Consider the following 55,606-nt stretch of genomic DNA (forward strand, 5'->3'; position numbering starts at 1 on the left):
GGCGCGATCCAGCATCTGGCCGGCATGAAGGACTCGAAGGTCATCGTCGCCATCAACAAGGACGAGGAAGCTCCGATCTTCCAGGTCGCCGATTATGGCCTCGTCGCTGACCTCTATACCGCCCTGCCGGAGCTTGCTCAGGAATTGGGCAAGTAGATATTATTGGATAAAAAGCGGCATTAGCCCTATGTCGCATGAGAGAAGACTGGACGAAGCGCGATCAAAGCCTATGATCGCGCTTCGGTTTGAATTCTCGGATAATGGACTTGCACGATGGCATTTGAAATTAACACGGTAGGTGTTATTGGCGCGGGCCAAATGGGCAACGGAATTGCACAGGTCTGCGCGCAGGCTGGCATCAGCGTATATATCAATGACGTTTCCGAGGATCGCATTCACGCCGGTCTGGCCACAATCAATGGCAATCTTTCGCGTCAGGTTTCCCGCCAGCAGATCAGCGAGGCGGAGCGCGCGGCTATTCTGGCCCGTATTTCGTCGGTGCCGGATTATTCGGGTTTTGGCACCTGCGATCTGGTGATCGAGGCTGCGAGCGAAAACGAATCCGTCAAACGCAAGATTTTCTCGACGCTGTCGGCGCACCTCAAGCCCGAAGCCATCATGGCGTCCAACACCTCATCCATTTCCATTACCCGGCTCGCGTCCGTAACAGACCGGCCGGAGCGGTTTATCGGTATTCATTTCATGAATCCGGTGCCGAAGATGCAGCTTGTCGAACTGATCCGCGGCATTGCCACCGAAGACGATACATTCGAGACGGCGCGCCAGTTCATCTCGCGTCTCGGCAAGACGGTGACGACATCGGAAGATTTCCCGGCCTTCATCGTCAACCGCATTCTGCTGCCGATGATCAATGAGGCCATTTACACGCTTTACGAGGGCGTGGGCTCGGTCGATGCCATTGACACGGCCATGCGTCTCGGTGCCAATCATCCGATGGGGCCGCTGCAACTGGCTGATTTTATCGGTCTGGATACCTGCCTCTCCGTCATGCAGGTGCTGCATGAAGGGCTGGCGGATTCAAAATACCGGCCCTGTCCGCTGCTGGTGAAATATGTCGAGGCCGGATGGCTTGGCCGCAAGACTCAGCGCGGCTTTTACGATTATCGCGGCGAGACGCCGATTCCGACGCGCTGAGGTTCTGTCGCGCTTTGGCCTGCAGGCCGGCCCCCGCATGGAGGCCGGCTTTTTCGTTTAATAGTTTCCCGCTTCGGCCATCAGCCGGTCTCCGGAAGAGGAGGCGATATTGAGACCCCAATGGGCCCGTCCCTGCCATTGGCGCGCATCCAGATTGAACACCAGGCTTGGCTGATGGCTGCCCAGAGCCGTGACATGACACTGGCCCTGCGCCACCTGACGGAAGCCATTCTTCTCCAGCACGCGCCGCGAGGCGTCATTGCCGCTGCGGATGGTGGCGGAAATGTCGCGAACCGGCGTCAGGCTGAACAATGTATCGACAAGAGCCGCCACAGCCTCGGGCATGTAGCCTTCGCCCCAATAATCCGGATGCAACGCATAGCCGATTTCAGCCCGTGTCTCGGACTTCATTTCGGCATTGATGAAGCCGATGACATCGCGGTTGCCGGAACGCAGGGTCAGCACCAGATTCAGCGCTTCTCCCAGCGCATTAAAGCGCCGCGCCTCGACAACATAGCTGTTGGCGGCATCCCTCGGGTAGGGGTGCGGAATTCGGCTGCTTTGCTCGGCGACTTCCTTGCGCGAGGCAATGGCGGCAATGGCGGCTGCATCTGCCGCACGGGGCCAGCGCAGCCATAAACGCCGCGTTTCAAGCCGGAAGACATCGTCACGGGTCAGATCAGGAAACATGGTTTGAGCTCCAGTTTCTGTATCATATGCAATTTGCATAACGCAGATACGACAAAGGGAAGTGGTTTCCCACTTCCCCGCTCAAAACCCGTTCAGGTTTTTATGAATTTGTTCCGCTTTTGGCGGATGGTTCGGCTAAAACCCAAATTCACCGGTTCGTGGGATCCGGTGGGGCTTTAGCTTTCCCCACCTTATTCTGCTGCTTTAAGTGCCGGCGCCGCGACGACCGAAATGTAGGATCGCCCATTGCCCTTGGTTTTAAACTCTACTCGTCCTTCCGTAAGCGCGAAGAGCGTATGGTCTACGCCCATGCCTACATTGCTGCCGGCGTGCCACTTGGTGCCACGTTGACGCACAATGATATTGCCCGGAATGACGGCTTCGCCGCCAAACTTCTTGACACCGAGGCGGCGACCGTCTGAGTCGCGCCCGTTGCGGGATGAACCGCCTGCCTTTTTATGAGCCATCTGAATGCTCCGAATTCTTTATGGCGTTTTTACGCCGATCCTTTGACGATAATCCGGCGGGGCCGGACGTTGGTTCAGTTGCAACCCTGCGAGGCCGCCGCGCGGCACCCGCCAGGGCCTTAGCCGTGAATTTCCTTGATCTGAACGATGGTCAGATCCTGACGGTGGCCACGCTTGCGCTTCGAATTCTGGCGGCGGCGCTTCTTGAAGGAAATAACCTTCGGGCCGCGGCTCTGCTCGACAATTTCGCCGATGACCGATGCGCCGGCAATGGCGGGCGCGCCGAACTTCGCCGCACCGTCCTTGGTGAGCATCAGAACTTCGTCAAACGTAACCTTGTCGCCGGCAGCGCCAGCAACGGTGGAGAGAGTAATCGTGTCGTCGACAGCAACTTTATATTGCTTGCCGGCGGCTTTGATGACTGCGAACATCTTTTGTCCTCGTGTTCAAACCGGCTTGAACGCCCAGAGGGCGCACAGACGGCTTTTTGGCAGCTGTAACCAGCGGGTGAAACCTGGCGGAATTTTGGCGCGCTCAACGTCTTGGCCGGAAAAGCAACAGGAAATTACCTTGCAGGCAAAACGAAAAGCGCGGCATAGGCCGCGCCAGATGATGAGCTTATAGGCCCCGCAGGCCGCCTTTGTCAAGCGAAGGGATTGATGAATCTCAGTCTTTCGCTATTGTGGCGCAGGTTTGGGGAGATGAATTATGCCAGTGCATTTTTCGGAACATGAGATGGCGGCGCGTCTTGAGCGCCTGCGAAGGGCGATGCAGGCCCAGCAACTGGACGGGATGCTGCTGTTCAATCAGGAGAGCATGTATTGGCTCACCGGCTATGACACATTCGGCTTTTGCTTTTTCCAGTGTCTTTATGTCGGACTTGACGGGCGCACCGCGCTGCTCACACGCTCTGCGGATCTGAGACAGGCGCAGCATACGTCCAACATTCAGGATATCCGCATCTGGAAGGATTCGGCTCATGCGAATCCGGCGCTCGACCTGAGGGCCATGCTTGAGAGCCTTGGCGTGCGCGGGCGGCTCGGCGTCGAGAATGACGCCTATGGGCTGACCCATGCCAATGGCAAACGGCTCGATGCCGCGCTCGAAGGGTTTGTCGAATGCACCGATGCCTCGCGGCTGGTGGCTTTTCTGCGCGTCACGAAAAGCGCAGCCGAACTGGCCTTCGTGCGCAAGGCTGCCTATCTTTCCGATCTGGCCGACCGCGCCGCTGCAGAGGCGACGCAGGCCGGCGCAGACGAGGGCGAAATACTCGCGGCGCAGCACAATGCCATCTTCACCCATGGCGGCGATTATCCGGCCAATGAATTCATTATCGGATCGGGGCGCGATGCGCTTTTGTGCCGCTACAAGGCAGGACGGCGCAAGCTTGACGAGCAGGATCAACTGACCCTCGAATTTGCCGGGGTTTACCGGCATTATCATGCCGCCATCATGCGCACGTTTGTGATCGGCAGGCCTTCGCCGCTGCATGTTTCCTATCATGCCGCGGCGCGGGCGGCCCTGCTCGCCTGCGAGGCGGAACTGCGCCCCGGACGCACGGCGGGCGACGTATTCGCCGCGCATGCCCGCATTTTTGACGAGCATGGTCTCTCCGCCCACCGGCTCAATGCCTGCGGCTATGCGCTTGGCGCCAAGTTCACGCCGAGCTGGATGGATCCGCCGATGTTTTACGAGGACAATGAATTCGTCCTTGCTGAAGATCAGGTGTTTTTTGCCCATATGATATTGATGGATTCAGCCAGCGAGACGGCGATGTGCCTTGGCCGGACCTCTCTTATCCGCGCGGCCGGCGCCGAACCGCTCAACGCGCATCAGCTTGATCTGGTTCTGTGTTGATGAGGGAGCGGCGTCTTTCCCTGATCGGCCTGCTGCTTCTGGCCGTCTTCGTGCTGTCCGCCTGTGTCGAGACCCAGCAGAAGCCACAGGCCAAGCCGGTTGATGAGCCGGTCATAGATACTGTCAAGGTGGAGAAATTGCCGGGGGCGAATCTGGCGGCCGCGTCGCTGACGCTGCTGAGCTTTGACGGGCTGCCGCCCGCCGAGAGCATGGCGCTCGCCGCTGACCTGCAAAAGGAAGCCGGATCGCGGCATATTGTGCTGGTTGAGGCCGGCAAGGCCGCTTATCTGGCGCGTGGCTATTTTTCGGCCTTCGCCAGCGGAGAGGACACGCATTTTGTCTATGTGTGGGATTTTGCCGATGCCGCCCGGCACAATACGCAGCGCGTCAGCGATTCGGTAGTAATCAAGGGCGTGGCGGACGAGCCATGGTCGCTGTTCACCAGCGATGTGTCGCAGGCGCTGGCCGCCAAGAGCGCCAATGATCTCGAGGCTCTGCTCTCGCGTACGCCCGAGGCCCGGCCTGTCCGCTGACATTCCCTTCCTGACCCGCCTCCCCGGGCGTGTCAGGCGCTCAGGGCGCCGCGTCGCGCAATATCGGTTTTTTATCATATAAAAGATTTATGACTTGCCTTGTTCCGCCGCGCTTCGCCTGCTAAGAGCCAAGGCATCCTGAAGTTGGTTCGTTGCGTAACGTCCCTGGTGTGAGGAGCATGTCCCCGATGGCTGAAATCCGAAAAGCCCCCGCGATGAAAATCCTGGCTGGCAATTCCAATACGTCGCTGGCCGAGGCCATAGCCGCTTATCTTGGCGAACCGCTTGCCAAGTGTCAGGTGCGTCGCTTTGCCGATATGGAAATTTTCGTCGAAATTCAGGAAAACGTCCGCGGACAGGATGCGTTCATCATCCAGTCCACCTCCTTTCCCACCAATGACCATCTGATGGAATTGCTCATCATGATCGACGCGCTGCGCCGGTCCTCGGCCAAGCGCATCACGGCGGTCATTCCCTATTTCGGTTATGCCCGGCAGGATCGCAAGCCCGGTCCGCGCACACCGATCTCGGCCAAGTTGGTCGCCAATCTCATCACGCAGGCCGGTGCCGACCGCGTGCTCACCGTCGATCTGCATGCCGGGCAGATTCAGGGGTTCTTCGACATCCCCACCGACAATTTGTATGGCGCGCCGGTGATGGTGCGCGACATCAAGGAGCGGATGAACCTCTCCAACGTGATGGTGGTCTCGCCGGATGTCGGCGGCGTGGTGCGTGCGCGCGCGCTCGCCAAACGCATCGACGCGCCTCTTGCCATTGTCGACAAGCGCCGCGAGCGCGCCGGCGAATCCGAAGTGATGAACATCATCGGCGAGGTGGCCGGCAAGAGCTGCATACTGGTCGATGACATTATCGATTCGGGCGGCACGCTCTGCAATGCCGCAGAGGCGCTGCTGGCGAAGGGCGCGCGCGAGGTCTATGCCTATATCACGCATGGCGTGCTCTCCGGCGGGGCTGTGGCGCGCATTTCAGCCTCGAAACTGAAAGAACTTGTGCTCACCGATACGATCATGCCGACCGAAGCCGTGCGCGTGGCAAAAAATATCCGCGTCATTTCCATCGCGCCGCTCATCGGCGAGGCGATTCAGCGTACCGCGCGCGAGGAAAGCGTATCCAGTCTGTTTGACTGAAGGCGCATGTAACGCGGTCTGACTAAGCCTTTGTGCCGTATCTTGTGTGTCACCATGCAAGAAGACAGGAAATCATCGATCATGACCACGACCGGCGCCAGCCTATCCCAGCGCGAAGACTTCAAGCGGACCGGGCCGCTGCCGCCCGGGCATCCGCCTGTTCTGACGCCGAAGATCGGCGTGCTGCTGATGAATCTCGGCACGCCGGATGCGACCGATTATTGGTCGATGCGCCGTTACCTCAAAGAATTTCTCTCCGACCGCCGCGTCATCGAGACGAGCCGCTGGCTCTGGTGGCCGATCCTGAATCTGATCATTCTGACCGTGCGCCCGGGACGCAAGGGCAAGGATTATGATTCGATCTGGAACCGGGAGCGCGACGAGAGCCCGCTCAAAACCATCACGCGCAGCCAGAGCGAAAAACTTGCGCAGTGGATCGCAGATGGCGGCCTTGGCGAAAATGGCGATAAGGTCGTCGTCGACTGGGCGATGCGCTATGGCAATCCATCGGTCAGGAGCCGTCTTGAAGCGCTGCAGGCGCAGGGCTGCGACCGCATTCTGCTGGTGCCGCTCTATCCGCAATATGCCGCGGCCACCAGCGCCACGGCCTGCGACAAGGCATTCGAGGCGCTGATGCAGATGCGCTGGCAGCCGACGGTGCGTGTCTCGCCGCCCTATCACGACGAGCCGGTTTATATCGAGGCGCTGGCGCAGAGCCTGCGCGACGGGCTGGCGAAACTCGATTTTGAGCCTGATGTGATTCTGGCCAGTTTTCACGGCGTGCCGAAGGAATATCTCGACAAGGGCGATCCCTATCATTGCGCCTGTGTCAAGACGACGAGGTTGCTGCGCGACTTTCTGGGCTATTCCAAGGAAAAGCTCCGCCTGACCTTTCAGAGCCGCTTTGGACCGGCCGAATGGCTGCAGCCCTATACCGACAAAACAGTGATCGAACTGGCGAAATCCGGCGTTCGCAAGCTGGCAGTGATCACGCCCGGCTTTTCCGCCGATTGTCTGGAGACGATCGAGGAAATCGGCGTCGAAAATGCGGAATATTTTCTGCATAACGGCGGCGAGAAATTCGCACGCATCGAATGCCTGAATGATTCCGATCTTGGCATCCGCGTCATTGCCGATGTGGTGCAGCGCGAGCTGCAGGGCTGGATCTGACGAAAGCGCGCTTCCGGCGGCGCGCTGCATTTTATTTCTCGGGGCGTATGAGCCTGTGAGCTAGCTGCGGTTGTGCTGGCGGCGCTCCCAGTTCAGCGCGCCGGTGATGATTTCCTCGAGATTGTCGTGTTGCGGCCGCCAATTGAGCAGGGTGCGCGCACGGCTGGCGTTGGCAACGACAGCGGCAGGGTCGCCTGCCCGGCGCGGCGAGAGAGTCACCTCAAAATCTGCGCCTGATACCGCCTTGACCACCCGTATGACATCGAGAACCGAATAGCCCCGGCCATAGCCGCAATTGGCAATGATGCTCGTGCCGCCGCCACGCAGGCGGTTGAGCGCATCGAGATGCGCCGCGGCAAGATCGGTGACGTGAATATAGTCGCGCAGGCCGGAGCCGTCCGGAGTCGGATAATCGGTGCCGAAGACTTCCACGCCTTTGCGTGTGCCAAGCGCTGCTTCCACGGCCACCTTGATGAGATGGGTCGCGTTGCGCGTGTTCTGCCCGGCGCGTCCGCGTGGGTCGGCTCCGGCCACATTGAAATAACGCAGCACCGTATAGGCAAGGCCGTGGGCGCGGGCGACATCCTCCAGCATCCACTCCACGATCAGTTTGGAGCGGCCATAGGGCGAGAGCGGCTGGAGCGGGGAATCTTCCGCGACAGGCTCCGCGCCGACATTGCCATAGACGGCGGCGGTGGATGAAAAGATGAAATGCCGGACGCCGCCCCTGACCGCGCATTCGATCAGGTTGCGCGCATTGGCGACATTGTTGTGATAATAGCCGAGCGGATCGGAGAGGGATTCGGGCACGATCAATTTGGCGGCGAAATGGATGATGGACGTGATGCCATGTTCGGCAATCAGCCGCGAGACAAGGGCGCTGTCGCCGAAGTCGCCGACAACAAGCGGCACCTCCGGCGGCACGGCGAAGGCGAAGCCGGTCGAGAGGTCGTCCAGCGTGATGACGCGTTCTCCGGCGTCAAGCAGCGCGAGTATCATATGAGAGCCGATATATCCCGCGCCGCCCGTAACTAGAATCGTCATTCTGCCCCCATGCCATGCCTGTTCATTTCGCTTTCATCCTTGTTAACCCATAGATATTAATGTGCAGTAATACAAAGTCCGGAAGGCCTCGGTCTCAAGGACAGCGCGCAAACACTTTCTCTGATGGAATCTCTCATGCAAAAGCGCATTCGAAAAGCGGTCTTTCCTGTTGCGGGGCTTGGCACCCGCTTTCTGCCGGCAACCAAATCGGTGCCGAAGGAAATGATGACAGTGGTCGACCGCCCTGTGCTGCAGCATGTGGTGGATGAGGCCCGCGAGGCGGGCATCGAACATTTTGTCTTTGTTACCGGCCGCAACAAGGGCGTGATCGAGGATCATTTCGACATGGCCTATGAGCTTGAGGACACGCTGAAGAAGCGCGGGAAAGACAAGGATTATGCCGCGCTGATGGCCGATCTGCCGGCGGCGGGCGCCACCAGCTTCACCCGTCAGCAGGCGCCGCTCGGTCTTGGCCATGCGGTGTGGTGCGCGCGCGATATCATCGGCGACGAGCCCTTCGCGGTACTGCTGCCCGATATGATCACTCAGGCCAATGGCGCGCGCAAAAGCCGCTGCCTCGCCCAGTGCATCGAGGCCTATGAGCGCCACGGCGGCAATATCATCGCTGTCGAGGAAGTACCGATGAGCGAGACGCATCAATATGGCGTCGTGGCCATGGGCAAGGACTACGGCCATTCGTTCGAAATCACCGGCATGGTGGAAAAGCCGCCGCAGGGTACCGCTCCATCCAACCAGATCATCTCCGGGCGCTACATTCTCGGGCCGGAAATCTTCGGCATTCTGGAACGCGTCGAAAAGGGCGCGGGGGGCGAGATTCAGCTTACCGACGGCATGAAGCACCTGTCAAAAAGCCAGAGCTTTCATGGCGTGCGCTTTGATGGCCGCACCTTCGACACAGGTTCGAAGATTGGCTTTCTGGCAGCCAATGTCGCTTTTGCGCTGGATCGGCCCGAACTCGCCGACGCCTTTCGGCGTGAGGCAAAAAAACTGCTGGGTCTCTAATTTATTGCGTGAGGGAAGCGCGTCATCCTTGACAGAGACCGCGCGCCTCGCCTATATCGCCTCCAGCCCGGCCATGAGCCGGGCGAGGCGCTTGTCGCCGTGGCGGGATAGCTCAGCTGGCTAGAGCACGGGAATCATAATCCTGGGGTCGGGGGTTCAAGTCCCTCTCCCGCTACCATCTTTCCTGAATGACATGATGCAGATGGTTTTTTCTCGCCTTTAGCGGTCGATTGCTTGCGGTGGAAAATTTTGCCGGCGGCTTTTCTGACAATGTGAGTCAGGCCTCGGGAGCCTCTTTTGCCGCGACCGGCAAGTTCTGCTGCCGGCTTTGTGCGCAATTTCTAAACTATCTAAAAATTCGGCCATGCCGCCAGAATTAGATCATGGACCAACAGGCTGCAGCCTCTTGTGCGATGGTTTTTTCCCCGCTCTAATCTCGCGGTGCGCAGCGGGGATTTTTCATGAAAATCAAAGACCTCAAAACCTTCATCGTTGGCAATCCGCCGCCCTATCACGGCGGGCGTTATTTTATTTTCGTAAAACTGACCACGGATAACGGCATTACCGGCATCGGCGAAGTTTACACGGCGAGCTTCGGCCCGAAGGCGATCGGCGCCATGATCGAGGATGTGTTCGAGCATCACGTGCTGGGCGCCGATCCGTTCCAGATCGAGACAATCTGGCGCAATGTCTATGGGCGGGGCTATTCGCAACGCCCTGATATTTCGCTCCTCGGCGTGCTTTCGGGCATTGAATGCGCCCTCTGGGACATTGTCGGCAAGGCGCTGAACAAGCCCGTACATGCGCTTCTGGGGGGCAAGGTGCATGAGCGCCTTCGCTCCTATACCTATATTTATCCCAGCATCGAGGAAGGGCACGCCTATAGCGATTCGCCGGTCTACCGCGATGCCGATGCTGCGGCCGAGCGCGCTGTCGATTATATGCGTCAGGGATTTACGGCGGTTAAATTTGATCCTGCCGGGGCCTATTCCACCTTTGATCCGCGCCAGCCCTCGCTGGAAAAGCTCGAAGTTTCCGAAGCCTTCTGCAAGAAGATCCGCGCAGCGGTGGGCACCAAATGCGATCTGCTGTTTGGCACGCATGGCCAGTTCACCACATCGGGCGCGATCCGTCTGGCCCGGAAGCTGGAAGCCTATGATCCTTTATGGTTCGAGGAGCCCGTGCCGCCGGAAATGCCAGAGGAAATGGCCAAAGTCGCCCGCCAGACCACGATTCCGATCGCGGCAGGCGAGCGGCTGACGACAAAATATGAATTTGCCCGGCTGTTGCAGACGGGCGCGGCTTCCATCCTGCAAATGGCGCTGGGCCGTGTGGGCGGCATATTGGAAGCCAAGAAAGTCGCCGGCATGGCCGAGACGCATTATGCGCAGGTGGCGCCGCATCTCTATTGCGGGCCTATCGAGGGCGCGGCCAATATCCAGCTTTCGGCCTGCATCCCGAATTTCCTCATTCTGGAGAGCATCGAGCAATGGGGCGGCTTTCATGGCGAATTGCTTAAAAAGCCCATCCGCTGGGAAGATGGCTATGTCATTGTGCCGGATGAGCCGGGACTGGGTGTTGAACTCAACGAGGATGTGGCGCTGGCCCATCCGTATACCGGTCAGGCCCTGCATCTGGTGCCGACCTTCCGTCCGCTGAATCCGCCAAACTAGATCTGGGGAGAGATCAATGAAATATGGTTTTATCGGCCTTGGCCATCTGGGCGCCAATCTCGCGGGCAGCCTGCTGCGTGAAGGCTTTGATGTCACGATCACCGACATCAACCGCGCCAATGCGGAAAATCTGTTATCAAAAGGCGCGCACTGGGCCGAGGACGCGAAGGGCGTCGCGGAAAAGGTGGATGCCGTCATTACCTGCCTGCCCTCGCCCAAGGTCTCCCAGGCCGTGCTGACCGGGCCGCGCGGCATTCTCGCCGGCTTGAAAAAGGGCGGCACCTGGATCGAAATGAGCACCAATTCCTCCGAGGAGATCGCCAGAATGGCGGCTCTGGCGCAGGAAAAGGGCGTGAACGTGCTGGAGTGCCCGGTAACAGGGGGTGTGCATCTGGCCGCCTCAGGCCAGATCACGGTCATTGCCGGCGGCGAGGCTGCCATTTTCGAGCAGCACAAGCCCGCGCTTCAAGCCATGGGCGGGCGGATATTCCATGTCGGGCCGCTGGGCAAAGCAGCGCTGATCAAGGTCATCACCAATATGCTGGCCTTCATTCATCTGGTGGCGACCGGCGAGGCGCTGATGCTGGCCAAGAAAGGCGGGCTTGATCTCGCGACCGCGTTTCATGTCATTCAGGCCAGTTCGGGCAATAGTTTCGTGTTCGAAACCGAAGGACAGGTTATTCTCAACGGCAGCTACAACATCAATTTCACCATGGATCTTGCGTGCAAGGATCTGGGCTTCGCGCTGGGCTTTGGCCGGGAATTCGGCGTACCGCTCGATCTGGCCGGCATGACCGAACAGACCTTCATCCGTGCGCGCTCAGCCTATGGCGGCGACGCCTGGTCAAGTCAGGTGGTGAAGCTGCTTGAGGACGCTCTCAAGACCGATCTGCGTGCGCCCGGCTTCCCGGCCGAATTGTGATATTGCTCAATCTGATTGCACCATGACCACAAACACCACATTTGATTACATCATCGTCGGGGCGGGTTCGGCGGGCTGCGTGCTGGCCGAGCGTCTTTCTCGCAATGGCAAATTCAGTGTCGCCGTGATCGAAGCGGGCGGCACTGACCGGCGATTCTGGGTGCAGGTGCCGCTTGGCTATGGCAAGACCTTCTATGACAAGACCCTCAACTGGGGCTACAAGACGCAGCCTGATCCCGGCTTTGGCGGGCGCTCCGACTATTGGCCGCGCGGCAAGGTTATCGGCGGTTCTTCCTCGCTCAATGCCATGGTCTGGATCAGGGGGGATGCACGCGATTATGACGATTGGGCGGCGGAGGGCAATACGGGCTGGGGTTTTGTCGATTGTCTGCCCTATTTCAAGGCGATCGAGGACAATGAGGCCGGAGCGGATGATTGGCGCGCCAAAGGCGGCGACGTGCACATTTCCGATGTCAGCCGGCAATTGCATCCGCTGGCAGAAACATTCCTGAAGGCCGGCGAGCAACTGGGCTATTCCCGCAACCGGGATTTTAACGGCGCCGTGCAGGAGGGCGTCGGTATTTATCAGATCAACACCAAGGGCGGCTGGCGCATGTCGGCGGCCAAGGCCTTTCTCTATCCGGCCCTGAAGCGCGCCAATGTGCGGCTGTTGCGCGAGACGCAGGCGCTGCGTCTGCTGTTTGAAGGGCGGCGCGCCAGCGGCATCGAGGTGGAGCATGGCGGCCAGAGGCAGAATCTTTTCGCCAGCCGCGAAGTGATTGTCTGCGGCGGCGCGGTCAATTCGCCCCAGCTGCTGCAACTCTCCGGCATCGGCCCGGCCAGCCTCCTGCAGGGTCTGGGCATCGAGGTGCGGCAGGATTCGCCCGCCTGCGGCTATTATCTGCAGGATCACCTCGGCATTAATTATACCTATCGCGCCAAAGTGCCGACGCTGAACCAGACTCTCGGGCCGTGGTGGGGCAAATTGGCGGCAGGGCTGCAATTTCTGGCCTTTGGCAGCGGGCCGCTGTCGCTCAGCCTCAATCAGGCCGGGGGCTTCGTCAAGACGCGGCCTGAGCTTGATCGCCCGAACATCCAGCTTTATTTCCAGACTATTTCCACCTATGGCGCGCTCTCCGGCACGCGGCCGCTGCTCTCGCCGGATCCGTTTCCGGGCTTCAACATCGGCCTGTCCACCTGCAAGCAGACCAGCCGCGGCTCGATTCTGATCACTTCGCCAAATCCATATGCAGCCCCGGCGATTCACGCCAATGCCTTTGGCACCGATCACGACATGCGCGACATGCTGGAAGGTGTGAAACTCTTGCGCAAGATTGCCGCCCAGCCCGCTTTTGCTCAGATTATCGCCGAAGAACTGGCGCCGGGACCGAAAGTAACCTCCGACGAGGATATTATTGCGGATTTTCGCGCCCGTTCCGGCACGGTCTACCATGCTTGCGGCACCTGCCGCATGGGGCCGGACCCGAAAACCGCCGTTGTCGACCCGCGCCTGAGGGTGCATGGCTTGTCTGGCCTGCGTGTTGTCGATGCCTCGATCTTTCCTTCGGTGATCTCCGGCAATACCAATGCCCCCACCATCATGGCGGCGGCCAAGGCGGCGGACATGATTTTGGCCGATGCGGGATAGGACGCCCGCGTCTGGCCCTGCGCCTTAACGGACGCCGTCCGAACCCGGGCGCGTCGCGTCGATCCATTGCCGTACCCGCGCTTCCGGATCAGCATTGAGCGTGACATCCGTGACAACCGAAACGATATCCGCCCCGGCCGCGAAAGCTCCGGCTGCGCGTTCGACGGAGAAGCCGCCGATCGCCACAAGCGGAATATCGCCGATGCGTTTCTTCCAGGCCGTGATCTTTTCAAGGCCCTGCGGTGCCCAGCGCATGGCTTTGAGAATGGTCGGGTAAATCGGCCCAAGAGCAACATAATCCGGCGAGAACGACAGCGCCCGCGTCAGTTCGGCGTCGTCATGAGTGGATATGCCAATCTTGATGCCCGCCTTGCGAATGGCTCCGATATCTGCCGTATCGAGATCTTCCTGCCCGAGATGGATATAATCGCAGCCCAGATCGATAGCCTCGCGCCAGTAGTCGTTGACGACAAGCTGTGCGCCATACGTGCGGCAGAGGTCGCGCGCCTCGGCAATTTCCCGGCGCAACGTGGCCTCATCAAGATTTTTGGCACGTAGTTGCACCAGTCTGACGCCAAGCGGCAGCAGGCGGCGCAACCAGACCGAAGAGTCGACGATAAGATAGAAGGGATCAAGCATGATGGTCTCAGGTAAAAGCGCGTCCGATGACGGGGGTTGAGGGTGCGGCCATGTCCCGCGGTTCGATCATGTCGGCGCGGCGCGCGGCGCGTCCGGCCTCGATCGCCCGGGCGAAGGCGCCGGCCATCAGCACGGGGTTGCCCGATTTGGCCACGGCTGTATTGAGCAATATGCCGTCATAGCCCATTTCCATGGCCTGTGCGGCCTGTGAGGGCGCCCCCAGCCCGGCGTCGATAATGAGCGGAATTTCGGGGAAATGTGCCCGGAGCGAGCGCAGTCCGTAGGGGTTGTTCAGTCCGCGCCCCGAACCTATCGGCGCGCCCCAGGGCATCAGCACTTCGCATCCGGCCCGCAGCAATTTCTCCGCCACGACGAGATCTTCCGTCATGTATGGAAATACCGCAAAGCCATCTTCTGAGAGAATGCGCGCTGCTTCAACCAATCCGAAAACATCCGGCTGCAACGTATCTTCCTCGCCGATGACTTCCAGCTTGATCCAGTTGGTATCGAACACTTCCCGCGCCATCTGCGCGGTGGTGACGGCATCCTTTACAGTGTAGCATCCCGCCGTATTGGGGAGAATGCGCACGTTCTGCGCCTTGATCAGTGCCCAGAAATCGGCGCCGGCCCTGCCGCTGCCCATTTCGCGGCGCAACGAAACCGTAACGACTCCCGTGCCGCTGGCCTTGATACTGTCTGCCAGAATGGCGGGCGAGGGATATTGCGAAGTTCCCAGCATCAGGCGTGAAGGTAATTCAACACCGTATAACGAAAAAGGTTCATCCATATCAGCCGCCTTGTCTTGGTACGAGAATTTCGATTTTGTCGTCGGGGGCAAGTTGCGTGGCCGCCCGGTCTGCCGCCCGGACGAAAGCACCATTGCGAGCTGTTGCGACGGGCACTTCGCCAAAGTCCAGTCCCGCGACGAGCTCGGCCAGATTGGTGGCTGAGGTTTCCTGAATCTCGCCGTTGATCTCAAGCTTCATCACACACCTCGGGGAAATGGGCGCCGTCCAGAATAATCTTCGCGGCACGCTCTGCCATAGCCGGGGCCAGCAGAAAACCATGCCGGTAGAGTCCGTTGATGCAGAGCGTGCGCCCGCGCTGGCGCAGACGCGGCAGGTGATCGGCGAAAGCCGGACGCAGGTCCGCGCCCAGTTCGACGATTTCCGCTTCGCCAAAGGCCGGATGCAGGGCATAGGCGGCGTTGAGCAGTTCGCCGATGCCTCGCGCCGTGACGCGCCCGCGCTCGTTGTTTTCAACCATTGTCGCGCCAACCATGAAAATATGATCTTCGCGCGGCACGATATAAACCGGAATGCGCGGATGCAGCATGCGTACCGGCCGTGCAAGGCTAATTTCGGCGGTGCGCAACAGCAGCATCTCGCCCTTGACCGGGCGCAGGTCTGTCAGGATATCGCGGGCGGCCAGACCGCGGCAGTCGATTGTGAAATCCGCTTCGTCCGTCACATCGCCGGCTTCAGTGTTGAACCGGAACGCAACGCCCATCTGCGTCAGTTTTTTTGTCATTTTCGCCATGGTCTGGCGCGGGTCGAGATGCGATTCCTCTTTGAAGAACAAGGCCTGATCGAAGCGTCCGGCGAGGTCAGGTTCCAGAGCGTCGATTCTGCCGCCATCCACCCATTCAAAATGGTGCGTGCGGCGCGAGAAGCGCCGAAGATCCGGCAGGTCGCGCGGCTGGGCCACCACCAGCGAGCCGTTGACGGGCAGCGGGCCAAAATGTCTCTGCCAGAAGGCCATGGATTCGACGCCGAATGTTTCAACAAGAGGCTCTGCGCTTTCCAGTTCGCACCAGGGCGCCAGCATTCCGCCGGCGTAATGCGAGCAGCCCGAGCCGGCCGCGCCGCGCCGTTCGACAATTTCAACATCCGTACCGCGTTCGGCAAAGGCCAATGCGGCGCAAAGTCCGGCGACTCCGGCGCCCAAAATTCTGATCAGCATGGGAGCAGCGCCTTGTAGCGAGGTGCTCTGTTCCCTTGTGAGCGAGATTGTGCAGTCAATGTGAGCCCTTGTCTCAAATGCCCTTTGCAGGGCGCAATGCGGCCGCAAAAAAACCGGGGCAGGCTGGCCGCTTGATCCTGTCCCTCCGCTGGCATGACCCAGTTCAGGTTCAAGGGTCGTGGTTTCCCACCTCTCAGCCCTTTCAGGCTCCCCTCGGATAGGCTGAATATGGCGTTTGCCGCAGTAAATGGCAAGCTGGATAAGGCGCGTGCGCCGCGACCAATTGGCCCGGAGGGTTCATTCGTCCAGTCCGAGCTCTTTCAGCTGGAGCCGCAGACGCGTGAAGGCGAGGCGGATGCGGGATTTGACCGTACCAAGCGGCAGGCCGGTTTTTTCGGCGATCTGCGCGTGGGACATATCCTGATAGAATGCAAGATCGATCAGTTCGCGCTGATCCGGGTTTAAAGCCGAAAGGGCCTGCCGGGTGAGTTGCTCGCGCTGCCATGTGTCCAGCGCCTCGTGCGGCGTGGGGTCTTCGCTCTCCTGATCGAAGGCATAATCCTGCGGGTCGACAAATTCCATCCGGTTGCGGCGCAGGCCATCAATGCGCCGGTTGCGGGCGATGCGGTAGATCCAGGTCGCGACCGAGGATTTGGCCGGGTCGAACTGGTCGCTTTTCAGCCAGAGCGAACGCATCACATCCTGCGTGATTTCTTCGGCCATGCCCTGATCCGAGCCAAGCCGTTGCAGGTAGGAGATGAGGCGTGGCGCGAAATAGTCAAATAGACTTGTGAACGCCGCTTTGTCGCGACGTTCGGCAACCGCCAGAATTAAATCGTTTTGTTCACGCGCATTCATGGATGTTGGCAGCGAACCAATCTTTTGTGTTGAAGCGGGAAGCAACAACGTTGGGAATTCATGTTCCGGCCAGTTCCGGGCCAGCAGGGTAAATCTTTGATCAGTTCCGTCAGTCTGCGTCAACTGCCGCGGCCGACGGGCTGGCGTTGGCCCTGAAAAAGGTTTTAAAGGATAAATGGATGATTCTTCAAGCCTCGGTCTGAAATTTGTCTCAATTCACTGTTGATCCTTGGCTACAAGACGATAAACAATAAGCATCAAAATGACATAGGTTCGGCTCATGATTCGCATCACTTCCCTCGTACTTTCGGCCGGCTTGGTTTGTGTCGGCCTGACCTGTGTTCTTCCGGTATCCGCAATGGCGCAGCCGACAAAGGCTGAATTGCTCAAGAAGAAAAAACTCGAGGAAGCCAAAAAGGCGGAGGAAGCAAAGAAAGCCGCTGCGGCAAAGGCGGATAAGCCATTGCTCGTCGGAACTTACGGAGACTGGGGCGCCTATCAGTCCGTGACGGGCAAGACCAAGGTCTGTTATGCGTTGAGCCAGCCTAAGGACCGCCAGCCGGCCAATTTGCAGCGCAATCCCGCTTTCATGTTCATTTCCCGGCGGCCAAGCGCCGGCGTGAAGAACGAAATCTCGCTCGACATGGGCTTCCCCGTGAATGAAAAAGCCAAGGATGCCGTCGCCGAGGTTGGAACGGCGCATTACGCTCTGCTGCTCAAGGGCACTTATGCCTGGGTCAAGAATGTCGCTGAAGAAACCGTGATGCTGGACACCATGCGCAAGGGCTCGAAGCTCGTCGTGAAAGTGCCGTCGGAGAAGGGTCACGTCACGACAGACACCTATTCGCTGAACGGACTGGCGCAGGCCTGGGACAAAGTCCAGAAGGAATGCCCCTGAGCCGTTTCAGGGTGCCTGCTTAAGCAAGCAACTCGATCAGCGGCGGTATGAGAGGTTCGTCTGCGGGCGGCATGGCAAATTGCCGCAGCTCTCTTGCCAGAACCCATTTCAGAGCTTGTCCCTCGCGCGGACGAATGACGCCCTCCCAGCGGCGGCAGACATAGAGCGGCATAAGCAGGTGAAAATCCGAATAGGCATGACTGGCGAAGGTAAGGGGCGCGAGGCACGGCTCCTTGACGTCAATGCCCAGTTCTTCGTGCAATTCGCGGATCAGTGCCTGTTCAGGCCGTTCCGAAGCGTCGATCTTGCCGCCGGGAAACTCCCAAAGACCGGCAAGAGCCTTGCCCTCGGGCCTCTGGGCGATGAGAATGCGTTTGTCACTGTCAATCAGCGCGCAGGCTACGACGAGAAGAAGCTTCATTTGCCCGACAGCACGACATTGATAGGGTTCAATTCGGAATCTCCCGCTTTGACAGTCACAGTCTCATACATGGCATTGCCGTTCCAGGTCAGATTGTCACGATCGAACCAGGCATTCTGTGTCACCACGAAATAATCGCCGGGCGCGATATTGGCGAAGCTGAATTTGCCACGGTCGTCTGCCTTTGTCGAACGGGTATATTTTACATATTCAGGATCGGGCTGCGCCTGAAAGGCGACCCGGATCACGTCGACATAATTCGCGTTGCCATAAAGATCATAGATGCGCTTGCGGGCATAATCGGTTTGCGGCACGAGGGTAACTGTCTCGCCGGCACCGCGAACTGCCCAGCCTCTGGCATTTCGGCTCAGCGTGACACCTGTGATGATGGCCTTGCCGTCCTTGCGGATGAATGCTGCCTGTTCCGGATCGAATGCCGCATCGGCGGGGGGTGGAGCTGACGGTGTCGTTGGAAACTGGGTCATCTGGCAGGCTGAAACCAATGTTGCCAGTAAAATAAAGCCAACGACGCGCATTCATCACTCCCTCATGATCGGTAATCTCCGTTTATAGCAACATATTCCTTGGTCAGGTCGCAAGTCCAAATTTTGCTTTTACCTTGGCCTATACCAAGATCTACTTTCAAGACGATGTGATCGCCGCGCATATATTGTGAAACCTGCTGTTCATCATAGGAAGAATCACGCTCGCCCAGATGTGCGACACGTATTCCGCCAAAATAGATCGAAAGCCTGTCGCGCTCGGCTTTTTCGCCGGCCTTGCCCACGGCCATGACGACACGGCCCCAATTGGCGTCTTCGCCGGCAATGGCCGTCTTCACCAGCGGCGAATTGGCGATGGACAGGCCGATTTTCTTCGCGGCCTTGGCGGAAGCGGCGCCCTCAACCTGAATTTCGATGAATTTGCGGGCGCCTTCGCCATCCCGGACCACCTGATGCGCGAGATTGAGCAGCATTTTTCCCAATGCGCGCCTGAACCCTGCAAGGCGCGGGTCATTCGGGCTTTCAATGCGCGGGCAGCCGCGCTTTGCCGCAGCGCCCGTGGCAAAGAGCATCAATGTATCCGAGGTGGATGTGTCTGAATCAACGGTGATGGCGTTGAAGCTGGTCTGAACGCCTCTGGCCAGCAGCGCCTGCAGCGCGGGCGCGGCTATGGGCGCATCGGTAAAGACGAAGGACAGCATGGTGGCCATGTCGGGTGCGATCATGCCCGCGCCCTTGGCCATGCCGCTCAGAGTCACGCTCACGCCGTCTATTCTGGTCGTTGCGGTTGCCACCTTCGGGTATGTGTCGGTGGTCATGATCGCGCGCGCGGCCTCGATCATTGCGCCCGGAGCGGCGCTTGCGGCCAGCCTGTCCAGCAGGCCATCGAATTTGCTGGCGTCGAGCGGCTCGCCGATCACGCCCGTCGAGGCAAGGAAAATCTCGCTCTCGGGCGCGCCGGAGGTCCTGGCGGCAATTTTCGCGGTCAGCGCGACGCTCTCCACGCCCTTCTGGCCGGTGAAGGCATTGGCATTGCCGGAATTGACCACCAGAACGCGCGCCCTTCCGCCCGGCAGGTTCCTGCGGCACCAGTCCACCGGCGCCGAAGGGCATTTGGAGCGGGTGAATACACCGGCAACCTGCGTGCCTTCGTCCATGAGGGCGAGAAGCACGTCGGTTCGTCCCTTGTAGCGGATGCCGCCCTCGCCGGTTGCAAACCGCACGCCGTCTATTTCAGGCAGCGTGGGGTAGGATTTGGGAGCAAGAGGAGAGAGCGGGGCATCATGCGCCATGGTCGGTTCCGTTATTTTGCTGGGGTTGCAGCCTTGTCGCCGCCGTCAGCCGGCAGGGTTTTCAGAAGGTCAGCCGGGGTCGGCTGATCAAGACGTTCAATTTTGACACCGTCATGAAGCTTGGTGATCATTTCGGCCTGCGCCTTCTGGATCACGTAACGGCGGACCTGATCCTTGACGGCATCAAATTCGGGGAACGGATGCGGACGCTTTTCCTCGAGCTTGATGATATGCCATCCGAACTGAGTCTTGACGGGGTCGGAGACCTGTCCCGGCTCCAGCTTGAAGGCGGCATCCGCGAATTCGGGCACCATCTTGTCCTTGGTGAAGAAGCCGAGATCGCCGCCCTTGGCGCTCTTGTCGGTGGAGACCTCGTCCGCCACCTTGGCGAAATCCTCACCTTTTTTAATGCGGGCCAGCGCAGCCTTGGCCTCGTCTTCCGTCTTCACGAGAATGTGACGGGCATGCACTTCCATGACGCCCTTCTGGGCGGCGGCGGCTTCGTCATAGGTTTTCTTGAGGTTGGCGTCCGTGTCGGAAGCGGCGGCGACCTGGCTCATCTTGGTTTCCATCAGCGCCTTGTCCTTGAGATAGGCCAGACGCTTCTGATAATCGGCGCTGTCGGTGATCTTTTCCTTCTCGGCCTCGCGCGCAACGAGCTTGGTGTCGATAAGATATTCCATCACATAATTGTGCTTGGCCTGATCGTCGGCCTGCGGCGGCAGCGACGGGCCGAGGTCCTGCAACGCCATGTTGAAGTCCTCCTCGGTGATGGCGATGCCATCCACCTTGGCCAGAACCTTGGGTTCGGCATGGGCCAGCGTCAGGGATGTCATCAGGGCGGCAACCGCCAGCGAGCTTTTGATCAGTGAAGCGCTTGAAATAAGGGTGCGGAAATTCCGGGTCATAGTCAGGTCCTGTGTGATGCCGCGCCAAGCACGGCCATGAGCCGGTCTCGCGTGCGGCCTTATCGAATCGAAAAGCGGCAACATGTTGGAATTGGCGCGCACATTCGCCGAATCTTGTCGCGAAGACAAGACCAAATATGGCACCTTCATTGACAAGAGAGTGGCGCGATCTTATCTGTTCGGCGGCGTGGGGCGGCATCGTTCCCGCGCGCGGCCGGCTGTTGCACACATGGAACGGCCATGAGGAATGGGCGAATTGTCGATTGCCCGGAATGGGCTCCCCGCCTGTGGGGTGGAAGAGGTTTGAATGTTAGGTTCCGTCGCACGCAAATTATTTGGCACCGCGAATGATCGGCGGCTCAAATCCTACAAACCCAAAGTGGCGGCCATCAATGCTCTGGAACCGGAACTGGCAAAGCTGAGCGACGAGGCGCTCCGCGCCCGCACCGATGAGTTCCGCGCCCAGATCGCTGCCGGCAAAGGCCTCGACGACCTGCTGATTCCCGCATTCGCCACGGTGCGCGAGGCCGCCAAACGCGTGCTTGGCCAGAGACATTTCGATGTGCAGCTGATCGGCGGCATGGTGCTGCACGAAGGCTCCATCGCGGAAATGCGCACGGGTGAGGGCAAGACCCTTGTCGCTACGCTCGCCACCTATCTCAATGCGCTGCCCGGCAAGGGCGTGCATGTCGTCACCGTCAACGATTATCTTGCCCGCCGCGACTCCGAGTGGATGGGCCGTATCTACAAATTCCTCGGGCTTTCGGTCGGCATTATCGTGCATGGCCTCGATGACGAGGAGCGCCGCCAATCCTATGCCTGCGATATAACCTACGGCACGAACAACGAATTCGGCTTCGATTACCTGCGCGACAACATGAAATACGAGCTGTCGCAGATGTCGCAGCGCGGCCATAATTATGCGATCGTCGACGAGGTGGACTCGATCCTGATCGACGAAGCGCGCACGCCGCTGATCATTTCCGGCCCTTCAGACGACAAATCCGATCTCTACAACAGCATCAATGCTCTGATCCCCCAGCTTGTGCCGGGCGATTTTGAGCTCGATGAGAAGCAGCGTTCGGTGAGCCTGACCGAAGCCGGCAATGAGCATATTGAGGAACTGATGCGCGCCGCCGGCATCCTCAAGGAAGGCACGCTGTATGAATCGGCAAATTCGACGCTGGTTCATCATGTGCAGCAGGGCCTGCGCGCCCACACCCTGTTCAGCCGCGACAAAGATTATATCGTGCGCGACGGCGAGGTGGTGATCATCGACGAATTTTCCGGACGCATGATGCCGGGCCGCCGCTATTCGGAAGGCCTGCATCAGGCGCTTGAAGCCAAGGAGCATGTGCAGGTCCAGCCGGAGAACGTCACTCTGGCATCCATCACCTTCCAGAATTATTTCCGCCTCTATGGCAAGCTCTCGGGCATGACCGGCACTGCGGCCACCGAAGCCAATGAGTTTCACGAGATCTACAAGCTGGATGTCGTTGAAATTCCGACCAACGTGCCGGTGCAGCGTTATGACGACGATGATGAGGTTTACCGCACGGCCGAGGAGAAATACCGCGCCGTCGTGCGTGAGATCGAGGGGGCGCTCTCGCGCCAGCAGCCCGTTCTCGTGGGCACGGCCTCAATCGAGAAAAGCGAGCTGATCTCCGAAATGCTGAAAGCACGGGGCATTCCGCATCAGGTGCTCAATGCGCGCTATCACGAGCAGGAAGCGCAGATCGTGGCCGAGGCCGGTGTTCCGGGCGCGGTGACCATCGCCACCAATATGGCCGGTCGCGGCACCGATATCAAGCTTGGCGGCAATCTCGAGATGCGCATTGCCCAGATCACCGCCAGCATCGCCGAAGGGCCGGAGCGCGAAGCTGCCATTGCCGCGGCCACCCGCGAGATCGAGGAAAAGCGCGCGATCGTGCTTGCTGCCGAGGAAGTGATCGAACTGGAACCCGCCAAGGGCAATCGCCCGGCCAGAACGGTGAATCGTCCCGGCGGTCTGTATATCATCGGCACCGAGCGGCATGAATCGCGCCGTATCGACAACCAGTTGCGCGGCCGTTCCGGCCGTCAGGGCGACGCCGGACGTTCGAAATTCTTCCTTTCGCTCGAAGATGACCTTATGCGCATTTTTGGCTCGGATCGTATGGATTCGATGCTGCAGCGCCTTGGCCTCAAGCCTGACGAGGCCATTATCCACCCGTGGATCAACCGCGCTCTGGAAAAGGCCCAGCAGAAGGTAGAGGCGCGCAACTTCGATCAGCGCAAGAACGTGCTGAAATTCGACGATGTGATGAACGACCAGCGCAAGGTGGTGTTCGAACAGCGTCGCGAGATGATGGCGCAGGACTCGCTCGAGGACATTGTCACCGATATGCGCCATGCCGTCATCGACGATATTGTGACGCGCCATATCCCGCCGGATGCCTATGCCGAGGCCTGGGATGTCGAGGGCCTGCATGAGACCGTGTCCACGGCCCTCAACCTCGATCTGCCGGTCAAGGCCTGGGCGGCGGAAGAAGGCATTGCCGACGAGGAAATGAGCGACCGCATCACCAAAGCGGCCGACGAAGCCTATGCCGAGCGCACGCAGCGCAATACGCCGGATATCCAGCGCTATGTCGAGAAGCAGATCGTGCTGCAGGTTCTCGATCACCTCTGGCGCGACCATCTGGTGACGCTGGATCATCTGCGGCAGGTGATCGGCTGGCGCGGCTATGCCCAGCGCGACCCGCTGAATGAATATAAGTCGGAAGCCTTTGATCTGTTCGGCACATTGATCGTGAAGCTGCGCGAGACGGTGACAGCGCAACTGATGCGCGTCGAGGTACAATTCCAGCCTGCGCCGGCCGAACCGGTGCTCGGCCAGCCGCAGCACATCAATCCGCTGACCGGCGAGGATGAAGAACAGATCGCCGACATCAATTCGCGTATCGCGGCGGGAGAATTCGCCGCTGTGGCCGCCGGCCCGCGTGATCCGCTCAATCCGGAGACTTGGGGCAAGGTGGCCCGCAATGAGCTATGCCCCTGCGGTTCCGGCAAGAAATACAAGCACTGCCACGGCGTGCTGGCATGAAGCGAGGTTGAAATGGATAAGTTTACGAAGCTCACCGGCGTTGCCGCTCCGCTCAAGATCACCAATGTCGACACCGACATGATCATCCCGAAGCAATATCTCAAAACCATCAAGCGCACCGGCCTTGGCGCTGGTCTGTTTGCCGAGATGCGCTTTAACGAGGATGGCTCTGAAAATCCGGATTTCGTGCTCAACCAGCCCGCTTATCGCAAGGCGCAGATTCTGGTGGCGGAAGATAATTTCGGCTGCGGCTCCTCGCGCGAACATGCGCCCTGGGCTCTGCTTGATTTTGGCATCCGCTGCGTGATCTCGACCAGCTTTGCCGATATTTTCTATAATAATTGCTTCAAGAACGGCATCCTGCCGATTGTCGTTTCGAAGGAAGATCTGGCCAAGCTGATGGACGATGCTGAACGCGGCGCCAATGCCACGCTTACCATTGATCTGGAATCGCAGGAAATCCGCGGTCCGGACGGCGGCGTCGTCAAGTTTGATGTGGATGCGTTCCGCAAGCATTGCCTGCTCAACGGTCTCGACGACATCGGACTGACCATGGTCAAGGCCAAGTCCATCGACGCATTCGAGCAGAAGCTTGCTGCCGCGCGGCCCTGGGCCTGACATGATCGATGGTCCGCGCCTCGCCGCCAGATCGGGCACCGCGAAACAGCTTGTGGTGTTCCTGCATGGCTACGGGGCGGATGGCAACGACCTGATCGAATTGGGCCGTCAGTGGCAGGAATGGCTGCCCGATGCCGCCTTCGTCTCGCCGCATGCGCCGGACCGCGCGCCGATGGGCGGCGGACGGCAATGGTTTGAGCTGACCATGCGCGACCCGTCCGAGCGCTGGCGCGGTGTCACCTATGCCCGCCCGGCGCTTGACGCCTTTATTGACGGTGAACTGGCGCGCCTTGGCCTCGATGACGGCCAGATGGCGCTGGTCGGCTTTTCGCAGGGCACGATGATGGCGCTGCATGTGGGCTTGCGGCGCCGTCCGGCGGCCATTCTCGGCTATTCGGGTGTTCTTGTTGGTGCCGAGCATCTCAAGGCCGACCGTGCCGGGCTAGGAACGTCACCGCCGGTGCTTCTGGTGCATGGCAGCGACGACGATGTCATTCCCATGGACGCCCTGTTCCTGTCCGGGCAGCAGCTTGGCCAGAACGACGTGCCGGCGCAATGGCACCTCTCGCTCGGGCTGGGACATTCCATCGACAGCGCCGGCCTCACCCATGGCGGGCTTTTTCTGGCGCAGAGCTTCGGCCTGCCTGTTCTGAGATAGGTCATCATGCCGGATATTGCTGCTTTAATCAGTTCGGGTGCAGGCACATCCTGGCTTTACCTGCCTCTGGCGGTGCTGCTTGGCGCTTTGCACGGGCTGGAGCCTGGCCACTCTAAATCCATGATGGCGGCTTTCATCATCGCTGTGCGCGGAACGATCGCGCAGGCGGTTCTGCTGGGCCTGTGTGCGGCAGTTTCACATTCGCTTGTAGTGGCGGCCGTTGCGCTGACCGGACTCTATTTCGGGCCTGAACTGATCAATTCGCGCATCGAGCCTTATCTGCTGCTGATTTCCGGCGCTTTGATCTTCGCGCTGGCGTTCTGGACCATGTCGCGGGTTATGCCCGGGTCGCACGATCATCATCATGATCACGATGATCATCATCACCATGATCATGACGGGCACCACGGACATCACCATGATGACCACGACGAGGATGCCCATGCGGCGGCCCATGCGCGCGACATTGCCGCACGGTTTGGCGCGCGGACGGCAACATCAGGGCAGATCGCGGTGTTTGGCCTCTCGGCCGGCCTGCTGCCTTGTCCCGCCGCGATCACCGTTCTGCTGATCAGCCTGCAGCTCAAGGCCTTTGTGCTCGGGGCGGCCATGGTGGCGGCTTTCTCGCTGGGGCTGGCGCTGACGCTGGTTGGCGTTGGCGTGCTTGCGGCCTGGGGCCTGCGCCATGCCGAGAGCTATTTCTCTGGCCACGGACACTGGTTCAGGCGGCTGCCTTTGTTCTCCAGCCTGCTGATGATGGCCATCGGCCTCTTCATGATTGTTGAGGGCGTTCAGTCCTTCTGACGCGCCAGCGCCAGTTCCGCCGTTGCGCCGGCGCGCAGCATCGCCGCCTCTGTCGAGACTGTGGCGAAGGCATAGCCCATCTTGAGCAGCATCCGGGCATGCGGCCCGTCCAGCCCGAAGGCAGAGGCAAATTTGCCATGCGCACTGGCTCTGGCGCCGATATGGGCCAGAGCTTCCATCACCGCCTCGGACCGCGGGTTCAATGTGCCATTGGACAGCGTGATGGAGAGATCGGACGGGCCGATGAACACGCCGTCAATGCCCGGAACGGCCAGAATATCCTCGAGAGCCGCCAAGGCCTCGCGCGTTTCGATCATGGCGATGGCAAGCTGCTTCGCATTGGCCTCGGCAAGATAGGTCTGAGGTTCCGTGCCGGAAAATTCGACGCCGCGATAGGCGCCCCACGACCTGCGGCCCATCGGCGGGTATTTCATGAAATCGGCGAACATCTGGGCGTCGGCGCCCGAATTGATCATCGGCGCGACAACAGCCGCCGCCCCGGCATCAAGCGCGCGCGAGGCGCTCTGGAATTCGCCGACGGGAATGCGCACGATGGCTGGCTTTCCGGCGAGCGCAACAGCCGCTATGCCGCGTATGGCCGCCGCCATGTCGCAGGTGCCGTGTTGCATGTCGAAGAGGGCGGCATCAAAGCCCGCATGCACCAGCAATTCCGCATTGGCCGGATCAAGGCTGGTCGCCCAGGCCACCAGAAGCTGCCTGTGCTGGCGGATGGCGCCGGGCAATATATCGAGAATCGATGTCATCGGGATTGATCCAGAAAATGGTCGAGCGCGCGGCGCTCCTGCTTCGTGGGGCGGCCAGAACCGGCTTCGCGCGCGGCAGGCGCGGCTTCCCGCGGCGGCGGTGGCGGCGAGAGGTCCTCGAACAGCAGGCGGGCTTCTTCGAAAGGGCCGCGGCGCGTGCCGCATCCAAGTACTTTGAGCACACGCACCTGCCGCTCAAGAGCTATGGTGAGCACATCTGCCGGGCGGATCGCTCTGGAAGGCGAGTCTACGCGTTCGGAATTGACGCGGACATGGCCTTCAGCCACCAGTCTGGCGGCGAGAGACCGGGTTTTGACGACGCGGGCGAACCAGAGCCATTTATCGAGGCGTTGCTTGCCGGCTGCCGTTTGCGTCGTCATGCCGGGTCAGTCCTTCTTCCCTTCCATCGCGGCCTTCAGCGCCAGCAGCTTGGCGAAGGGCGAATCCGGATCAGGCTGCTTGTCGCGGCCCTTGGGCGCTTCGGTGGAGGCGAAGGGCGCGCCGCGCGGCCTGCCGCGCTCATCCTGCCCCTTGCCGCCGAAGGGCCGCTTGCCGTCATGCGGGCGCTTGCCCTCATTGGGACGTTTGCCTTCCTGCGGGCGGCCGCCGTCCTGACGGTTGTGCTCGCCTCTCTGGCCCTGCGGCGCGGCCTTGCCGAATTTCTCGAAGCGTCTGGCGCGCTGGCCGGGCTGCTGCTCGCCGCCCGCAGGCGCCTCTCCGGCTGGCGTGGCCGGGCGCTGCGGCTGGTGGCGGCGTTCCTGCCGGTGGTGATGGTCGCGGTGATGATGCACATGGCGCTGCATATGCCAGATTTCGACCAATACCGGCTCTGATGGCTCGGCGGCGGCCAGTTCCGGCTGTGGCGCGGCGATGATCTCTCCGGCTTCCATGTCGACGGGTTCGGGCTCATGAAGTGGCGCAGACGTCGCCTCGGCGAGGGCGGGCGTTGTTTCGGCTTCAGCCGCTGCGACTGGTTCCGGCGCGGTCACTTCCTGCGCAATCACGTCGGGCGCCGATGTTGCTTCGGCGGCTGTTTCGCCTGTTGCCGCATCCGGCGAAGCTGCTTCCTGTGCAGTATCCGGCGTCAGCGCCGCATCTTCCGCTGTCTTGGGCTCGCTCTGCACCGGCGTGGTCGGGGCCAGAGGCACCAGCGGCACTGAAATGGCCGGGCCGGGCCGTTTTGTGGCCGTATAGCCGAGCGAGCGCAGAATGGCGGCAAAATCATCGCCCGAGCATCCGGCCAGAGAAGTCATGCCCACGGTAACAATAAAACCGTCTTCGTCGGCGGCGCCGGGCGGCGGGTCTCCCGGCGTCGTGCCGGGCCGGTAATTGACAGCCGGGCGGATGAGATCGGCGAGGCGTTCGAGAATATCGACACGCACACAGCGTTCCCCGCAAAGGCGGAAGCCGGCGGCGCGGTAAAGACCCTTGGGCACATCCTTGTCGGCGGCGAAGGACGTGCGTCCAGATGCGGCCAGATGCGGCACTTCGACGAGACCTTTGATCTCAGACGAGCCGCCGTGCTTCAGCGCCCAGAGCTGCGCGGCAAGCGCGCGCGGCGCAGGCTTGATCAGGGCGGGCAGATAGATGTGATAGGCGCCAAAACGCACGCCGGCCTTGCGCAGAGCGCCGCGGCCTTCCTGATCCAGCGACTTCATGTCATTGGCGACCTTGGAGCGCTCCAGCACGCCGAGGTTCTCGGCGATCTGGAAGGCGATGCCGCGGGCAATGCCCTCCAGCCCTTCGCCGCTTTCCAGCGCGAACAGCGGCCCGAGCAGCTTTTTGAGGTGCTGGGCGAGCCAGAGATTGACGCGGTTCTGCGCCAGTTCCAGCGCGGCGCCGGAAAGCTGGTCGTCGGCGAGCAGGCGCAGATGAGGCTGCAGGATTTTCTCGCCCGGCATGAGCTTGGCGATGACCTCGCCGAGCCAGCGCAGGGTACCGTCGTTCGAGAGCACGAGCGATTCGTCCACGGCCTCGTTCAGCCTGGCGGCGCGCTTTTCAAGTTCGGCGCCAAGAATCTGATGTGCCGCGGCGTTGAGGGCCTTGGCCTCCTCGCCGGAGGCCTGCGGATCAGGCGTGAAGCGGAATCCTTCCAGGCGGCCCACGTGGTGGTCCTCGACCTTGACATCTCCGGTGGCGGTGATTTCCGCTGCAAGCATGGCATTCTCTCTCAATCGGCGCATGAGAAGGCTTGTCCGCCGGTCAACAAACCTTTGGGTCAAACGTTCATGCAATGCGTCTGATAAACGATCTTCAACCTGTCTGGCAACACCTTGCCAATATTCAGGATCAATAAGCCAATCTGGGCGATTGGCAATATAGGTCAGGCTGCGAACCTGCGCTATTCGTGCCGATAATGTATCTATGTCGCCATCGTTGCGGTCAAACTGCGTCAGATGGCGGCTGAACCAGTCGTCGGGGATGCGTCCGGCCCGGACAATAAACTGAAATATGGTCAGTGCCAGATCCGCGTGCGCGGCCGGAGAGACCTTGCGATAGTCCGGAATCTGGCAGGCGTCCCAAAGCCGCATCAGATCGGCGCGGGTCTTGACATTGCGCTGGATGGTTTCGTCATGTGCGGCAATGTCCAGCACGAGGATATCCTCGCCCACCGGCGCGCGGGTGAGGCCATATTCCTCGGGAATGACATCAAGGCTCGCCTGAAGATCCCTCAGGGATGAAAAATCAAGTTCGCTGTTGCGCCATTGCAGCGTCGTGACGGGATCGAAGCGGTGTTCGGTAAGCATCTCGACAATATCGTCGGTGAAGGGCAGACAACGCCCCGTGGTGCCGAAGGTGCCGTCCTTGATGTGCCGCCCGGCGCGTCCCGCGATCTGGCCCATTTCCGCCGGGGTCAGGCGGCGGCGCTGCCAGCCGTCGAATTTCTTGTCTGCGGCGAAAGCCACATGCTCGACATCGAGATTGAGCCCCATGCCAATGGCGTCGGTCGCGACAATATAATCGACGTCGCGGTTCTGGTAGAGTTCGACCTGCGCATTGCGCGTGCGCGGCGAGAGCGCGCCCAGAACGACGGCCACGCCGCCCTTCTGACGGCGCATCAGTTCGGCTATGGCGTAAACTTCCTCCGCCGAAAAGGCGACAATGGCGCTGCGCGGCGCAAGGCGGGTGAGCTTGCGGTCGCCGGCGAAGGCAAGATCGGACAAGCGCGGGCGCGAGACGATGGTGACGCCCGGCAGCAGGCGCTCCAGCACCGGCGCCATGGTGGCGGCGCCCAGCAGCATCGTCTCCTCGCGTCCCCGCATGTTGAGAATGCGGTTGGTGAAGGTGTGGCCGCGGTCAAGGTCTCCGGCAAGCTGAATTTCGTCGATGGCAACAAAGGCGACGGAAATGTCGCGGGGCATGGCCTCGATGGTGCTGATCCAGTAGCGCGGCTGCTTTGGCTTGATTTTTTCCTCGCCCGTGATGAGGGCGACGGCCTCCGGGCCGACCTTGGCCACAACCCTGTTGTAGACCTCGCGCGCCAGCAAGCGCAAAGGCAGGCCGATCATGCCGCTGGAATGCTCCAACATCCGCTCGATCGCAAGATGGGTCTTGCCGGTGTTGGTCGGCCCCAGAACCGCCAGCACATTCCTGGCCCGTTCGGAAACTTCAAGACTGCGGCGTGGCGTTTGTATGTTCATCTGCGGTTTGGCTTGGCGGCACGGGAAAGCCCCGGCGCTGGTGGACGTTACACGTTACAATGCTTTTGACAATTCCTTTGCCCGAAGCCCGACCTGATGCGGCCCGGAATGATACAGGACAGGCCCTGCAGATTCATCTTTCGAACGTTGCCGGAACGAAACGGGGGCGAATCGGTATTGTCGATCGAATCTGGTTTTGTTCCTACAGGATGAAGATGAGCATGGGCCATGTGCCTACCACATATTGTTTCAGCGCCGCAATTGTTTTCGAATCACCGTTCGCGGACGGTTTGTGGCCGATCCTGTGTCAAGCAGGAAGTTTTCGTGCTGCCTGTTAACCCTGCCGATCAGGAGGGAAACAGACCATGTCCGAATCGGCATTTCATCCATGTTCATGCTCTGTCTCGGGATCAAAGCGCCGATCTGAGGCAATTTTTTCTCATATCAATCTGGATTTTTCCGCAGGAGGAAAGTGTTTTTATGCCGGGCGGCTTCACAAATTAAGAATTTATCCCTGAATGGCACAGGCTAACGCGGCCCGGTGCGGCCCCTTGGCGCATGGATCAGGCGTTGCGCCGCGCCGGAAAAGTTAATGCGTGACGTTGAATTCGCTGGCCTCGACAACCGCCGTTCCCGTCATGGTCTTGAGCGAGATGCGCAAGGGTACGGCGACATGAAGCGCGCCGATGGGCGCCAGCCAGATGTCGATATCCTTGTTCTCTTCCATGAATTTGGTGGCCGGGCGGTTCGGCCTGTGGCCCGATACCGGGGTGTAGCGCACATGGCAGACAGCCACCGGACCAGAATAACCCTTCACCTTCACGGTTTTTGTCTCGGCGAAGGACAAAGTAATGTCGAACCTCGCGCCGCCATCGAAAACAGGCAGTTTATGGGCGCAGGCGCTTTCATTGATTGTATCGCCGGTAAAGGTCATGACCATCGCGCCGAGCGGATCGACAATATTCTGGACGTCGGTATCCTTGATCGGCACACGATCGGGAATTTCCTCGAAGGGCGGGTTGATTTCGAGGCCGCTGACCGCGCCGCCGCTCATTGCCATGCGTATGGTGCGCGTCATTTTCGAATTGGAGGCCGTGGTGGCGTAGGTGGCGGGCAGGATCCGCGCGCCGTCGATGCTGCCCGTAGCGGTGGCGACGCCCTTCGAACTCGACACGAGCGAGGCTATGCCAGTCACTTTCGCGCCGGCTTCAACCTTGTAGGATGTCGCGGTCACGGTTCCGTTGAAAAAAGCGGCTCCGATCGGCAATATCGACAGGCTTACGGCATATTTGATCTGGATCGTATCGGCGAATGTGGGAGAGAACGCCGCCGAGGCCAGCGAAAGGGCGGCTGCGAGCGGAATTCGTGCGGCGCGGAAATATCTGTGCAGGTGCATTGCGATTCGGGTTCACTGATAAATATTCATTGAATCAGGCATTTGCGATTCTGTCGAGGCGGCTGGGGCAAAATACCAGTGTCACATATAGGCAAAATTTCCGTAATGGCAATTTGACTCCGGCGGCGGGCAGGATTAAAAGACACCCGTTCTTATTGAACAATTATGCCGTGATCATGGCCTTCGGGTCAGGCGGCGCACGTCCGACAGCGATGGGTTGAAACCTGACGTTCTCGGGCGCGTTTTGTTTTGTGCGTATCTGTAACCCGCGCTGCCGGGTTTGCGGGTCGCGTGGTTTGAACCTGCCGCGCAGGCGAGAGGATGACACATGTTCGAGAGCCTCAGTTCCAAGCTCTCTTCGATTTTTGACACACTCACCCGGCGCGGCGCGCTGAGCGAGGAAGATGTCAATGTCGCCCTGCGCGAGGTGCGCCGCGCCCTGCTGGAGGCTGACGTCTCGCTTGATGTCGTGCGCGGCTTCACCGAAAAGGTGAAGGAACGGGCCATCGGCGCCAATGTCATTAAATCGGTGACGCCGGGCCAGATGGTGATCAAGATCGTCAACGACGTTCTTGTCGAAACGCTGGGTTCGGACGCCAGCCCGATCAATCTCGACGCCGCGCCGCCCGTGGCCATCATGATGGTGGGCTTGCAGGGCGCCGGCAAGACCACGACCACGGCCAAGATTGCCAAGCGTCTCTCCGAGCGCATGAAGCGCAAGGTGCTCATGGCCTCGCTCGACGTCAAGCGTCCGGCAGCGCAGGAACAACTGGCCGTTCTCGGACGTCAGGTCGGCATCGACACCTTGCCGATTATCGCCGGGCAGACACCGGTGCAGATCGCGAAGCGCGCTGAGGAAACCGCCCGCCTGCAGGGCTATGATGTGGTCATGCTCGATACGGCGGGCCGCACGCATATCGACGAGCCGCTCATGGCCGAAATGGCCGAGATCAAGGCCGCGAGCCGCCCGCATGAAATTCTGCTGGTCGCGGATGCGCTGACCGGTCAGGATGCCGTCAATCTCGCCCGCAATTTTCATGAGCGCGTTGGCATAACCGGAATTGTGCTCACCCGTGTCGATGGCGACGGGCGCGGCGGCGCGGCGCTCTCGATGCGCGCTGTCACCGGCCAGCCGATCAAGCTGATCGGTATCGGCGAAAAGGTCGACGATCTCGACGATTTCCATCCCGTGCGCATTGCCAACCGCATTCTGGGCATGGGCGACATTGTCAGCCTTGTGGAGAAGGCCGCCCAGACGATCGATGCCGAAAAGGCCATGCAGATCGCCGAGCGGATGAAAAAGGGCAAGTTCGACCTTGCCGATATGGCGGATCAGCTCGCGCAGGTGGAAAAAATGGGCGGGCTTGGCTCGCTGATGGGCATGTTGCCCGGCATGGGCAAGATGAAGGACCAGCTTGCGGGCAAGATCGACGACCGTATCATCAAGCGGCAGCGCGCGATCATCCTGTCCATGACGCCGAAGGAGCGGCGCAACCCCGATATTCTCAAGGCATCGCGCAAGAAGCGGATCGCCGCCGGTGCCGGCACGACTGTGGAAGAGGTCAACAAGCTTCTCAAGCAGCACCGCGCCACCGCCGACATGATGAAACAGATGGGTTCGGCCTCGGGCAAGGGGGCGCTTGGCAAGATGGCGTCCATGTTCGGCCTTGGCGGCGGAGCAGGCGGCATGATGCCCGGCGGCATGCCGTCGCCCGAGCAGATGGCGCAATTGCAGAAGCAGGTGCCGGGCCTGCCGAAATTGCCGGATGAGCCGCCGCCGGAACTCTTCGCCAAAGGCGCGCCCACATTGCCGAAACTGCCGGGTCTCGGCGGTCTTCCCGGTCTTGGCGGGTTTAATCCGTTCGGAAAGAAGAAGTGAATTCGTGCCTTGAACGCCAGGGTTCCCGTTCAAGGCCGCATGGTTCAGGGACTATCAAAGAAGGAAGTAAGCTATGTCGTTGAAAATTCGTCTCGCCCGCGGCGGCGCCAAGAAGCGTCCGTTCTACCGCATCATCGTTGCCGACTCGCGCATGCCGCGCGACGGCCGCTTCATCGAGCGTATCGGCACGTTCGATCCGCTGAAGAAGAAGGACGATGCGACCCGCCTCGTTCTCGATGTGGAAAAGGCCAAGGTCTGGATGGGCAAGGGCGCTCAGCCGACCGACCGCGTGCTGCGCCTGCTGGACAGCCTCGGTGTCGTCAGCCGCCCGGCTGGCAACAATCCCGAAAAGGCCAAGCCGAAGAAGAAGGCGCAGGAACGCGCTGCCGCCGCCGCTGCTGCTGCTGAAAAGGCCGCCGCCGCTGCCGAAGCACCGGCTGAATAATAAGTCTGCCGCTCTTCCTCATCCTTCGACAGGCTCTGTCCTTCGACAAGTTCAGGATGAGGCAAAATGTTGAGTCTTATCCGCCCCCGCCGAAGGGTGGGCGCTCATCATATCCCTCGCCCTGAGCAAGGGCGGGGGATATAGATCTTCTCCTCCTGCGTTGTCGAAGGGTGAGAAGAATTAACACCCCTCGATCGGGAGCTGCCGCCATGTCTGATCTGGTGCTCGTTGGCGTCTTTGGCGCAGCCCATGGGGTGCGCGGTGAAATTCGCCTGAAATCCTACACACAGGATCCCGCCGCCATCGGCGACTACGGCCCCGTGCAGACGAAGGACGGACGCATGTTCCGTCTTTCCGCGCTGCGTCATCTGAAAGACGACATGTTTGTCGCGCAGGTGGCCGGCATCAAGGACCGCGGCGCGGCGCAGGCGCTGACCAATCTCGAACTTTTCGTGCCGCGCGCGCAATTGCCGCCGCCGGACGAAGAAGAATTCTATTATTCCGATCTGATCGGCCTCAGGGCCGAGACCGGCGATGGCGATCTGATCGGCCATGTCCGCGCCCTGGAGAATTATGGCGCGGGGGATATTGTCGAAATAGCGCCGCCGGAGGGCGAGACGCTGCTTCTTCCGTTCACCAAGGCCGTCGTTCCGCTGGTCGATGTCGCCGGCGGGCGCATCGTGGTCAATCTGCCGGACCTGCTCGAGGGCGAGGCGGAATAGGCCATGGCTTTTGCCGCCACTGTTCTCACGCTGTATCCGGAGATGTTTCCCGGCCCGCTCGGCATGTCGCTGGCGGGCGACGGGCTGGCCCACGGCCTGTGGTCGCTGGAGGCGCGCAATATCCGCGATCATGGTCTTGGACGCCACCGCGCTGTCGACGACACACCGGCGGGCGGCGGCCCGGGCATGGTTTTGCGGGCGGATGTGCTGGCGGCTGGCCTCGATGCCCTGCCGCGCGACGAGCGCCCGCGCCTGCTCATGAGCCCGCGCGGACGGCCATTGCACCAGAGCGACGTGCGGCGCTGGAGTGCGGGGCCGGGGCTGGTTCTGGTATGCGGACGTTTTGAAGGCGTCGATGAGCGGGTGATTGGCGGGCGCGCCCTCGAAGAAGTATCCATCGGCGATTATGTGCTCTCCGGCGGCGAAATGGCGGCCTTTATCGTGCTGGACGCCTGTGTGCGGCTCATTCCCGGCATCATGGGCAAGGAGGCGTCCGGCCTTGAGGAAAGCCACGAGAGCGGTCTGCTCGAACATCCCCAGTACACGCGACCGCGCGAATGGGAGGGGCGCGCCATTCCCGATGTGCTGCTTTCGGGCGATCATGCGAAAATTGCGGCCTGGCGGCGCGCGCAGGCGGAGCGCCTGACGCAGGAGCGCCGTCCGGACATGGCGGCGAAATACGGCCTTCCGCCTCTCGACAAAGCCTGAACACTCGTGTAAGAGCAGCGCGCAACTGAAAACAAGCGTGCCGAAAACGCTGGCAGAGCCAAACGGAGTATGACAATGAACATTATTGAACAACTTGAAGCTGAACAGGCCGCAAAGCTGGCCGCAGTCCGCGAAACCCCCGATTTTCAGCCCGGCGACACCGTGATTGTCAATGTCAAGGTGAAGGAAGGCGAGCGTGTCCGCGTGCAGGCCTATGAAGGCGTGTGCATCGCCCGCAACGGCGGCGGCCTCAATGAAAGCTTCACCGTCCGCAAGATTTCCTATGGTGAAGGCGTCGAGCGCGTTTTCCCGGTCTTTTCGCCGATGATCGAGTCGATCAAGGTTGTGCGCCGTGGTGCCGTGCGCCGCGCCAAGCTCTATTACCTGCGCGACCGTCGCGGCAAATCGGCCCGTATCGCCGAGCGTACGGAGTCCGCCAGCGACAAGGCTGCCCGCATCGAAGCCAAGAAGGCAGCCAAGGCTGAAAAGTAAGGGTCTTTCCTCTTTTCTCGTTTCTTCGCGGCGCGTCCCCTCAAGGTCGCGCCGTTTGCATTTCAGGCGGCCAGAACAGGTGCGGCATGCAGATCAAGAAGGTCATTTTCGACACTGATCCGGGTATAGATGATGCGATGGCGCTGCTGTTTCTGCATCACGCGCCGCAGGTCGAACTGGTGGGCATAACCACAGTCATGGGCAATGCCGCAATCGGCATCACCACCCGCAATGCGTTGTATCTGAAGCAGAAATTCAATATTCCCGCGCCGGTGGCACAGGGGGCGGCATTGCCGCTGCTCGGCGTGTTTCATCCGGCGCCGGCCCATATTCACGGCGCTGACGGTCTTGGCGACATCGGCGTGCCGGAAATGACCGGCGTAATCGATCCGCGCCCGGCGCATCGGTTCATAATCGATCGGGTGCGGGCCAGCCCCAACGAGATTTCGCTTGTCGCGGTGGGCCGCATGACCAATCTGGCGCTGGCCTTGCGCGAGGCGCCGGATATTGCCGCGCTGGTTAAGGAGGTTGTCATCATGGGCGGGGCCTTCGGCCATCACGGCCATCTTGGCAATATCACCCCGGCCGCCGAGGCCAATATCCATGGCGACGTGCTGGCAGCGGACGAGATTTTCGCGGCGGACTGGCCGCTGACGGTCGTGGGCCTCGATGTCACCATGGAGACGGTGATGCGCCGTCCGCATCTTGAGGCGCTGCACCGGGATTGCGGCGAAACCGGCGCTTTCATCTGGGATATCACGCGGCTGTATGAGCGCTTCTATCATTCCTTCGGCGTCGAGGGCATCTGCGTGCATGATTCTTCCGCCGTGGGTTATCTGATCGCGCCGGAACTGTTCAGGACACGCACCGGCCCGATCCGCGTGGTGATGGACGGCATCGCCTATGGCCAGACCATCCAGAAATCCGATCTGCGGGCGCATGCGCCCTCGCCCTGGGACGGCAGGCCGTCGCATAAAATCTGCACCGATGTGCAGAGCGCGGCGCTTCTCGATCTCTATCGGGATACGATTATGGAAGGTGCCCGGGCCGCAGCGGTCTAGGCAGGCCTGTCTCCTTTGCTTGATCCGGCGCATGATCCGGGTTGAGACGGCTGCTTTACGTTGATGTGGTGAGGTGAAGAATGGCTCTGGAGTTGCGCCCCAATTGCGAATATTGCGACAAGGATCTGCCGCCTCATGCTCCTGAGGCGCGGATATGCACGTTTGAATGCACGTTCTGCGCGGATTGCGTCGAGACGCATCTGCACAATGTCTGCCCCAATTGCGGCGGTGGCTTTGCGCCGCGTCCCATCCGCCCGGCGACGGGATGGCGTGAAGGTCTGAGCGTCGCCAAACGTCCGCCTTCGACCCGGCGCGTGCACCTGTCCTATTCCAAAGCGGATATTGCCGCCTTCAGCATGAGGGTGCGGAATGTGCCGCCGGAGAGGCGCTGAGACGTTTCACTTGGAATTTATACCCGTCTCGATTATATGACGGTCAAACCGGGTTCACAGAGTTAGGTTGAAAATGACCAAAGCACGCACACTTTACGACAAGATCTGGGACGACCATGTCGTCGATACACAGGAAGACGGCACCTGCCTGCTCTATATCGACCGCCATCTCGTGCATGAAGTGACCAGTCCGCAGGCGTTCGAGGGCTTGCGCATGACAGGCCGCAAGGTGCGCGCGCCCTCGAAGACGCTGGCCGTGGTTGACCATAATGTGCCGACCACCGACCGTTCGAAAGGCATTTCCGACCCGGAAAGCCGCATACAGGTCGCTCAGCTCGCTGAAAATGCCCGCGAATTTGGCATCGAATATTATTCCGAGCTTGATCGCCGTCAGGGTGTCGTGCACATCATCGGCCCGGAGCAGGGGTTCACGCTGCCCGGCACCACCATTGTATGCGGCGACAGCCACACCTCCACGCATGGCGCTTTCGGCGCGCTGGCCCACGGCATCGGCACCTCGGAAGTGGAGCATGTGCTCGCCACCCAGACGCTGATTCAGGCCAAGGCCAAGAACATGCGCGTCACGGTGGACGGCGTGCTGCCGGAAGGCTGCACCGCCAAGGACATCGTGCTCGCCATCATCGGCAAGATCGGCACGGCGGGCGGTACCGGCCATGTCATTGAATATGCGGGCGAGGCGATCCGTGCCCTGTCTATGGAAGGCCGCATGACGGTCTGCAACATGTCGATTGAAGGCGGCGCGCGCGCCGGCCTCATCGCGCCCGATGAAAAGACTTTTGCCTACCTCAAGGATCGCCCGAAGGCGCCGAAGGGCGCAGCCTGGGATCAGGCGGTGCATTACTGGTCGCAGTTGCACACCGATGAAGGCGCGCATTTCGACAGCGAGATTCATCTCAATGCTGCCGATATTGCGCCCATCGTCACCTGGGGCACCAGCCCGCAGGACGTGGCCAGCATTGACGGCACTGTGCCGCGTGCGGAGGACGCTCAGGACGAGCAGAAGCGCGCCACCATCAAGCGCGCGCTTGATTACATGGGCCTCAAGGGCGGCGAGAAGATGACGGATATTGCCATCGACCGCGTGTTCATCGGCTCATGCACCAACGGACGCATCGAAGATCTGCGCGCCGCCGCCAAGGTGGTTGCGGGCAAGCATGTGGCTGCCAGCGTGAACGCCATGGTCGTGCCGGGCTCGGGCCTGGTGAAGGCGCAGGCCGAAGCCGAAGGACTGGACAAGATCTTCAAGGATGCCGGTTTTGAATGGCGCGAGCCGGGCTGCTCCATGTGTCTTGCCATGAACCCGGACAAGCTGGCGCCGCATGAGCGCTGTGCATCGACATCGAACCGCAATTTCGAGGGCCGTCAGGGCTTCAAGGGCCGCACGCACCTCGTCTCGCCCGCCATGGCGGCCGCGGCGGCCATTGCCGGCCATTTCGTGGATGTGCGCAAATTCTGATCCGGTATCGGATGAGACAACAAAAAACCCCGCCGGAGAGGCGGGGTTTTTTTTATGTGGTGAATATCAGTTGACGCTGGTGACAAGCCGGTGCGGCGGCACGGGCACATCCGCCGGCTGCGGCGAGGCTGGCTCGCTGACGGGGATATTCGATGCTGTCGTGTCATCCTGTCCGAACGGCAGCCATTTCTTGAAGAAGGACGACACTGTTCCGGCGCTGGCCGTCTGGGTTGGCTTGAAGCTGGCCGGCGTTGTCTCCGGGGCCTGCGTGAAGGACAGCAACCCGCCCGACGCGGGTGCGGGGCTTGCCGCTGCCGGAGCGGCGCTCGCCACTTTGGCGGCGGGCGCGCTGGCCTGCTGCACCGGAGCAGGGGCCTTGACCGGCTTGCCGTTGTTATCGAGCACGATTTCAGTCGGGCCTTCGGCGATGGCTTCGGGACGGCTCATCTCGGTGACGCGGTCACGGAATTCGGGATTTTGTCCGCCGTCCTGATAGACGAGTTCGATCGGCTTGACGCCGCTGGCGACAAGGCTGGCGACCTCGCGCTCATCCTTGGCGTCCTTGGCCGCGACTTCGGCAGCCAGCTGGTCATCCATTTTCAGGGGCGGGCAAGCGGCGACGGGATCAAGATGCCCGCCATTGGCCGCCTGCACATCGAAGACGTAGCGCTTGCCGCAGACACCCACCTGAGGTTCCCGCTTCGTGATTTCGAAATGGTCGGACCCTTCCTTCAGGTTACGCCAGAACGGCATGTTCGGGTCCAGCCGGTGCTTGGCCAGATTTTCCGCCGTCATATGGAACGGGAAGGATTCCATCTGGATGGCACGCTGGCCGCCGTGGAAGGCCTCGCGCGCGATGGCGTAGATCTCGCCCATCTGCTGGTTGGTCATGGAATAACAGCCCGCCGAGGAGCAGATGCCATGCACCATGATTGCCCCGCCCGAGCGCCCATAGGCGCGGTCATAGGCATTGGGGTAACCCACGTTGAACGAGAGATAATAGGCTGAGTTCGGATTCATCTGGCCGGGAGTGATCGTGTAGAAGCCCTCCGGAACCTGACGATCGCCCTCGCGCTTCTTGGGCCCGAGCTGGCCGGACCAGCGGCACATGGGGAAAGTCTTCAGGAAGACATAGGTGCCGTCCGGCTTCTGTTTCCAGATTTCGAGTTCCGCTTCTTTCTTGAAGGTGCGGATCAGGACGGGCGAATCGACGCTGACACCCTTTTCGTTCATCAGGGCCATGGTCTTGGCCGGGATTGGCTGGGTCGCCTTGGCGGACGGACTGAAGGTCGAGTCCTCGCAACCGGCGAGGCTCAGACCAATGGCGCTGACCGCTGCCACGAGAGCCAGCTGTCTCACCTTCGCGAAGTCTTGTCTCATGGCCAAATATTCATCCTTTTGAAATCAGCAGCGTCAATTCCGGACATATGGTTCAATTTAATGTGAAAACAATCATTAACCAAGAGCCTTGAGATGCCGTTTTTCAACCGATATGGTGAATGATCTCTTAATAAAAGCCAAGAAATATTCCTGGCTCAGACAATCTGACCCATTTTGAGAAACTTGTCGGCGCGCTGGGCGCGAATTTTGCCCTTCGGCACTTTGGCGAGATCGTCCAGCGCCTTGGCCAGCGCCTTGCCTGTCGCGGCGATGGCGGCGGCCGGATCGGCATGGGCGCCGCCTGTCGGCTCGGGAATGATGGTATCGATTATACCGAACTTCAGCAGGTCCTGAGCCGTGATCTTCATATTTGTGGCTGCGTCCTGCGCGCGGCCGGAATCGCGCCACAGGATCGAGGCGGACGCCTCGGGCGAAGCCACGGTATAGATGGAATGCTCCAGCATGAGCACCTGATTGCAGCTTGCGATCGCCACGGCACCGCCCGAGCCGCCCTCGCCGATCACAACCGCTATATTGGGCACATTGAGCGCCAGAGCGGCGTCTGTCGAGCGGGCGATGGCTTCGGCCTGTCCGCGCTCCTCGGCATCGATGCCGGGGAATGCGCCGGCCGTGTCCACCAGCGAAATGACGGGCAGGCGAAATCTCTCGGCCATTTCCATCAGACGGACGGCCTTGCGGTAACCTTCCGGGCGGGCCATGCCGAAATTGTGCCGCAGGCGCGATGCGGTGTCCGAGCCCTTCTCCTGACCGATGATCATCACCGATGCGCCGCGGAAACGGCCGATGCCGCCGATGATGGCCTCATCCTCGGCAAAATGCCGGTCGCCCGCCAGCGGCGTGAAATCCTCGATCAGGCCGCGCACGTAATCGGAAAAATGCGGGCGCTGCGGATGGCGCGCCACCTGCGTCTTCTGCCAGGGGGTCAGATTGGTGTAGAGATCGGCCAGCGCCTTGCTGGCCTTGGCCTGCAGGCGGGTGAGTTCCTCGCCGATGGCGACGCCATTGCCTGACATGGCGCGCAGTTCCTCGACCTTGGCTTCGAGTTCGGCAACGGGCTTTTCAAAGTCGAGATAGCTGCGCATTCAATGTTCACTTTTGCTTGTTCAAAGGTGCCGGAAACTGACGATTTCAGCTTTGCAAGTCAAGTTCCCTGCGTGAATTGTCATTTGTTCTTACCAGCATCCGCGCCATTATTCAAAGGATGAAGATCGCGCACCATGGCTTTCATCCGTTCGTCCAGCACGTGGGTGTAGATCTGCGTGGTGGAAATATCGGCATGACCGAGCAGTTCCTGCACGATGCGCAGGTCGGCGCCATTTTGCAGCAGATGGCTGGCAAAGGCGTGGCGCAGCACATGGGGCGAGAGGCGCGCGGGCGCTATGCCGGCACGCGCGCCGACATCCTTGAGGTCGCGGGCGAATGCCTGCCGGGTGATGTGGCCGGTATCGCTGTCGGCGGGAAAGAGCCATTTGCCCTTCTCCGGCGCTGGCTGAAGCAGCGCGCGCGCCGCGAGATAATCCTGCATGGCGGCGCGGGCCGGCTCTGAGAGCGGCACAAGGCGCTCGCGCCCGCCCTTGCCGGCGACTGTGAGATAATCGAGCCGCGTGCGCGCGGCAGAGGCGGGAAGGGCCACCAGTTCCGAGACGCGAAGGCCCGTGGCATAGAGAAGTTCGATGAGACAGATCAGTCTGGCGCGGCGCATCGCCGCAAAGGGGCTTTCCTTGTCTTTTGCGGCGGCGCGCGCGGACCGGAGAAGATGGTCCACTTCATCCATTGTCAGCACTTTGGGCAGAGGGCGGCCCTGACGCGGGCCATCGAGCACAAGGGCCGGGTCGTCGCTGCGCTGGTTCTCGGCATAGAGAAAACGATGGAACTGCCGCACGGCGGAGAGGCGCCGCGCCGCCGAGGACGGCTTGAAGCCGCGCGCGTTCAGATCGGCGAGATAGCTCTGAATGTCCTTCGTCGTGACATTCAGCGGATCGAACCCCTCGTCGGCGAGAAAATCGAGATAATCGGCAAGATCGCGTTCATAGGCCGCCAGAGTGTTGGCGCTGGCGCCCCGCTCGGCGGCGATCATCTCCAGAAAGGCCGCGGCGAGCCGCGCGGGCGTTTTCATTTGCCGGAATTGAGCTTTGAGGCGGGAACGACCTGCGTGATTTCATGTTGCTGCGGCACCACGAAGGTGACCAGCGCAAAGACGGCGCCATATCCAAGCCCGGCCAGCACGGCAATGGTCACAAGAAAGCGGATCAGGCTCGGCACGCGCGGTCTTTCCTTTAGGTCAAGCGTCGGTGGCCAATATGTGAGCGTGCCAGAAGGAAAATGCAAGCCGTCCGCCGCAGGCCGTTCTTTGGTGCGGTTTCCGGGCATTATTTCGCTTCGCCCCCTCAAATTTTGGCGAAACTGTGTTAAGCACGGGGCATGATACATTCTACTCACTCTTCTCACAGCGGGAGCGTGTCTTCCGATCTGAACAAATTTGTTCCCGATGCCCGGGCGCGGACGCTTGTTGTCGCGCTGGGCGACAAATCCATTGTGCTGGTGGGCATGATGGGCGCTGGCAAGACATCGGTCGGCAAGAGGCTGGCCGCGCGTCTGGGCCTTGAATTTGTCGATGCCGATGCTGAAATCGAAGCGGCGCATCGCATGACTGTTCCCGAAATCTTTGCGCGCCATGGCGAGCCCTATTTCCGCGAGGGCGAACGCAAGGTGGTGGCCCGTCTGCTTGAAAGCGGCCCGAAGGTGATCGCTACAGGCGGCGGCGCTTTCATCCAGCCGGCGACGCGCGCCCGAATCGGCGAAAAAGGCATTTCCATCTGGCTCCGGGCCGATTTTGATGTGCTGATGCGCCGGGTGCGCAAGAAGAGCAACCGCCCGCTGCTGCAGACGCCCGATCCGGAGGGCACGTTGATGCGCCTCATTGAGGAGCGCTATCCGGTCTATGCGCAGGCCGATCACGAGGTGCTGTCCAAGGACGGCCCGCATGAAATTGTCATCGAGAGCATCATGCGCGCGCTGGAGGCGCGGTTCGGGCTGGCCACGCACAAGGACACCGCCGACGTGTGCCTGAAGGTGGGGCTGGGCGCGCGCGCCTACGATATCTGGATCGGCGATCATGTGCTCGCCAGCGCGGGGGAGAGAATCGCGGCGCTCGCGCCAAAATCCAATTGCGCTATCGTCACCGATGCCAACGTCGCGCAGATTCACCTGCCCGCGCTGCAGGCAAGCCTTGAGGCGGCAGGCATCCGCTCCACGCCCGTCATCGTGCCGCCGGGCGAGAGTTCCAAATCCTATGCGCAGTTCGAGCGCGTCTGCGATGCGATCATTGCCGCCAAGCTGGAGCGGCGCGATATTGTCGTGGCGCTGGGCGGCGGCGTCGTCGGCGATCTGGCGGGTTTTGCCGCAGCTTCCGTGCGCCGCGGCATGCGCTTCGTACAGGTGCCGACATCGCTGCTCTCGCAGGTGGATTCGTCGGTCGGCGGCAAGACCGGAATCAATTCCCCGCATGGCAAGAATCTCATCGGCGCGTTCTACCAGCCCGCGCTGGTGCTGGCCGATACATCCTGCCTCGATACGCTGCCCATCCGCGAATTTCGTGCCGGTTATGCGGAAGTTGCCAAATATGGCCTGATCGACGATCCGGATTTCTTTTACTGGCTGGAGCATAACTGGCGCGAAGTTTTCGCCGGAGGCGCGGCCCGGCAGGAGGCCATCGCCCGCAGTTGCGCCGCCAAGGCTGCGGTCGTGGAGCGCGATGAATTTGAAACCGGCGACCGCGCCCTGCTCAACCTCGGCCACACATTCGGCCATGCTTTCGAACGCCTGACGCATTACGACAGCGCCAAGCTCGTGCATGGCGAGGGCGTGGCGATCGGCATGTGCTGCGCGTTCCGGTTTTCGGTGCGGCAGGGATTGTGCCCCGGGCAGGATGCCGGGCGCGTAGAGCAGCATCTGCGTCAGGTCGGCCTGCCGACACGGATCAGGGATATCGATCAGAACCTGAGCGCAGAAGCCATTCTTGATGCCATGTTCCAGGACAAGAAGGTGGAGCGCGGCGCGCTGACCTTCATTCTGGCGCGCGGCATCGGCCAGAGTTTCATCGCCAAAAATGTGCCGGCAGAGGATGTCCGCGCGTTTCTGGCTGAAGATCTTGCATTGGAGGGCCTTGCGCATGGCCGCTAACCTGTGGATCGATCTTGGCATCGTGCTGGTCAGCCTGCTGCTTTCGGCGTTTTTTGCCGGGGCGGAGACGGCGGTCACGGCATCTTCAAGGGCGCGGATGCATGCGCTCGAACTGAATGGCGACAAAAATGCCGCCATCGTCAACCGGCTGATGCTGTCGCGCGACCGCTTCATCGGCGCCATGCTGCTCGGCAACCAGATGGTCAATATCGGTGCGGCGGCGCTGACAACCAATGTGCTGGTGGGGCTTTTCGGCGAGCGCGGCGTATTTTACGCCACGGCGATCATCACCGCGCTGGTGGTGGTCTTTGCCGAAGTCATGCCCAAGACCATTGCCATCAATGCGCCGGACCGGATGTCCCTAATGCTGGCGCGGGGCATTGCGTTCTTCGTCGCTTTGTTCGGCCCGGTCCTGTTCGCCATCGAGGCGCTGGTCAGACTGGTTCTGCGCCCTTTTGGCATGGAACATGGCGAACATGAATTTTTGCTCTCCGGCCATGAGGAACTCAAGGGCGCGGTCGACCTGCTGCACCGGGAGGGCGGCGTCGAGCGCTCCGACCGCGACATGGTCGGCGGCCTGCTCGATCTCAAGGATCTTGAGGTTTCGGACGTGATGATCCACCGCACGAAGATGCGCACCATCAGCCTGCATCTGCCAGCGGAGGAGCTGGTGCGCGAAGTGCTGGCCTCGCCCTATACGCGGCTGCCGCTCTGGCGGGACAATCCCGACAATATTGTCGGCGTCATTCACGCCAAGGATCTGCTGCGTGCCTATGATTCGGCCAAGGGCGATGCGTCAAGGCTGAATATTGCCGATATCGCGCTCGATCCGTGGTTTGTGCCGGCAACGACCCGGCTGCAGGATCAGCTTCAGGCCTTTCTGAAACGTAAAACCCATTTTGCGCTTGTCGTCGATGAATATGGCGAGGTGATGGGCCTCGTGACGCTGGAGGATATTCTTGAGGAGATCGTCGGCGACATCAAGGACGAGCACGATCTTGCCGTGCAGGGCATGCGCCTGCAGCCGGACGGCTCGGTGAATGTCGATGGTTCGGTGCCGATCCGCGACCTCAACCGGGTGATGGACTGGGACCTCCCGGATGAGGAAGCCACCACGATCGCCGGCCTGGTGATCCATGCCGCGCGGGCCATTCCGGAGGTCGGGCAGATCTTCACATTTTATGGCTTTCGCATTCAGGTTCTGCGCAAAAACCGCAACCGAATCACGCTGCTGCGCATCTCCCGCGCCGGGCAGGATAATGGCAAGCCCTCATGATTGCGCGATGAACCGCGCAAAAACGGCCAATGTCTCATCCGAAACATAATGCTCTATGCCTTCCGCATCCGTCTCGGCAATGTCGGGGCTTACGCCGATCCTGATCAGGAAGGCCACGACAAGGCGATGGCGCATCCGCGCGCGCTCGGCCAGCGCCTGCCCTTCGGGGGTGAGAAAAATTCCGCGATAGGGCTTTGATGTCGCCAGACCCTCGCGTTTCATGCGCGCCACGGTCTTGATGGCGGTGGCATGGGAGACGCCGAGGCGGCGGGCGATGTCGGTGGCGCGCGCCTCGCCGGTATTGGCGGCCAGATCGGAAATCAGCTCGGCATAATCCTCAAGCAGGGCGGCGGCGCGCGCGTGGCGCGTCTTGCTGAAGCGCCCAGCCTGGACAATCTCTGTCGGCAGAGCGGATTTTGCCTTTCTTTCCGTCATAGCCCTTCATAGAAGTTTTTCGCCATTCCGCAAAGAGGCCTTGAATACCGGGCGCTTTTCACTAGATTGTAGCCAAGGCTACATTCTACATCCATGGCTTGATCAATGCGAAGGACGACATGGCTTCGATGAATCCGGGCAAGAGTTGGACGGAGCAGGTGGTTGCCCGCGGCCAGAGCGTGCTGGACGGCCAGCTGCGCGGCTGGCGGGCCGCCTTACCGTTTATCGGGCCGAGTCTTGTCGCGTCCGTCGCTTATGTCGACCCCGGCAATTTTGCCACGAATATCGAAGCGGGCGCGAGTTATGGCCTCATGCTGCTGTGGGTGGTGCTGCTGGCCAATGTCATGGCGATGCTGTTTCAGGCGGTCTCGGCGCGGATCGGCATCGTCACCGACAAGAGTCTCGCCACGCTCAGCCGCGATCATTTTCCGCGCCCCGTGGTCATCGCCATGTGGATATTTGCCGAAATCGGCGCCATGGCGACTGATCTGGCTGAATTTCTGGGCGGCGCTATTGGTCTGCAACTGCTGCTCGGCCTGCCGCTGCTGATCAGCCTTGTCGTCATGGGCATCGGCACTTTCGCGGCCCTTCTCATTCAGCAGCGGGGCTTTCGTCCGCTGGAAATTCTCATTGCCGGATTTGTCGGTCTTATCGGCCTTGCCTATCTCGCCGAACTGATGATTGCGCCGCCGGACTGGCTTGATTTTGCCAGATCCGCAGTGGTGCCGCGTCTGGCGGGCGGGCATAGCGTGACGCTGGCGGTCGGTATCATCGGCGCGACGGTGATGCCGCATGTGCTCTATCTGCATTCCAGCCTGATGGCCGGACGCATCCCCGTGCGCCATCATGCCGACCGGCATAAGCTGATCTCCTATTCCAACCGCGAGGTGGTGGCGGCGCTCGGGCTGGCGGGTCTGATCAACATGGCCATGCTGGCCATGGCGGCGCAGGCATTTCACGCCAATGCCGCCGGCGTGGCCGATATTGCCAGCGCCTACAAGACGCTGACGCCGCTGCTGGGCGCGGGCGCGGCGGCGCTGTTCATGACGGCCCTGCTCAGTTCGGGGTTCTCCAGCTCTGTCGTTGGCACCATGGCGGGGCAGGTGATCATGCAGGATTTCGTCGGGTTCTCCATACCGCTCTGGCTGCGCCGCATCATCACCATGGCGCCAAGCTTTGTCATTGTCGCTATGGGCTATGACGAGACGAGGGCGCTGGTCAACAGCCAGGTGGTGCTCAGCCTCGTTCTGCCGGTGCCGGTGATCAGCATGCTGATGATCGCGCGCAATCCGCGGATCATGGGTGCCTTTGCGCTGAGCCGCCGCTTTCTGGCGGCCGTTATCTCCGCCGCCATCATCGTTCTGGCGCTGAATTTTCTGCTGCTGGCGCAGACGATCGGCGCCTTGTGAGCTTCGATCTGCAAAAAAAGAATAGTTGAATTTTTTGCCGGATGCTACAAATGCGCCGGATCGAACAGCGGAGTTGAATGATGCGGCCCCTTCTTGACGTGCTTTTGCTGGTGCTTGACCTTTACATGGATGTCATCATCGGGGTTGCGATCCTGTCCTGGCTTGTGGCTTTCAATGTCATCAACCTGCATAATGATCTCGTCCGCTCGATCTGGAATGCGCTTAACGCCCTGACCGAACCGGTGTTGCGCCCCATCCGAAACATGCTGCCAAACATGGGCGGCCTCGATATCTCGCCCATCGTGGTCATGCTGCTGATCATACTCATCAAGCGGGAAATCATCACCTACGTCTATCCATACGTCTACTGATGTTCTGGCAGGCGGTTGCGGGTGGATATCGCCTGCGCATCCGGCTCAACCCGAAGAGTTCACGCGATGCGCTGGGCGCGCCCGAAGCCCTGAGCGATGGCACACAGGTGTTGCGCGCCTATGTGCGGGCGGTGCCGGCGGAGGGCAAGGCGAATGCAGCTCTGATCAAATTGCTTTCGGCAGCGCTTGGCGTGCCAAAATCGGCTCTGGAGCTGGAGACCGGCACAACTTCGCGCCTCAAATCGGTTTTCGTGCGCAGCGATGCGGATCTTGCGCCGCGCCTCATGCAGCTTGCGCGTGACTGAATTGCGCAAATGGTGAAAATTGTGAAGAAATCGCAATGAAATCCGCCTCGTTTTGTATTAAGGCCATGAAACCTTCTCGAACTTTGAGTCTTCGATAATGACAACAGATCAGCATCCGCAGTCCAAGGCCCATTCGGGTTATTATTTTGAGGATTTCGAGGTCGGACAGGTGTTTCGCCATGCGACGCCGCGCACCGTCACGCTGGGGGACATGGCGCTGTACAGCGCGCTTTACGGTTCGCGTTTTGCCATTCAGTCCTCGGATGTCTTCGCGCAGAAGGCGGGTTATCCGCGCAGCCCCGTCGATGACATGCTGGTGTTTCATATTGTTTTCGGCAAGACCGTGCCGGATATCTCGCTCAACGCGGTCGCCAATCTCGGCTATGCGGCCTGCCGCTTTCTTGCTCCGGTCTATCCCGGCGATACGCTGGGCGCCATATCGGAGATCATCGGCCTCAAGGAAAATTCCAGCCGCCAGACCGGCATTGTTTACGTGCGCAGTCAGGGCTTTAATCAGCGCGGAGTCATGGTGCTGGATTTTGTCCGCTGGGTCATGGTGCGCAAGCGCAATCCCGGCGCGCCTGCGCCCGATGAAGTTGTGCCGACGCTGCCGCGCGCGCTTGCCGCCGATACGCTCGGCGATGCCTGCCCGGCTTTCGACGCCCAGCATTACGATGTCGCGCTCGCCGGGTCGCCGTTCCGCTGGCGGCATTATTCGGTGGGCGAGAAAATCGACCATATCGACGGCGTCACCGTCGAGGAAGCCGAGCATCAGATGGCGACGCGTCTTTATCAGAACACCGCCAAAGTCCATTTCAATCAGTTCATCGAAGGGCAGGGCCGGTTCGGACGCCGCCTGATCTACGGCGGCCATGTGATTTCTCTGGCGCGCTCGATTACGTTCAACGGGCTGGGCAATGCCTTTCACATTGCCGGCATCAATGGCGGGCGGCATGTTGCGCCGCTCTTTGCCGGAAACACGGTTTTCGCATGGTCGGAAGTGCTGGATACGCGCGAACTGCCAGGGCGTGACGATGTCGGTGCGCTGCGCCTGCGCACAATTGCCACGCGGGACCGTCCCTGCGACGATTTTCCGTTCCGCGATGGCGAGAATTATCATGCCGCGGTGGTGCTCGACCTTGATTACTGGGTGGTGCTGCCGCGCTGACCGGGCCGCGCCATTGGTGAAAAAATACGCATGAAAATCCGTCAGGCGGCGCGGATGGGGTTTTCATGCGCGACATTTTGGTCTAACAGTCTGTGCAGAAATTGACAGGCTGATGTCAGGCGAACATGACGTGCGGGGCGCATTCAAGAGAATCGCGGCCCCTTTTTTGCGCGTGTCCGTCTGATCACTCGTAAGGACGAATCGCGCCATGCCGAAACGCACAGACATATCCACCATTCTCATCATCGGCGCCGGACCCATCATCATTGGTCAGGCCTGCGAATTTGACTATTCCGGCACACAGGCCTGCAAGGCTCTGCGCGCCGAGGGCTATCGCATCGTTCTGGTCAATTCCAACCCGGCCACGATCATGACCGATCCGGACATGGCGGACCGCACCTATGTCGAGCCGATCACCCCCGAAGTGGTGGCCAAGATCATCGAGAAAGAGCGCTATGCCGTTCCGGGCGGCTTTGCCCTGCTGCCCACCATGGGTGGCCAGACGGCGCTCAATTGCGCGCTTTCCCTACAGCGCATGGGTGTGCTGAAGAAATTCGACGTCGAGATGATCGGCGCGACAGCCGATGCCATCGACAAGGCCGAGGATCGCGAGCGCTTCCGGGAGGCCATGACCAAGATCGGCCTGTCCACACCGCGCTCGCATCAGGTCAAGACGCTGGCGCAGGCGCTGGAAATCATGGACGACATCGGCCTGCCCGCCATCATCCGTCCCAGCTTCACCATGGGCGGCACGGGCGGCGGCATCGCCTATAACAAGGCGGAATATATCGAAATTGTCGAGCGCGGCATCGACGCCTCGCCGACCAGCGAAGTGCTGATCGAGCAGAGCGTGCTGGGCTGGAAGGAATATGAGATGGAGGTTGTCCGCGACAAGGCGGATAATTGCATCATCGTCTGCTCCATCGAGAATATCGATCCGATGGGCGTGCACACCGGCGATTCCATCACCGTGGCCCCGGCTCTGACCCTGACCGACAAGGAATATCAGATCATGCGCAACGCCTCGCTGGCGGTTCTGCGTGAGATCGGCGTCGAGACGGGCGGCTCCAATGTGCAGTTCGCCGTTGATCCGGCCACCGGCAAGATGATCGTCATTGAAATGAACCCGCGTGTTTCGCGCTCTTCGGCGCTGGCCTCGAAGGCCACGGGCTTTCCCATCGCCAAGGTCGCGGCGAAGCTGGCCGTGGGCTATACGCTCGATGAGATCGCCAATGATATCACCGGCGGCGCGACCCCGGCCTCGTTCGAACCCACCATCGATTATGTGGTCACCAAGATTCCGCGCTTCGCCTTCGAGAAATTCCCTGGCGCCGAGCCGATCCTGACCACAGCCATGAAGTCGGTGGGCGAGGCCATGGCTATTGGCCGCACCTTCAATGAGAGCGTGCAGAAGGCGCTGCGCTCGCTGGAGACGGGCCTGAACGGCCTTGACGACATTGAGATCGAGGGACTCGGGCAGGGCAACGACCGCGCCGCCGTTCTCTCGGCGCTGGGCACGCCGACCCCGGACCGGCTGCTGCAGGTAGGGCAGGCGCTGCGCATGGGCCTTTCGGTGGCTGAAATTCACGAGGCGTGCAAGATCGATCCCTGGTTCATCGAGCGCCTTGCCGAGATTGTCGCGCTCGAGGCGCGCGTGAAGGCGCATGGTCTGCCTCAGGATGCCGACAATCTGCGCCTGCTCAAGGCCAATGGCTTTTCCGACATGCGGCTTGCTTCGCTCGCCGGCGTCGATGCAGCGGATGTGGCGGCGCTGCGCCGCGCGCTGGACGTGCATCCGGCCTACAAGCGCATAGACACCTGCGCGGCCGAATTTGCCTCGCCGACCGCCTATATGTATTCAACCTACGAGACGCCCTTCGCCGGTGCGCTGGCCAACGAGGCGCGCCCCTCCGGGCAGGAGAAGGTCGTCATTCTGGGCGGCGGGCCGAACCGCATCGGTCAGGGCATCGAATTCGATTATTGCTGCTGTCATGCCTGTTTCGCGCTGCATGATGCGGGCTATGAGACGATCATGGTCAACTGCAATCCGGAGACGGTCTCCACGGATTACGATACATCCGACCGGCTCTATTTTGAGCCGCTGACAGCCGAAGACGTGCTGGAAATTCTCGATCTCGAGCGCAAATCCGGTAAGCTGAAGGGTGTCATCGTGCAGTTTGGCGGCCAGACACCGCTGAAACTGGCCAATGCGCTGGAAAAAGCCGGTATCCCCATTCTTGGCACCACGCCGGACATGATCGACCTTGCCGAAGACCGCGACCGCTTCAAGCGTCTGCTCGACAAGCTCGGTCTCAAGCAGCCCAAGAACGGCATTGCCTATTCAGTCGAGCAATCGCGCCTGATTGCGGCCGATCTCGGCCTGCCGCTGGTCGTGCGTCCCTCTTATGTGCTGGGCGGACGGGCTATGGCCATCATCCGCGATCAGGCCTCGTTCGACGATTATCTGTTGGGCACCTTGCCCGGGCTGGTGCCGTCCGAGATCAAGGCGCGCTATCCCAATGACAAGACCGGCCAGATCAACACGGTGCTGGGCATCAATCCGCTGCTGTTCGACCGTTATCTCTCGGATGCCACGGAAGTCGACGTCGACGCCTTGAGCGACGGCAAGGATGTCTTTGTTGCGGGCATCATGGAGCATATCGAGGAAGCCGGCATACATTCCGGCGATTCGGCCTGCTCGCTGCCGCCGCGCAGCCTGACGGCGGACATGCTGGCCCGCCTTGAGGAACAGACGCGCAAACTGGCGCTGGCACTCAATGTCGTTGGCCTGATGAACGTGCAATATGCGCTCAAGGACAATGATATCTACGTGCTTGAGGTCAATCCGCGCGCCTCGCGCACCGTGCCGTTCGTCGCCAAGGTGATCGGCGTGCCGGTGGCCAAGATCGCCTCGCGCATTATGGCGGGAGAGAGCCTCCAGAGCTTCGGCCTCAAGCCGATCACGCTTAATCACGTCGGCGTCAAGGAAGCGGTGTTTCCTTTCGCGCGCTTCCCCGGCGTCGATACGGTGCTGGGGCCGGAGATGCGCTCCACCGGCGAGGTTATCGGCCTTGACCGCTCGTTCGAGGTGGCTTTCGCCAAGAGCCAGCTTGGCGCCGGCGCCAGCGTGCCGGTGCAGGGCACGGCCTTCGTCTCAGTGAAGGATGCAGACAAACCGCGGGTTCTTGAAACCATCCGCAGTCTTGCCGAACTGGGCTTTAATATTATCGCTACCGGCGGCACGTTGAAATTCTTGCAGGCGGCGGGCGTTCCTGCGCAGAAGATCAATAAGTTTTCTGAAGGGCGACCGCATATTGTCGATGCAATAAAGAACGGTGAAGTGCAACTGGTGTTCAATACAACGGATGGCGCGCAGGCGCTTGCAGATTCACGTTCGCTGCGCCGCGCTGCCCTCTTGCATAAAGTGCCATATTATACCACTTTAAGTGGCGCTGTGGCGGCGGCACAGGGGATCAAGGCCTATCATGGCGGCGATCTTGAAGTGCGCGCCCTGCAGGATTATTTCGTCTGAGGCTCCGGCTTCGGGTGAAGGGGCAATATCTGACTGGCGCAGACAAGATCATCTTTCTGCGCGGGTTTATTTTTGTTTGAAGCATGTGGCTTCAAGGAACACAGGTAGAGGACCATGGAACGTATTCCGATGACGGCTACGGGTTATGCAGCACTCGAGGCAGAATTGAAGATGCGCCAGCAGGAGGAGCGTCCGCGCATCATCCAGGCCATTGCCGAGGCGCGTTCGCATGGCGACCTTTCCGAAAATGCGGAATATCACGCGGCCAAAGAGTCCCAATCGCTCAACGAGGGCCGTATTGCAGAACTCGAGGACCAGCTGTCCCGCGCCGAGGTGATCGACGTCTCCAAGCTGTCGGGCAGCACCATCAAGTTCGGCGCCACCGTCACCCTGATCGACGAGGACACCGAAGCCGAAAAGAAATATCAGATCGTCGGCGAGGCCGAAGCCGATGTGAAGCAGGGCCGGGTCTCCATCACATCGCCGACAGCCCGCGCGCTGATCGGCAAGAAGGTCGGCGATCATATCGAGGTGACGACGCCCGGCGGCGGCAAGTCCTACGAGATTTTGAACGTCGCCTTTGTCTGAACTGGCTTGAACAAAATTCTGCTCTAATTTCGCCGTTTAATGGCGCAAATGGGGGTGTGTGATGAAAAGCAAGACAATTTTACGGCTGTTCGCGCTGCTCGCGGTTCTTTTCGCCGCGCCAATGGCGATGGCGGCGGACGCGCTCTCGCCGCAGGAAGCCGCGCAGATCAAATTCAGGGCGATTCAGGTCGATACGTCCCGATATGAAGATCAGGGCGCGGGCGGTTATGCCAGTATGGTGAAAGCCTCCGTGCTGGCACAGGCGCATCAGATTTTCGCCGATAAATATGACCCGCGCGATCCGAAGGGCGCTACGCTGATCATCCGCGTCGACAGCGTGATGTGGACCAACGGCGGCTCCTGGGGTTTTGGCGGCAATCACCATGGCAGCGCGTTCATGAACGTGCAGCCGAAGGATTACATGGAAGGCTCAGGCGTCATAACCCGCGGCGGCCATGTTCTGGTGGATCACCACATGCTGGCCTCGCTTGATTCCGAGGGCGGTTACGGACAAAGACGCACGGATCTGCTGTCCAACTATTATGTAGCCTGGCTGCGCAAGGAAATGGGTATGTAATATCCGCTTTTTCGCGCTTTTTAAGGTGGCGGTGCCTCTGGGCATCGCCTTTTTATTTGGCGGTGCGGGCCTCATCTGTGCTATAGGCCCGCTCAATCGAAGTTCAATCGAAAACCTTTCAGAAGACAGCGAGTTTGCTTGATGGCACGTCAGTTCATTTATCATATGCAAGGCCTCAACAAGACCTATCCCGGCGGGAAAAAGGTCCTGGAAAATATCCATCTCTCCTTTTATCCCGATGCAAAAATCGGCGTTCTCGGCGTCAACGGCTCGGGCAAGTCGACGCTGCTCAAAATCATGGCCGGGCTGGATACGGAATTTACCGGCGAGGGTTTTGTCGCGGAAGGCGCGCGCGTCGGCTACTTGCCTCAGGAGCCGCAGCTTGATTCCGCGCTCAACGTGCGTGAAAACGTCATGCTCGGCGTCAAGGAAAAGCAGGCCATTCTCGAGCGCTACAACGAACTGGCCATGAACTATTCCGACGAGACCGCGGATGAGATGACCCGGCTGCAGGACGAGATCGAGGCGCAGGGCCTCTGGGATCTCGACAGTCAGGTGGAACAGGCGATGGACGCGCTCGGCTGCCCGCCGGACGATTGGGAAGTGACCCGCCTTTCGGGCGGCGAGCGCCGCCGCGTGGCGCTGTGCAAGCTGCTGCTGGAAAAGCCGGACATGCTGCTGCTGGACGAGCCGACCAACCATCTCGACGCCGAAACCGTCAACTGGCTTGAAGGGCATCTGCGCAATTATCCCGGCGCGATCCTGATCGTCACCCATGACCGCTACTTCCTCGACAATGTGACGGGCTGGATTCTCGAACTCGACCGCGGCCGCGGCATTCCCTATGAGGGCAATTATTCCTCATGGCTGAGCCAGAAGCAGAAGCGTCTTGCACAGGAGGCTTCGGAGGATAAGTCCCGCCAGAAACAACTCGAGGCCGAATCGGAATGGATTTCCGCAAGCCCCAAGGCGCGGCAGGCCAAATCGAAGGCGCGTATTCAGCGCTATGAGGAACTGGTGCAGAAACAGGGTGAAAAGGCCCCGACCTCGGCCCAGATCATCATCCCGGTGGCGGAGCGCCTTGGCAATAATGTTATCGAATTCGATGGCCTCTCAAAGGCTTTCGGCGACAAGCTGCTGATCGACAACCTCTCGTTCAAGCTGCCTCCGGGTGGCATTGTCGGCGTCATCGGTCCGAACGGCGCGGGCAAGACCACGCTGTTCCGCATGATTACCGGGCAGGACAAGCCGGATAACGGCAAGATCGAGATCGGTCCGTCGGTCAAGCTTGGCTATGTCGATCAGTCCCGCGATGCGCTCGACGACAAGAAGACCGTCTGGGAAGAGATTTCCGGCGGCAATGATGTGATCTATCTGGGCAAGCGCGAGATCAATTCGCGCGGCTACTG

General features: G+C 60.5%; 54 protein-coding genes, 1 tRNA gene, 1 pseudogene and 1 riboswitch (1 of these 57 cut by a window edge). Of the genes and pseudogenes, 34 read left to right on the forward strand and 22 right to left on the reverse strand.

Annotated features, from left to right (window positions below):
* Positions 1–156: pseudogene (locus AC0N03_RS09595) on the forward strand (electron transfer flavoprotein subunit alpha/FixB family protein); the annotation flags it as partial.
* A gap of 117 nt (positions 157–273) precedes the next feature.
* Positions 274–1,155, forward strand: a complete 882-nt coding sequence (locus AC0N03_RS09600; protein WP_474288485.1) for a 3-hydroxybutyryl-CoA dehydrogenase — start codon at positions 274–276, stop codon at positions 1,153–1,155.
* A gap of 57 nt (positions 1,156–1,212) precedes the next feature.
* Here the strand turns inward: AC0N03_RS09600 and AC0N03_RS09605 are convergent, their stop codons facing one another.
* The 3 genes from AC0N03_RS09605 to rplU form a co-directional block, all read right to left on the reverse strand.
* Positions 1,213–1,845, reverse strand: coding sequence for a GNAT family N-acetyltransferase (locus tag AC0N03_RS09605; protein ID WP_474288486.1), 633 nt, complete (start codon positions 1,843–1,845; stop codon positions 1,213–1,215).
* 191 nt (positions 1,846–2,036) lie between these two features.
* Entirely contained in the window at positions 2,037–2,312 is a 276-nt protein-coding gene (gene rpmA, locus AC0N03_RS09610; RefSeq protein ID WP_474288487.1) for a 50S ribosomal protein L27, read from the reverse strand.
* A 119-nt stretch (positions 2,313–2,431) separates the two neighbouring features.
* The gene (gene rplU / locus AC0N03_RS09615; protein ID WP_474288488.1) at positions 2,432–2,743 is read right to left on the reverse strand and encodes a 50S ribosomal protein L21; all 312 of its coding nucleotides are present in this window, start codon (positions 2,741–2,743) and stop codon (positions 2,432–2,434) included.
* Between the two features lie 277 nt (positions 2,744–3,020).
* Here rplU and AC0N03_RS09620 point away from each other — a divergent pair, with 277 nt between their 5' ends.
* The 4 genes from AC0N03_RS09620 to hemH all read left to right on the forward strand — a co-directional run bounded on the left by AC0N03_RS09620 (position 3,021) and on the right by hemH (position 7,020).
* Positions 3,021–4,169 carry a M24 family metallopeptidase gene (locus AC0N03_RS09620; protein ID WP_474288489.1) on the forward strand — a complete coding sequence of 383 codons (1,149 nt, stop codon included), beginning with the start codon at positions 3,021–3,023 and terminating at the stop codon, positions 4,167–4,169.
* Complete coding sequence (locus AC0N03_RS09625; protein ID WP_474288490.1) at positions 4,169–4,702, forward strand: hypothetical protein; 534 nt, start codon at positions 4,169–4,171, stop codon at positions 4,700–4,702. The genes AC0N03_RS09620 and AC0N03_RS09625 overlap by 1 nt, the downstream gene beginning before the upstream one ends.
* Positions 4,703–4,917: 215 nt before the next feature.
* The gene (locus AC0N03_RS09630) at positions 4,918–5,850 is read left to right on the forward strand and encodes a ribose-phosphate pyrophosphokinase (protein WP_474288738.1); all 933 of its coding nucleotides are present in this window, start codon (positions 4,918–4,920) and stop codon (positions 5,848–5,850) included.
* An 81-nt stretch (positions 5,851–5,931) separates the two neighbouring features.
* The gene (gene hemH, locus AC0N03_RS09635; protein ID WP_474288491.1) at positions 5,932–7,020 is read left to right on the forward strand and encodes a ferrochelatase; all 1,089 of its coding nucleotides are present in this window, start codon (positions 5,932–5,934) and stop codon (positions 7,018–7,020) included.
* A 60-nt stretch (positions 7,021–7,080) separates the two neighbouring features.
* Here the strand turns inward: hemH and galE are convergent, their stop codons facing one another.
* The gene (gene galE, locus AC0N03_RS09640; protein WP_474288492.1) at positions 7,081–8,064 is read right to left on the reverse strand and encodes a UDP-glucose 4-epimerase GalE; all 984 of its coding nucleotides are present in this window, start codon (positions 8,062–8,064) and stop codon (positions 7,081–7,083) included.
* 135 nt (positions 8,065–8,199) lie between these two features.
* On the opposite strand from galE, the gene AC0N03_RS09645 reads away from it, so the two are divergent.
* The 5 genes from AC0N03_RS09645 to AC0N03_RS09665 all read left to right on the forward strand — a co-directional run bounded on the left by AC0N03_RS09645 (position 8,200) and on the right by AC0N03_RS09665 (position 13,330).
* Positions 8,200–9,087, forward strand: coding sequence for a UTP--glucose-1-phosphate uridylyltransferase (locus AC0N03_RS09645; RefSeq protein WP_474288493.1), 888 nt, complete (start codon positions 8,200–8,202; stop codon positions 9,085–9,087).
* A gap of 101 nt (positions 9,088–9,188) precedes the next feature.
* Positions 9,189–9,265 (forward strand) — tRNA-Met (locus AC0N03_RS09650).
* A 283-nt stretch (positions 9,266–9,548) separates the two neighbouring features.
* The gene (locus AC0N03_RS09655; RefSeq protein ID WP_474288494.1) at positions 9,549–10,760 is read left to right on the forward strand and encodes a mandelate racemase/muconate lactonizing enzyme family protein; all 1,212 of its coding nucleotides are present in this window, start codon (positions 9,549–9,551) and stop codon (positions 10,758–10,760) included.
* A 16-nt stretch (positions 10,761–10,776) separates the two neighbouring features.
* Positions 10,777–11,682: an NAD(P)-dependent oxidoreductase gene (locus AC0N03_RS09660; protein ID WP_474288496.1), complete on the forward strand. Its 906-nt coding sequence runs from the start codon at positions 10,777–10,779 to the stop codon at positions 11,680–11,682.
* Positions 11,683–11,704: 22 nt separating this feature from the next.
* Positions 11,705–13,330, forward strand: coding sequence for a GMC family oxidoreductase (locus AC0N03_RS09665; protein ID WP_474288497.1), 1,626 nt, complete (start codon positions 11,705–11,707; stop codon positions 13,328–13,330).
* Positions 13,331–13,354: 24 nt separating this feature from the next.
* On the opposite strand, the gene AC0N03_RS09670 is transcribed toward AC0N03_RS09665, so the two are convergent.
* From AC0N03_RS09670 to AC0N03_RS09690, 5 genes are all read right to left on the reverse strand, one after another.
* Positions 13,355–13,972: a thiamine phosphate synthase gene (locus AC0N03_RS09670; protein WP_474288740.1), complete on the reverse strand. Its 618-nt coding sequence runs from the start codon at positions 13,970–13,972 to the stop codon at positions 13,355–13,357.
* A gap of 4 nt (positions 13,973–13,976) precedes the next feature.
* Positions 13,977–14,756 carry a thiazole synthase gene (locus tag AC0N03_RS09675; protein ID WP_474288499.1) on the reverse strand — a complete coding sequence of 260 codons (780 nt, stop codon included), beginning with the start codon at positions 14,754–14,756 and terminating at the stop codon, positions 13,977–13,979.
* Position 14,757: 1 nt separating this feature from the next.
* On the reverse strand, positions 14,758–14,955 hold the full coding sequence (thiS, locus tag AC0N03_RS09680) for a sulfur carrier protein ThiS (protein ID WP_474288501.1): 198 nt from the start codon (positions 14,953–14,955) through the stop codon (positions 14,758–14,760).
* Entirely contained in the window at positions 14,945–15,931 is a 987-nt protein-coding gene (gene thiO, locus AC0N03_RS09685) for a glycine oxidase ThiO (protein WP_474288502.1), read from the reverse strand. Before thiO ends, thiS begins: the two co-directional genes overlap by 11 nt.
* Before the next feature lie 122 nt (positions 15,932–16,053).
* Positions 16,054–16,155: riboswitch (TPP riboswitch) on the reverse strand.
* Positions 16,156–16,228: 73 nt separating this feature from the next.
* Entirely contained in the window at positions 16,229–16,789 is a 561-nt protein-coding gene (locus AC0N03_RS09690) for a sigma-70 family RNA polymerase sigma factor (protein WP_474288503.1), read from the reverse strand.
* A gap of 280 nt (positions 16,790–17,069) precedes the next feature.
* Between AC0N03_RS09690 and AC0N03_RS09695 the strand changes: the two genes are divergently transcribed.
* Positions 17,070–17,687: an invasion associated locus B family protein gene (locus AC0N03_RS09695; RefSeq protein ID WP_474288505.1), complete on the forward strand. Its 618-nt coding sequence runs from the start codon at positions 17,070–17,072 to the stop codon at positions 17,685–17,687.
* 19 nt (positions 17,688–17,706) lie between these two features.
* Here the strand turns inward: AC0N03_RS09695 and AC0N03_RS09700 are convergent, their stop codons facing one another.
* Genes AC0N03_RS09700 through AC0N03_RS09715 form a run of 4 tightly spaced genes read right to left on the reverse strand, consistent with a single transcriptional unit; the run spans position 17,707 to position 20,811 of the window.
* Positions 17,707–18,108, reverse strand: coding sequence for a (deoxy)nucleoside triphosphate pyrophosphohydrolase (locus tag AC0N03_RS09700; protein ID WP_474288506.1), 402 nt, complete (start codon positions 18,106–18,108; stop codon positions 17,707–17,709).
* Positions 18,105–18,644 (reverse strand): carboxypeptidase regulatory-like domain-containing protein, encoded by a 540-nt coding sequence (locus tag AC0N03_RS09705; RefSeq protein ID WP_474288507.1) that lies wholly within the window; start codon positions 18,642–18,644, stop codon positions 18,105–18,107. Before AC0N03_RS09705 ends, AC0N03_RS09700 begins: the two co-directional genes overlap by 4 nt.
* 11 nt (positions 18,645–18,655) lie before the next feature.
* Positions 18,656–19,903 carry a bifunctional glutamate N-acetyltransferase/amino-acid acetyltransferase ArgJ gene (gene argJ / locus AC0N03_RS09710; RefSeq protein ID WP_474288508.1) on the reverse strand — a complete coding sequence of 416 codons (1,248 nt, stop codon included), beginning with the start codon at positions 19,901–19,903 and terminating at the stop codon, positions 18,656–18,658.
* Positions 19,904–19,914: 11 nt separating this feature from the next.
* Entirely contained in the window at positions 19,915–20,811 is an 897-nt protein-coding gene (locus AC0N03_RS09715) for a peptidylprolyl isomerase (RefSeq protein ID WP_474288509.1), read from the reverse strand.
* 307 nt (positions 20,812–21,118) lie between these two features.
* On the opposite strand from AC0N03_RS09715, the gene secA reads away from it, so the two are divergent.
* From secA to AC0N03_RS09735, 4 genes are read left to right on the forward strand one after another with little or no spacing between them, the layout of a single operon-like run.
* Positions 21,119–23,896 carry a preprotein translocase subunit SecA gene (gene secA / locus AC0N03_RS09720; RefSeq protein WP_474288511.1) on the forward strand — a complete coding sequence of 926 codons (2,778 nt, stop codon included), beginning with the start codon at positions 21,119–21,121 and terminating at the stop codon, positions 23,894–23,896.
* 12 nt (positions 23,897–23,908) lie between these two features.
* Positions 23,909–24,514 (forward strand): 3-isopropylmalate dehydratase small subunit, encoded by a 606-nt coding sequence (leuD, locus tag AC0N03_RS09725; RefSeq protein WP_474288512.1) that lies wholly within the window; start codon positions 23,909–23,911, stop codon positions 24,512–24,514.
* A 1-nt stretch (position 24,515) separates the two neighbouring features.
* Entirely contained in the window at positions 24,516–25,172 is a 657-nt protein-coding gene (locus AC0N03_RS09730) for an alpha/beta hydrolase (protein WP_474288513.1), read from the forward strand.
* 6 nt (positions 25,173–25,178) lie between these two features.
* Positions 25,179–25,976 carry a nickel/cobalt efflux transporter gene (locus AC0N03_RS09735; protein ID WP_474288514.1) on the forward strand — a complete coding sequence of 266 codons (798 nt, stop codon included), beginning with the start codon at positions 25,179–25,181 and terminating at the stop codon, positions 25,974–25,976.
* On the opposite strand, the gene AC0N03_RS09740 is transcribed toward AC0N03_RS09735, so the two are convergent.
* The 4 genes from AC0N03_RS09740 to AC0N03_RS09755 all read right to left on the reverse strand — a co-directional run bounded on the left by AC0N03_RS09740 (position 25,964) and on the right by AC0N03_RS09755 (position 31,777).
* Positions 25,964–26,740, reverse strand: a complete 777-nt coding sequence (locus AC0N03_RS09740) for an HpcH/HpaI aldolase family protein (protein WP_474288515.1) — start codon at positions 26,738–26,740, stop codon at positions 25,964–25,966. The genes AC0N03_RS09735 and AC0N03_RS09740 overlap by 13 nt on opposite strands.
* Positions 26,737–27,120: an RNA-binding S4 domain-containing protein gene (locus tag AC0N03_RS09745; RefSeq protein WP_474288517.1), complete on the reverse strand. Its 384-nt coding sequence runs from the start codon at positions 27,118–27,120 to the stop codon at positions 26,737–26,739. Before AC0N03_RS09745 ends, AC0N03_RS09740 begins: the two co-directional genes overlap by 4 nt.
* A gap of 6 nt (positions 27,121–27,126) precedes the next feature.
* Positions 27,127–30,381 carry a helicase-related protein gene (locus AC0N03_RS09750; protein ID WP_474288518.1) on the reverse strand — a complete coding sequence of 1,085 codons (3,255 nt, stop codon included), beginning with the start codon at positions 30,379–30,381 and terminating at the stop codon, positions 27,127–27,129.
* Between the two features lie 589 nt (positions 30,382–30,970).
* Positions 30,971–31,777, reverse strand: coding sequence for a DUF3108 domain-containing protein (locus AC0N03_RS09755; RefSeq protein ID WP_474288519.1), 807 nt, complete (start codon positions 31,775–31,777; stop codon positions 30,971–30,973).
* 328 nt (positions 31,778–32,105) lie between these two features.
* Here AC0N03_RS09755 and ffh point away from each other — a divergent pair, with 328 nt between their 5' ends.
* From ffh to leuC, 8 genes are all read left to right on the forward strand, one after another.
* Complete coding sequence (gene ffh, locus AC0N03_RS09760; RefSeq protein ID WP_474288520.1) at positions 32,106–33,656, forward strand: signal recognition particle protein; 1,551 nt, start codon at positions 32,106–32,108, stop codon at positions 33,654–33,656.
* A gap of 73 nt (positions 33,657–33,729) precedes the next feature.
* The gene (rpsP, locus tag AC0N03_RS09765; RefSeq protein ID WP_474288521.1) at positions 33,730–34,101 is read left to right on the forward strand and encodes a 30S ribosomal protein S16; all 372 of its coding nucleotides are present in this window, start codon (positions 33,730–33,732) and stop codon (positions 34,099–34,101) included.
* Between the two features lie 209 nt (positions 34,102–34,310).
* Entirely contained in the window at positions 34,311–34,823 is a 513-nt protein-coding gene (rimM, locus tag AC0N03_RS09770) for a ribosome maturation factor RimM (protein ID WP_474288522.1), read from the forward strand.
* Positions 34,824–34,826: 3 nt separating this feature from the next.
* Positions 34,827–35,531: a tRNA (guanosine(37)-N1)-methyltransferase TrmD gene (gene trmD / locus AC0N03_RS09775; protein ID WP_474288523.1), complete on the forward strand. Its 705-nt coding sequence runs from the start codon at positions 34,827–34,829 to the stop codon at positions 35,529–35,531.
* Positions 35,532–35,606: 75 nt separating this feature from the next.
* Positions 35,607–36,023 (forward strand): 50S ribosomal protein L19, encoded by a 417-nt coding sequence (gene rplS / locus AC0N03_RS09780; RefSeq protein ID WP_474288525.1) that lies wholly within the window; start codon positions 35,607–35,609, stop codon positions 36,021–36,023.
* 92 nt (positions 36,024–36,115) lie between these two features.
* The gene (locus AC0N03_RS09785; RefSeq protein WP_474288741.1) at positions 36,116–37,084 is read left to right on the forward strand and encodes a nucleoside hydrolase; all 969 of its coding nucleotides are present in this window, start codon (positions 36,116–36,118) and stop codon (positions 37,082–37,084) included.
* 80 nt (positions 37,085–37,164) lie between these two features.
* The gene (locus tag AC0N03_RS09790) at positions 37,165–37,476 is read left to right on the forward strand and encodes a DUF1272 domain-containing protein (RefSeq protein ID WP_474288526.1); all 312 of its coding nucleotides are present in this window, start codon (positions 37,165–37,167) and stop codon (positions 37,474–37,476) included.
* Positions 37,477–37,549: 73 nt separating this feature from the next.
* Complete coding sequence (gene leuC, locus AC0N03_RS09795) at positions 37,550–38,953, forward strand: 3-isopropylmalate dehydratase large subunit (protein WP_474288528.1); 1,404 nt, start codon at positions 37,550–37,552, stop codon at positions 38,951–38,953.
* A gap of 66 nt (positions 38,954–39,019) precedes the next feature.
* Here leuC and AC0N03_RS09800 read toward each other — a convergent pair whose 3' ends face one another.
* From AC0N03_RS09800 to AC0N03_RS09815, 4 genes are all read right to left on the reverse strand, one after another.
* Positions 39,020–40,333, reverse strand: coding sequence for a L,D-transpeptidase family protein (locus AC0N03_RS09800; RefSeq protein WP_474288529.1), 1,314 nt, complete (start codon positions 40,331–40,333; stop codon positions 39,020–39,022).
* A gap of 155 nt (positions 40,334–40,488) precedes the next feature.
* Entirely contained in the window at positions 40,489–41,436 is a 948-nt protein-coding gene (locus AC0N03_RS09805) for an acetyl-CoA carboxylase carboxyltransferase subunit alpha (RefSeq protein ID WP_474288530.1), read from the reverse strand.
* 80 nt (positions 41,437–41,516) lie between these two features.
* Positions 41,517–42,470, reverse strand: a complete 954-nt coding sequence (gene xerD, locus AC0N03_RS09810) for a site-specific tyrosine recombinase XerD (RefSeq protein WP_474288531.1) — start codon at positions 42,468–42,470, stop codon at positions 41,517–41,519.
* On the reverse strand, positions 42,467–42,616 hold the full coding sequence (locus AC0N03_RS09815; protein ID WP_474288532.1) for a histidine kinase: 150 nt from the start codon (positions 42,614–42,616) through the stop codon (positions 42,467–42,469). Before AC0N03_RS09815 ends, xerD begins: the two co-directional genes overlap by 4 nt.
* 159 nt (positions 42,617–42,775) lie before the next feature.
* Here AC0N03_RS09815 and aroB point away from each other — a divergent pair, with 159 nt between their 5' ends.
* Both aroB and AC0N03_RS09825 read left to right on the forward strand, forming a co-directional pair.
* Positions 42,776–44,536, forward strand: coding sequence for a 3-dehydroquinate synthase (gene aroB, locus AC0N03_RS09820; protein WP_474288533.1), 1,761 nt, complete (start codon positions 42,776–42,778; stop codon positions 44,534–44,536).
* On the forward strand, positions 44,526–45,812 hold the full coding sequence (locus AC0N03_RS09825; RefSeq protein ID WP_474288534.1) for an HlyC/CorC family transporter: 1,287 nt from the start codon (positions 44,526–44,528) through the stop codon (positions 45,810–45,812). Before aroB ends, AC0N03_RS09825 begins: the two co-directional genes overlap by 11 nt.
* On the opposite strand, the gene mntR is transcribed toward AC0N03_RS09825, so the two are convergent.
* Positions 45,807–46,247, reverse strand: coding sequence for a manganese-binding transcriptional regulator MntR (mntR, locus tag AC0N03_RS09830; protein WP_474288535.1), 441 nt, complete (start codon positions 46,245–46,247; stop codon positions 45,807–45,809). The two genes, AC0N03_RS09825 and mntR, sit on opposite strands and share 6 nt — an antisense overlap.
* Before the next feature lie 119 nt (positions 46,248–46,366).
* Here mntR and AC0N03_RS09835 point away from each other — a divergent pair, with 119 nt between their 5' ends.
* The 8 genes from AC0N03_RS09835 to ettA form a co-directional block, all read left to right on the forward strand.
* Positions 46,367–47,656, forward strand: coding sequence for an Nramp family divalent metal transporter (locus AC0N03_RS09835; RefSeq protein WP_474288536.1), 1,290 nt, complete (start codon positions 46,367–46,369; stop codon positions 47,654–47,656).
* An 80-nt stretch (positions 47,657–47,736) separates the two neighbouring features.
* Entirely contained in the window at positions 47,737–48,027 is a 291-nt protein-coding gene (locus AC0N03_RS09840) for a YggT family protein (RefSeq protein WP_474288742.1), read from the forward strand.
* Positions 48,027–48,332, forward strand: coding sequence for a DUF167 domain-containing protein (locus tag AC0N03_RS09845; protein WP_474288537.1), 306 nt, complete (start codon positions 48,027–48,029; stop codon positions 48,330–48,332). Before AC0N03_RS09840 ends, AC0N03_RS09845 begins: the two co-directional genes overlap by 1 nt.
* Positions 48,333–48,429: 97 nt before the next feature.
* Positions 48,430–49,500, forward strand: a complete 1,071-nt coding sequence (locus tag AC0N03_RS09850) for a MaoC family dehydratase (protein ID WP_474288538.1) — start codon at positions 48,430–48,432, stop codon at positions 49,498–49,500.
* A gap of 208 nt (positions 49,501–49,708) precedes the next feature.
* The gene (gene carB / locus AC0N03_RS09855; RefSeq protein ID WP_474288539.1) at positions 49,709–53,032 is read left to right on the forward strand and encodes a carbamoyl-phosphate synthase large subunit; all 3,324 of its coding nucleotides are present in this window, start codon (positions 49,709–49,711) and stop codon (positions 53,030–53,032) included.
* Positions 53,033–53,146: 114 nt separating this feature from the next.
* Complete coding sequence (gene greA / locus AC0N03_RS09860) at positions 53,147–53,620, forward strand: transcription elongation factor GreA (RefSeq protein ID WP_474288540.1); 474 nt, start codon at positions 53,147–53,149, stop codon at positions 53,618–53,620.
* A gap of 61 nt (positions 53,621–53,681) precedes the next feature.
* A complete protein-coding gene (locus tag AC0N03_RS09865; RefSeq protein ID WP_474288541.1) occupies positions 53,682–54,197 on the forward strand; it encodes a hypothetical protein in 516 nt (171 codons plus the stop codon).
* A 141-nt stretch (positions 54,198–54,338) separates the two neighbouring features.
* A protein-coding gene (gene ettA, locus AC0N03_RS09870; RefSeq protein ID WP_474288542.1) for an energy-dependent translational throttle protein EttA crosses the window boundary here: on the forward strand, positions 54,339–55,606 show its 5' portion. It continues 385 nt past the right edge of the window; only the first 1,268 of its 1,653 coding nucleotides appear in the window; it begins with the start codon at positions 54,339–54,341; the stop codon falls past the right edge of the window.

The sequence above is a fragment of the Methylocystis sp. sgz306128 genome, assembly GCF_056032725.1.

Bases quoted from the DNA above. Each gene is read 5' to 3' on its own strand.
- AC0N03_RS09800 (WP_474288529.1), bottom strand. From the start codon at position 40,333: ATGAGACAAGACTTCGCGAAGGTGAGACAGCTGGCTCTCGTGGCAGCG.
- AC0N03_RS09675 (WP_474288499.1), bottom strand. From the start codon at position 14,756: ATGGATGAACCTTTTTCGTTATACGGTGTTGAATTACCTTCACGCCTG.
- thiS (WP_474288501.1), bottom strand. From the start codon at position 14,955: ATGAAGCTTGAGATCAACGGCGAGATTCAGGAAACCTCAGCCACCAAT.
- rpmA (WP_474288487.1), bottom strand. From the start codon at position 2,312: ATGGCTCATAAAAAGGCAGGCGGTTCATCCCGCAACGGGCGCGACTCA.
- AC0N03_RS09735 (WP_474288514.1), top strand. From the start codon at position 25,179: ATGCCGGATATTGCTGCTTTAATCAGTTCGGGTGCAGGCACATCCTGG.
- AC0N03_RS09625 (WP_474288490.1), top strand. From the start codon at position 4,169: ATGAGGGAGCGGCGTCTTTCCCTGATCGGCCTGCTGCTTCTGGCCGTC.
- AC0N03_RS09825 (WP_474288534.1), top strand. From the start codon at position 44,526: ATGGCCGCTAACCTGTGGATCGATCTTGGCATCGTGCTGGTCAGCCTG.
- greA (WP_474288540.1), top strand. From the start codon at position 53,147: ATGGAACGTATTCCGATGACGGCTACGGGTTATGCAGCACTCGAGGCA.
- galE (WP_474288492.1), bottom strand. From the start codon at position 8,064: ATGACGATTCTAGTTACGGGCGGCGCGGGATATATCGGCTCTCATATG.
- hemH (WP_474288491.1), top strand. From the start codon at position 5,932: ATGACCACGACCGGCGCCAGCCTATCCCAGCGCGAAGACTTCAAGCGG.
- AC0N03_RS09835 (WP_474288536.1), top strand. From the start codon at position 46,367: ATGGCTTCGATGAATCCGGGCAAGAGTTGGACGGAGCAGGTGGTTGCC.
- rpsP (WP_474288521.1), top strand. From the start codon at position 33,730: ATGTCGTTGAAAATTCGTCTCGCCCGCGGCGGCGCCAAGAAGCGTCCG.
- argJ (WP_474288508.1), bottom strand. From the start codon at position 19,903: ATGGCGCATGATGCCCCGCTCTCTCCTCTTGCTCCCAAATCCTACCCC.
- AC0N03_RS09845 (WP_474288537.1), top strand. From the start codon at position 48,027: ATGTTCTGGCAGGCGGTTGCGGGTGGATATCGCCTGCGCATCCGGCTC.
- AC0N03_RS09840 (WP_474288742.1), top strand. From the start codon at position 47,737: ATGCGGCCCCTTCTTGACGTGCTTTTGCTGGTGCTTGACCTTTACATG.
- carB (WP_474288539.1), top strand. From the start codon at position 49,709: ATGCCGAAACGCACAGACATATCCACCATTCTCATCATCGGCGCCGGA.
- mntR (WP_474288535.1), bottom strand. From the start codon at position 46,247: ATGACGGAAAGAAAGGCAAAATCCGCTCTGCCGACAGAGATTGTCCAG.
- AC0N03_RS09790 (WP_474288526.1), top strand. From the start codon at position 37,165: ATGGCTCTGGAGTTGCGCCCCAATTGCGAATATTGCGACAAGGATCTG.
- leuC (WP_474288528.1), top strand. From the start codon at position 37,550: ATGACCAAAGCACGCACACTTTACGACAAGATCTGGGACGACCATGTC.
- AC0N03_RS09665 (WP_474288497.1), top strand. From the start codon at position 11,705: ATGACCACAAACACCACATTTGATTACATCATCGTCGGGGCGGGTTCG.
- AC0N03_RS09805 (WP_474288530.1), bottom strand. From the start codon at position 41,436: ATGCGCAGCTATCTCGACTTTGAAAAGCCCGTTGCCGAACTCGAAGCC.
- rplU (WP_474288488.1), bottom strand. From the start codon at position 2,743: ATGTTCGCAGTCATCAAAGCCGCCGGCAAGCAATATAAAGTTGCTGTC.
- AC0N03_RS09865 (WP_474288541.1), top strand. From the start codon at position 53,682: ATGAAAAGCAAGACAATTTTACGGCTGTTCGCGCTGCTCGCGGTTCTT.
- ffh (WP_474288520.1), top strand. From the start codon at position 32,106: ATGTTCGAGAGCCTCAGTTCCAAGCTCTCTTCGATTTTTGACACACTC.
- AC0N03_RS09705 (WP_474288507.1), bottom strand. From the start codon at position 18,644: ATGCGCGTCGTTGGCTTTATTTTACTGGCAACATTGGTTTCAGCCTGC.
- secA (WP_474288511.1), top strand. From the start codon at position 21,119: ATGTTAGGTTCCGTCGCACGCAAATTATTTGGCACCGCGAATGATCGG.
- rimM (WP_474288522.1), top strand. From the start codon at position 34,311: ATGTCTGATCTGGTGCTCGTTGGCGTCTTTGGCGCAGCCCATGGGGTG.
- AC0N03_RS09605 (WP_474288486.1), bottom strand. From the start codon at position 1,845: ATGTTTCCTGATCTGACCCGTGACGATGTCTTCCGGCTTGAAACGCGG.
- xerD (WP_474288531.1), bottom strand. From the start codon at position 42,470: ATGAAAACGCCCGCGCGGCTCGCCGCGGCCTTTCTGGAGATGATCGCC.
- AC0N03_RS09600 (WP_474288485.1), top strand. From the start codon at position 274: ATGGCATTTGAAATTAACACGGTAGGTGTTATTGGCGCGGGCCAAATG.
- AC0N03_RS09850 (WP_474288538.1), top strand. From the start codon at position 48,430: ATGACAACAGATCAGCATCCGCAGTCCAAGGCCCATTCGGGTTATTAT.
- AC0N03_RS09645 (WP_474288493.1), top strand. From the start codon at position 8,200: ATGCAAAAGCGCATTCGAAAAGCGGTCTTTCCTGTTGCGGGGCTTGGC.
- aroB (WP_474288533.1), top strand. From the start codon at position 42,776: ATGATACATTCTACTCACTCTTCTCACAGCGGGAGCGTGTCTTCCGAT.
- AC0N03_RS09655 (WP_474288494.1), top strand. From the start codon at position 9,549: ATGAAAATCAAAGACCTCAAAACCTTCATCGTTGGCAATCCGCCGCCC.
- AC0N03_RS09690 (WP_474288503.1), bottom strand. From the start codon at position 16,789: ATGAATGCGCGTGAACAAAACGATTTAATTCTGGCGGTTGCCGAACGT.
- AC0N03_RS09660 (WP_474288496.1), top strand. From the start codon at position 10,777: ATGAAATATGGTTTTATCGGCCTTGGCCATCTGGGCGCCAATCTCGCG.
- AC0N03_RS09745 (WP_474288517.1), bottom strand. From the start codon at position 27,120: ATGACGACGCAAACGGCAGCCGGCAAGCAACGCCTCGATAAATGGCTC.
- rplS (WP_474288525.1), top strand. From the start codon at position 35,607: ATGAACATTATTGAACAACTTGAAGCTGAACAGGCCGCAAAGCTGGCC.
- AC0N03_RS09620 (WP_474288489.1), top strand. From the start codon at position 3,021: ATGCCAGTGCATTTTTCGGAACATGAGATGGCGGCGCGTCTTGAGCGC.
- AC0N03_RS09695 (WP_474288505.1), top strand. From the start codon at position 17,070: ATGATTCGCATCACTTCCCTCGTACTTTCGGCCGGCTTGGTTTGTGTC.
- AC0N03_RS09630 (WP_474288738.1), top strand. From the start codon at position 4,918: ATGAAAATCCTGGCTGGCAATTCCAATACGTCGCTGGCCGAGGCCATA.
- leuD (WP_474288512.1), top strand. From the start codon at position 23,909: ATGGATAAGTTTACGAAGCTCACCGGCGTTGCCGCTCCGCTCAAGATC.
- thiO (WP_474288502.1), bottom strand. From the start codon at position 15,931: ATGCTGATCAGAATTTTGGGCGCCGGAGTCGCCGGACTTTGCGCCGCA.
- AC0N03_RS09715 (WP_474288509.1), bottom strand. From the start codon at position 20,811: ATGACCCGGAATTTCCGCACCCTTATTTCAAGCGCTTCACTGATCAAA.
- AC0N03_RS09700 (WP_474288506.1), bottom strand. From the start codon at position 18,108: ATGAAGCTTCTTCTCGTCGTAGCCTGCGCGCTGATTGACAGTGACAAA.
- AC0N03_RS09755 (WP_474288519.1), bottom strand. From the start codon at position 31,777: ATGCACCTGCACAGATATTTCCGCGCCGCACGAATTCCGCTCGCAGCC.
- AC0N03_RS09740 (WP_474288515.1), bottom strand. From the start codon at position 26,740: ATGACATCGATTCTCGATATATTGCCCGGCGCCATCCGCCAGCACAGG.
- trmD (WP_474288523.1), top strand. From the start codon at position 34,827: ATGGCTTTTGCCGCCACTGTTCTCACGCTGTATCCGGAGATGTTTCCC.
- AC0N03_RS09730 (WP_474288513.1), top strand. From the start codon at position 24,516: ATGATCGATGGTCCGCGCCTCGCCGCCAGATCGGGCACCGCGAAACAG.
- AC0N03_RS09750 (WP_474288518.1), bottom strand. From the start codon at position 30,381: ATGAACATACAAACGCCACGCCGCAGTCTTGAAGTTTCCGAACGGGCC.